This window comes from Cryomorphaceae bacterium (genome assembly GCA_017798125.1).
Taxonomy (GTDB): domain Bacteria; phylum Bacteroidota; class Bacteroidia; order Flavobacteriales; family ECT2AJA-044; genus ECT2AJA-044.
The window spans coordinates 1903160-1960830 of sequence record CP059070.1 but is presented as its reverse complement, the minus strand read 5'-3'; the positions used below and the strand labels follow the sequence as shown (position 1 = coordinate 1960830).

Below are 57671 nucleotides of genomic sequence, written 5' to 3'. Positions count from 1 at the left end.
AATTCTTGATTGTTGTGCAAGTCAAAATCCAAGGTCAATTCTTGGGCCACTGGGTTCGGGTAAATGCTCAAGGCACTCACCTCTGATTCTTCCAAACCAATGCTGGATGATTCCCATACCTCTAAATCGTCGATAGCCGCTTCAACTACCGCTCCTGGATCAAAGTCTGAAGCCACGAAACGAATACTTACGGTGCCTGTTGGCGTCATGAAATCAGAAACGCGGTGTACCGCACGTCTCCAACTTTGATCCCAAGCACGTGTATTCTCAATTTCCGTCCAAGTGGCGCCTCCATCATTAGACATGTACACAATCCAAGGATCCGTTCCCGGGTTGCTTCCCGTATTGTTGGAGAACCAACGGTAGTAGGAAATCAGAGGATCTGTATATCCCGTCAAATCAAGTTCGGGAGAAATCAACGTCGTCTCTCCCCCATCAACATCATCTTGGGTGAAAATTCCACCTCCGCTGTTTCCAGTCACTGCACAAATAAAGCCTCCAGGGGTATTTTGAGATCCTGGCTGCACTTCTCCGGCCGATGGATCATTTCCCGCATAGGTTGGATCGGGCACATCAATAGTCCACATACCCGTTGTAGCACCGTCTGAAGCCAGACCTTCCGTCCAGTTACCTTGATTGAAGTCAAAGTCCTCTATGTGCATTTGGTTGTAGCCCACCAGGATATTATAGGACAAGTTACGTTGTTCAGGGTCTGAATTACTCGCCTTTGATGGTGTCTCAATGGCGGAAAGGCCGTTGACGTCATCCAAGGTCACGTAGTAATCAATGATGGTACCCGAAGGTTGTGCAGGAATCTGCCCCTCGTAGTTAATCCCTGAGGTATTGGTCATTGGAACCGTATTCCACGCACCGTTTCGATCGATTTGGTAATGAGCGGTAACCCCACCGAAATACTGGTTGAATTGCACGTTCACCGCAGCAGAAAGCGTGATGGATTGATTGATGGCTGCACTGGCTACTGGAGCGTGTGTGAGATCAATGATACCCATTAAGGTTATTCCGTGATCGTTGAATCCGCGGGTAATTCCCAATCCATTTGGCGTTCCGTTGGTGATGTCGTTATCTCCTCCATTCGCAACTACGTCATCAGCCGCTAGAGTTTCCAGAAGAACGTCGTAGTACAACTGCCCTGTTCCGCTCAACGTGTGTGGCTGCATGGGCAAACCGAACCATCCTTGAGACCAGATATACGTGATGGAGTCCATGTCCAAGCCCGTGTATCGGAAGCTGTCCCAGAACGAACCCGCAATGATCTCTCCATCATTGTGCACTTGACCACTCCAGTCGTCGGGATAAACCTTCAAACCCTGATCGTAACGTCGAATAGAGCTACTGGTATCGTTTGGATTAATCCCTTGAGCTAAGATGCTGTCCTGTGTTATGGAAATTCCCCATATGTCCGCATACCCCTCATTCATTCCTCCATTAGAAAAGGAAACACCGTTGGACGAATAAAATCGGCCATTAATTCCGTGCCCGTATTCGTGGTAAACTACATCCTTCACTTGTGCTAGTGAATAGCAGCTCGTTGCGGCCGTGTAGAAGTTGATGGAAGAGCCATCGTAGAACGCATTACACTGATGCGGTGTGATTTCAATATTACACGGCAGGGGTAAATCTAAACCCGTAAAATTCGGGAAGAACCTTTTCATGTGGTTGTGGACCAACTCCGTGTGGTAATAAGCAGAACGTGCCTCAACAGTGAAGAGGTCTGAAATATCAAGGGTGTCCGAAGTAGGTGTTACACTCAGGGTTGCACTTGCAACAGGTAGAATAGTCGGATCTATACGAACGGATACCCACTCTCCACGGAGCTTAATGATTACGTTAGATGGGTTGTTGAGCGTTGCAACAAAGTCTCCAAATGCATCCGCTTGAATGGTCGTTCCATCTATATCCACTTCAACATTACCAAAGGGCTCCTTTGTCTGTGGCTCCCATACACGTCCGGTGCGAACATCTCCATGCACGTGCGTGGTGTCATTGGTCATCGTATGCACCTTATTCTCGCGGTAGAGTACTGTTCCGTCGTTCACGTCCACGTAGGTGGTGTAGATGGCCGGGATGTCTTGTTGGGAATAGACCGTAAATTCTGCAATCTTGTGGTATTCGTAAACCCCATCACCAGGGAAAGGATAAATGAAATAGTCTTCAAAGTCCACATCCGTCACGTTCGGAAGACCAGCCGTAGCAAAGCCCTCAAGAGCTCCCTGAGAAAGTTCGCTTCCTCCAGGAAGAGTAATGCTTGGGTGTACGTCAAGACCAAAAAGAACCAGTCGTCCATCTTTCGTGAATTTGAAATCGGCACGAGCATTCTTGATCAGCAAACCTTGATGGCGCTGCTGCAAAATGAGGTGCTCGTAGTCGGCCGTTTCTGTTTTGGTCAAAAATTCCAATTCGTTCATCGGAATTTGCCAATCTCCAAAAGAGGTGGTCAAGAAAGACTTAGCTGTCGCCTCTGAAGCTACTCCTAAAGAAAATGGAGTACCAAAAGCTCGGTGAGGAAGCCCTGTGCGCTCGTCAAATCGAGCCATCCAGTTCGGTTGATCGGAAATGAAGTTCTGCCAAACCGGACCGTTGGTCAAAGCTTGCTGAACAGCTAAACTCGGGAGTTGATTGTCGTACTGATATCCGATGCGATAGGCATCTTGGTCGTGTTCACCCCCCGCAAAAGCGGACAATGAGAAAAGAGCTGCCGCAAGACAACTGAGTAGAGATCTTCTTTTCATTCGGTGTAATGTTGGGTTATCGAACTCCGAAGTTAACTTATTCGGAGCACTCATAGTTCAATACGTCGGATTTTCCACTAACGTTGGCAGGGATCTTAAAGCCTGATCGTCAGCCCATCCCACGCCAAATTCACGTTATCCGGAAGCTCAGGAGAGACTTCCTCGTGCCGGCCCAACTGATGACTGATATGGGTAAAATACGCCTGCTCAGGCTTCAATCGCTCCACCCATTCGAGCGCCTCACTCAATGAAAAATGGCTGTAGTGTGGCTCCCGTCTAAGTGCATTCAACACCAGCACTTTACTTCCTTCCATCAGCTTCTGCGCCTGCGGCGCGATGTCATTGGCATCCGTCACATAAGTAAACCCACCGAAGCGGAACCCGTACACCTGAAGGTCGCGATGCATGACCGAAATAGGCTGGATATCGTGACCCATGATCGTGAAAGCGGAGTCGGTCAATCGTCGGAATTCAATGGCCGGAACGCCCGGATAGTCTCCAAAGGCATAACTGAACCGTTCGCGAATGTCTGCTTCCGTGTGGTCCGAAGCGTATAAAGGCATCGGGGTCCTCTGAAAATAGTTAAAGGCACGAACGTCGTCGAGACCAGCCACGTGATCCGTATGCTCATGTGTATACAGCACGGCATCCAACTTTTTTACACCCGCTCGAAGCATTTGAAACCTAAAATCAGGCCCCGTATCCACAACCAGAGTACAATCCTCCCACTCCACCAAAATGGAGCTCCGGAGTCTCTTATCGCGCGGGTCCGAAGATTGGCAAACGGAACAATCGCACCCAATCATAGGTATTCCTTGTGATGTGCCAGTTCCCAGAAAGGTGATTTTCATGGGGGTAATTTATGATTTATAGGGTGGGTCTTATACCTTTGTTTTAACGTACGCTTCAAATATGGATCGAATCATTCTCCCGACCAAGCAGAAAGCGCTTCAAATCAACTTGGACTCGGACATCTACGGGACCTTTGCAGAGATTGGAGCGGGACAGGAAGTTGTTCGCCATTTCTTTAGAGCTGGTGGGGCTTCTGGGACCATCGCGAAAGCGATGAGCGCATACGACAAGGACTTTTCAGACGCTATTTACGGAAAGGGATCAGACAATCGGTACGTGACCGAGCCGCGTTTGCGCCAGATGCTCAAACAAGAGTACGGACTAATGGTCGAGCGATTGGACCGCCAAAAGTTCCCGACCAAGCGCTTCTTTGCTTTCTCCGACACCATTGCGACGATCAACTTTGCAAAGACGTTTAAAGGCCATGGCTGGCTAGGGATTCGCTTTCAGATAGAACCCGATACAGAGCCCTCTGAAATCGTAGTGCATATTCGGATGCACGAGAACAATGCGCGCGCTCAGCAAGAGAGTATTGGTACATTAGGTGTTAACCTGATCTACGGTGCCTACTACTTCTACCGAGATCCTAAGAAATTACTTCTTTCCCTCTACGACAACCTCAGCCGAGAGCAGATTGAAATTGATATGATCAATTTTCTCGGTCCTGTCTTTGGGAAGGTCGATAACCGTTTGATGAGCCTTCAGCTGGTGAAAAACGGCATGACAGACGCCGTTATCTTTGGCCCAGACGGAAAAAACATTCAGCCTTCAGATCTTTTGTACAAGAAAAACATCTTGACGCTGCGCGGGTCATTCCGTCCGGTGACCAAGGTGAACATTGACATGATCAAGAATGGCTACAAGCTCTTCGTCAAAACCAAGCGCGTACAAAAGGACAAATTGCAAGTGCTGTTCGAGATCACCTTGCACAACTTGAGTATGGACGGCTCTTTGGATGAACAGGATTTCATTGATAGAGCAGACATCCTGTGTAGCTTGGGTCAGACGGTACTGATCTCGAACTACAAGGAATACTACAAACTGGTGGAGTACTTCTCGAGATTCACCAAGGCCCGCATGGGCTTGATCATGGGGGTTAATAACCTTTTGGAGATTTTCGACGAAAGCTACTACCGCGATCTCAGCGGTGGTATCATGGAGGCCTTTGGAAAGCTCTTCAATCGAGATTTAAAGGTATTCCTCTATCCATACCAGCCGAACAAAGAAGAAAATCTATTGAACAGCAAGAATCTGAAGGTGCACCCACGCCTCAAGCCCTTGTATCAGTATCTTCTTTACAATCGTAGAATTGAGGATATCGAGCATTTCGATCCTGAAATCCTACAGATTTTCTCTCCTGCTGTTCTGAGCATGATTCGAAATGGAGAACCCGGTTGGGAAAAGATGATTCCACCCTATGTGGACAACATCATCAAGGAAAAAAGACTCTTCGGCTACACCGAACCTGTTGAAGAAAAGGTTGAGAGCGAATAAGATTTATTCGTTGTACAGTCTAATGATTTGCCCGACGGCGTAATCCACTTCCTCTTCTGTATTGTAACGACTAAAGCTCAGGCGTACGGCCGGACGCTCCGGATTACTACCTATTGCGGTCAACACATGCGAGCCAACGTTGCTGCCGGATGAACAGGCGCTTCCTCCAGATACGCATACCCCTAGGATGTCCAAATTAAAGAGCAGCATGCTGCTGGCCTCATTCTCGGGTAAGCAAATATTCAGCACTGTGTAGAGACTGCGGTCAAGATTGTCGCTATCGCCATTGAATCGAACATCATTAATACCAGCTTTCAAACCATCAATGGCTCTTCGCTTCAAGGATTCGACAAAAGCACGATGCCCTTCCAAATCCTCATAGGAGAGCTCCATGGCCTTAGCCAAGCCTACAATACCGTATACGTTTTCCGTTCCGCCCCGCATGTTGCGTTCTTGAGCTCCTCCATGAATGAAAGGTTCTTGAGCCAGTCCTTTTCGGATATACAAGAATCCGATTCCCTTTGGGCCGTGAAATTTGTGCGCAGCACAGGTAATGAAATCGACGTCCGTATTCGCTAGGTCAAATCGATAATGCGCCATAGACTGCACCGTATCGGAGTGAAATAATGCTCCGTGCTCTCGGCACATTCTACCGACTTCTTCCAAAGGAAGCAGATTGCCAATTTCGTTATTGGCATGCATCAAAGACACCAGGGTCTTGGTGGACTCATCGGAAAGAAGGCGTTCCAAATCTTCCAGGTCAACGTGGCCTTTATCGTCCAGTTGCACATGCACCACCTCCACTTCACCGTGCGCACCTAAATGATCTACCGTGTGCAGTACCGCATGGTGTTCAACAGAAGAAGAAATAATTCGGCGAACACCGTGATCACGAACCGCGCAGTAAATCGCCATATTATCGGCTTCCGTTCCACCTGAGGTGAAAAACAGCTCTCCTGGAGTGCAATTGAGGAAGCGGGCAATCTGCTTACGCGCCAATTCTACCTTTGTCCGGGACTCGCGTCCCTTGGCGTGCGTAGAACTCGGGTTTCCAAAATGATCGCGCATGACCGGCACCATAGCATCGATCACCTCAGGGGCGATCGCCGTTGTTGCCGCGTTATCTAAATAGACTTTCATAGTTTCAGGTTAGGGCCAAGACCTCGTCGCGGAATCGATCTGCGAGCGCTGACGCACCTTCTGGTGATCCACTCTCCGAATACACGCGAATAATGGGTTCCGTGTTTGACTTCCGCAAATGTACCCACTCTTGCGGAAAATCAATCTTTACTCCGTCAATGGTGGTTGGAGCGAGATCGGCATACTTCGACGCCATTTGATCCAATAGTCCGTCCACGTCCATACCGGGTTGCAGTTGAATCTTCTGCTTGCTCATGAAGTAGCTGGGGTAGCTTGCTCTGAGCTCGGTCATTTTCTTTTGACCTTTGGCGAGGTGTGATAAGAAAAGCGCTACGCCAACTAAGGCATCTCGACCGTAGTGTAAGGCGGGTAGAATAATTCCCCCGTTCCCTTCTCCACCAATGGTGGCGTTGGTCTCTTTCATGGCCTTAACAACATTCACCTCCCCAACGGCGGAAGCCGTGTAGCTTTGTCCGTGGTTTTCGGTCACATCCCGCAAAGCACGAGAGGACGACATATTACTCACGGTGTTTCCGGGCTTAACGCTCATGTAGTAATCTGCACAGGCGACCAGAGTGTACTCTTCACCAAACATGGATCCATCCTCAGAAATAAAAGCTAAGCGATCGACATCAGGATCGACCGTAACTCCCAGGTCACAGCCATTCTCCACTACGGCAGTACTCAAATCCGTCAAGTGCTCAGCTAAAGGCTCAGGATTATGCGGAAAATGACCCGTAGGCTCGCAATAAAGCGCTGTGACTTTGCGCACTCCTAAGGCTTCCAAAAGCATCGGTATCGCAATTCCTCCGGTGGAATTCACTCCGTCCACAGCGATAGAGAAATCAGCGGAACGTATGGCCTCCACATCAACTCCTTCGAGTCTAAGCACAAGGTCAATGTGTCGTTGGATATAGTCTTCTTTCCGTTCTACGGTACCGAGCTCTAAAACGGGCACGTAGTCAAAGTCTTCCGCCTCTGCTAAAGCCAAAACTTCCGCTCCCTTTTCTGCATCCAAAAACTCCCCTTCACTGTTGAGCAGCTTTAGAGCATTCCATTCGATTGGATTGTGGCTGGCCGTGAGAATGATTCCTCCGTCCGCTTTTTCGAGCGGAACAGCTACCTCGACAGTAGGTGTAGTACTCAGGTCCAAGTCGACTACGTCTATTCCTACCGAGCGCAAACTGGCCACGACCAAATCCTGAACGATAGGCCCGCTGATTCGACCGTCGCGTCCAACGACTACGCGGGGCTTGGAACTGCCACTTTGGCGCTTAATCATCGTGCCGTAGGCACTGGCAAACTTAACCGCGTCTACCGGCGTTAAATTATCGGACACTTTGCCACCTATTGTGCCCCGAATTCCCGAAATACTCTTGATTAACGGCATGGAATGGATTTTGCTGTCCAAAGATAGATTTTCGAATATGCTTTTCCATACCTGGTTGTTAAGAACTTTGAATAAGTCTGTTCTCAATTCAACTGGATAAGGGGTATTTTCGGAGAAACGAGTAACCTCCGGACTATATGGATTACGAAGAATTTGAAGCAACCGAAGAGCTGATTGAGCGCTTCGAGCAAATGTTGAAGGATGATTCGGTGGTGTTTTTCGACGTACACGAGTTTGAAGCCCTAGCGGATCACTATATGATGACGGGAAGCCTGAAGAAGGCTCTGTTGACGACCAAATACGGTGTTCAGCAGCACCCTAATGCCGTGAATCTGCCTCTGAAGCGCGCACAGCTTTTGGCGGCTTACAATCGGACCGATGAAGCACTCGTTGAATTGCAACGGGCTGAGGGATTGGATCCCTATAATGAAGAGCTCTTCATTTCCCGTGGGATGATCTTTTCCAAGAAGGGATTGTCGCATCAGGCTATTCGGATGTTTGAGAAGGCCATTGAGATGTCTGATACCCCTCCTGCTGATGTATACATGCTTCTGGGAAATGAGTATCAGAACTTGAAGCAATACGAACAAGCTATTGAGTACTACAAGTTAGCCTTGCACCACGACGGGGAGGATGAGCTGGCCTTGTACAACATCGCCTATTGCTTTGAATTGGTCGATGATAATGCTGAAGGACTCAAGTTTTTCCAAGAGTTCCTGGAAGAGAACCCTTACTCCGAGATTGGATGGTATCAAATGGCTGTCGCGTGGCACAACGAAAGCAATTTCGAAGAAGCCCTGCGTGCTGTTGAATATTCCATCGTCATTGACGACCAATTTGCCGCGGCCTACCACGAAAAGGCCTCCATTCTGGAGGACATGGAAAACTATGAGGGCGCTATTGAAGTCTACAAAGAACTCATTGAATTGGATTCGCCCACGGGCATTTCCTACCTCAAGATTTCCAATATCTACAAGCGAATGGGAAATCCGCGTGCGGCGCTGGTCTACTCTATTAAAGCCACACACGAAGATCCTTCTTTGGACGAAGCTTGGATGGAGCGCGGATTGCTCCTCGATGAAATTGGAAAGCTGTCTGAAGGGATATACTTTATTCGGAAAGCGACCGAACTCTGCCCCGAAAACGCTGACTACCAATTTATTTGCGGTACCAGCAACCGGAAACTGGGCTTCCTTGGTGAGGCTCGAGTAAACTTCCAGAAGGTGCTGGATTTAGGTCATATTGAACCGCGCGTTTGGATCAACTTCGCAGACTTGCTCATTGAACTGGAAGAGTACGAAGGTGCCATGCAAAAGCTGAGTAAAGGTATTGAGCTCAACCCGGAGGATGCAGCCTTAAACTTCACGTATGCAGGCTATCTCTTCTTGATTGGCTCGGATGACGAAGCGGCAGGATTCCTCGAAAATGCACTACATTTGAACGGCGAGGTTGGGCCTGATTTCCTCAAGCATTTCCCATTGTTGATTGAAAACGAACAGGTCGTCGCCTTGCTGAACAAGTACCAAAGCTAAGGACCCACCATGTTGAATGAAATGGCACCGGCGCGATTGCTCGAAATGATCGAGCAAAATGAAAGCGTGTACATCATTGATATCCGAGAAGATTACGAATATGAAGACGGTCATTTGCCCTGTGTGCACATGCCCATGGAAACCGTTTTCGAGCGGGCCGATGAACTACCCAAAGATCGCCCCGTAGTTGTCTATTGCCAGTCCAGCAAACGCTCCAGTGCAATGGTGTACATGCTGCAACGAGAACTCGGCTTGGACAATATTTATTCCCTCACGGGCGGTTACGCCGCCATTGCTGAACTCGCCAACTGATGCGCAACACCAAAGATTACGGATTACTCATTCTCAAAGGTATGGGGATGGGTGCGGCCGATGTAGTACCCGGAGTTTCGGGTGGTACCATCGCCTTCATTTCTGGCATCTACGAGGAACTCATCAACACGCTCAAATCCATAGACCTCGCAGCCTTGCGACTTCTGCTGAGCGGGAAAATAGGCGAGTTCTGGAAAGCGATCAACGGAAACTTCTTGGCTTCCGTCTTCGGCGGCATTGCCATCAGCGTCTTGAGCTTGGCCCGGGTACTGGGCTACCTATTGGAGAATCACCCCGTGTTGATTTGGTCCTTCTTCTTTGGACTCATTCTCGCCTCCGCCCTGCTTGTCGGTCGAAAAATTGGTTCCTGGAAAGGCGCCAACATCATTTCTTTAGTGTTGGGGGCCATTATCGCCTTCTACATCACCGTGGCAGCGCCGGCGACAACACCTACCGCTTTGTGGTTTGTCTTCTTAAGCGGAGCCTTGGCCATCTGCGCCATGATTCTTCCGGGTATCAGCGGTAGCTTCATCCTCTTACTCTTGGGTCAGTACCGCCATATCCTCGATAGTATTAGTGCCCTACGGGCCGATGTCCTCGCCGTCTTCCTTGCCGGATGTGCCGTGGGTTTGTTGAGCTTTTCGCGCCTATTGAGCTGGATGTTCGATCGCTACCACGATCTGACCGTGGCCTTGCTCACTGGGTTTATGATTGGATCGTTGAACAAAGTTTGGCCATGGAAACAGGTGCTTTCCACTCGTGTCGATAGCCACGGTGAAGAAGTTCCGTTCCTCGAAAAAAGTGTACTCCCCCAAGCTTTTGACGGAGACCCTCAAGTCCTTGCCGCCGTTGGGCTCGCCGTCTTTGGATTCGCCTTGATTTACTACCTTGAACGCCTTTCCACACGGAAACCGGCGGCTGAATGAACGACTTCCGATCCTTCTTAATTTTAGTGCTCAAAGCCACCCTCATGGGCGCCGGAAACATTATTCCCGGAGTCTCGGGTGGCACTATAGCCCTCGTCGTCGGGATCTACGAAGATTTCATCAACTCCTTGCGACGCCTCGACCTCAAGGCCCTGACCCTATTGGTTCAAGGACGATTCTCGGAATTCAACCTCTATATCAACGGCCGTTTTCTCCTTGCCGTCATCATTGGAATAGTTCTCAGCGTATCCCTGATCGCTCAAGTCTTCGAATACTTGTTTGAGCACTATCCCGTTTTCATCTGGTCACTTTTCTTTGGCCTAATTCTAGGCTCGGTTTACTTTATTGGCCGAAACATTGAGCGTTGGACACCCGGAGCCAAGCTATGGTCTGGGATTGGCTTCGTTATTAGCATTTCCTTAGCCTTTCTCCCTCAAGCGCAGGAAAATCCGGCCTGGTGGTATGTACTGATTTGTGGAGCCGTGAGTATTTCTGGCATGACGCTTCCTGGGATCTCGGGCTCATTCTTGCTCATTCTAATGGGGAACTATGAGCTCCTTTTAATCGATAGCGTTACGAACTTCAACGTGCCGCTTCTCAGTCTCTTTATCGCTGGGAGCATCGGGGGTCTTATTGGCTTGTCCAATGTATTGTCCTGGTTGCTTCGCAAGCATCATGACCGAACGATGGCCTTACTCACAGGATTTGTCTTGGGCTCACTATTGATTATTTGGCCTTGGCAACGCCCATTGAAAACGGCCATTGACGCCGATGGACAAGAGATCGTTCTACTTTATGCGCGCTATTGGCCAGACTTCGGTCTAGGACACACCTGGGCGGCCATCGGCATCATGCTATTGGGCCTTGGACTCATTTTCGGGCTGGAATACTCCGCAAATCGCTCTGAATCATGAAGCGTCTTGGCCTGATTGGACATCCTTTGACTCACAGCTTTAGCGAGCGCTACTTCAGCGAAAAGTTCTTTCGAGAAGGCCTTCAGGATTGGGCCTATGAGCTCTATGACCTGCCTAACTTACCTGACGATCTATACGCCTGGTGGTCACAGCAAACGGGACTTGTCGGTATCAACGTCACCATTCCATACAAAGAGCGCGTCCTGAATTTTGTGCCCCCGGAACGTCAAACAGAGCACGTGCGGGCCATTGGAGCCGCCAACACCTTGGTGATGGATTCTAATGACCAGGCCCTACGGGCCGAGAATACCGACTGGCGCGGGTTTCTAGAAGCCTTAGACCAAGATCAAGTCTTAAGCTCTGGACGACCTGCGCTCATTTTGGGGAACGGTGGTGCTTCCAAGGGCATTCAATATGCACTGGCCCACCTAGGTATCGATTATGCCATTGCCCATCGGGCCGCAGGCCCAGAGAACATCCTCTACGAAGATTTAGTTGGGCAAATGGAACAGTTTGGACTCATTGTCAACACCACACCACTGGGCACCTATCCCAAGGAGGAAACCTACCCACCCCTTCCCTATGAGGAGGTGAGTGAACAGCACTACTATTTTGATCTGGTTTATCGGCCCGAAAAGACGGCGGCGATGAAGATGTGTGACCTGCGTGGAGCCTACGTTCAGAACGGATATGGGATGCTTGTTTCGCAGGCCGAAATTGCCTGGTCTTTTTGGCGCGAATTCTACGGATAGATTCGTTAAATTTGCACTCCTTTGCCCGAAAATCAGGGCATTTCAGAAGAAATTCAAGATGACAGAAGAAAATAAATCCCCGGAAAATTCGGCTGAAGAAACAGCAGCTCAGGACCTTACACCGGAGGTAAAAGAAGATATTCAAGAAGAGCCCACTGAGGGGGCCGCTGAAACCGAAGTTGCAGAGGTGACGGCGGAGACCGAGAAGGTTGAAGAGGTCCTCCCTGCCGAAGAAAAATCAGCTGAAGATGATATCGAAGCAGGATCAGAAGAAGATTCGACGCTGGAAGAAGTAGATGATGAAACTTCGGAAGAAGACGAGGCAGAAGAAGTTGAAGAAGAGGCCGTTATCAAACTCCCAGATCTTGAACCGATGAGCCTGGAAGCGCTTTATACGCTTACGCAGAATTTGGTTCAGGAGCACCCCGTGCAGAGCATTAAGGAGCACGTCGATCAAATCAAACACCACTTCTTTACCAAAGCAAAGGCTGAACGACTGGTTCATCTAGAGGCCTTTGTCGCCGAGGGAGGAAATGAGATTGACTTTGAGTTTGAACAGCCCATTAGGGATCAATTCAAGCAGCTGATTGACACCTATCGCAAGGAGCGCCAAGCCTACATGAAAGACTTGGAGAAGCGTTTGAATAACAACTTGAAAAAACGCGAAGAGATTATCGAGTCCATCAAGGGCTTGCTTCAGAGCGAGGAGAAGTTTTCCGAAACGTTCCAGCATTTTCGTGAGCTTCAAGGTCAATGGCGCGAGGTTGGGCCTGTACCACGGGCATCGAGCAGTGAAGTGTGGCGTACCTATCATCACCACGTTGAAAACTTCTATGACTACCTACGTCTGAACGACGAGCTTCGCGACCTAGACTTCAAGAAGAACTTAGAGCACAAGGAGCAATTGATTGCGAAAGCTAAGGAGCTTGCCGCCTTGGAGAATGTACACGAAGCCTTCAAGGGCCTTCAAGAGTTGCACAAAGAGTGGAAAGAAGAAGGTGGACCGGTAGCCAAAGAGCACCGCGAGACCATTTGGGAAACCTTCTCTGCGATTACCAAAGAAATCCACGATAAGCGCCATGCCCACTATGACAAGCTCAAAGGGGAATGGGAAGAGCACCTGAAGACGCGTCATGCCATTTGCGAAAAGATTGAAGCGATTGCCAAAGAGCAGATTGATTCGCACGGGAAATGGCAAAACAAGATCAAGGAGGTCCGTTCCTTGGCCGACGAATTCAGAGCAGCGGGGCGCGTACCTAAGGCCAAGAGCACTGAGGTTTGGAATCGCTTTCGCGAGGCACTCCGCCAATTCAACCACGCCAAAAACGAATTCTACAAAGGCCTCAAAGACGAATACAAACAACACTTGGAGCAGCGTCAGGCCTTGATCGAGAAGGCGGAAGCACTGAAAGACAACGAGAACTGGAAGGAAACCGCCGAGGCCTTGAAGAAACTTCAGCGCGAATGGAAAAAAGTGGGGGCTGTTGCTCATTCGGACAACCAGAAAACGTGGAAGAAATTCCACGACGCATGTGATCACTTCTTCTCGCGCCGTAAGGCGCACTTTGCAGAGCAAGACGCGGCTTATGAAGCGAACTACACCGCAAAGGAAAAACTGATGGCCGAATTGGAGGCCTACGCACCCGAAGCAGATTCAGGTAAGGCCGTAGCCACACTGAAGGACTTTATGGCTCGTTGGCGCGAGATTGGTTTTGTTCCGAGAGGGAAAATGGGCATCGACAAGAACTGGCGTCAATTGGTGGATTTGAAATTCGATCAGTTGAAACTCAGTGGAAAGGAAAAAGGCGCCGCTCGATTCAAGAATAAAATCGAAATCCTAGCCGCGAAAGGAGGCCGTGACCTGAATCGGGAAAAGGATCAGATTAAAAGAGAACTGAACGGCGCTCAGGATGAACTGCGCACCCTTGAAGCGAACATCCAACTCCTCTCTCCTACTGGCAATAAAAGCAACCCGCTCGTTGCTCAAGTTGAAAAGAGCATTGCCGAGCAGCGCGTGAAAATTGAGCAATTGCGAGATAAAATGAAGCTCGTTCGCGAAGTAGAGAAAAATGAAGCGGGTGAATAAGGGATGAAGTTTAAACTTGAATCGGATTTTAAACCCACAGGAGATCAACCTCAGGCCATTCAAGAGCTCAGTGATGGTCTTCGGAATGGAGACACCTCACAGGTCCTACTTGGGGTTACCGGTTCGGGAAAGACCTTTACGGTCGCGAATGTCATACAGGAAGTTCAGCGACCGACCCTCATTTTAAGCCACAACAAAACGCTTGCAGCTCAGCTCTACGGGGAATTCAAACAGTTCTTCCCCAATAATGCCGTGGAGTATTTTGTGAGCTATTACGATTACTACCAACCAGAGGCGTTTATACCCGTCTCTGGAACCTACATTGAAAAAGATCTGAGCATCAACGATGAAATCGAGAAGCTCAGACTGAGTGCTACTTCTTCTCTCCTATCGGGCCGCCGGGACATCATCGTCGTGGCCTCGGTAAGCTGTATATACGGTATCGGTAACCCCGAAGAATTCAACAACAATGTCATTGAGCTTGCTCAAGGGCAGGTCATTCCGCGCAACAAATTCCTACATCAGTTGGTCGGGAGCTTGTATGCGCGTACGGAGGCCGATTTTCACCGTGGAAATTTCCGAGTAAAAGGAGATACTGTAGATGTATTTCCCGCCTATGCCGATACGGCTTTTCGCATTCATTTCTGGGGAGACGAAATCGAGGAAATCGAGTCCTTTGATCCCTACAGCAACGAGCGTTTAGAGCAATTTGATCGGGTCACGATATACCCGGCTAATATCTTCGTTACTTCTAAAGGAAACCTACAGCGCGCCATTCACGAGATTCAAGACGATTTGACCGATCGCGTACAGTTTTTCAAGGATGTTGCGCGTCCTTTGGAGGCCAAGCGCCTGGAAGAGCGTACCAACTTCGATCTCGAAATGATTCGAGAGCTGGGATACTGTAGCGGAATTGAGAATTACTCGCGCTACTTGGACGGGCGACAGCCTGGAACACGCCCATTCTGTCTTTTGGATTACTTCCCGGATGATTTCCTGATGGTCATTGACGAAAGTCACGTGACCGTTCCTCAAATCTCCGCGATGTACGGTGGTGATCGATCCCGAAAGGAAAACCTTGTGGAATATGGCTTTCGACTGCCTGCAGCCCTAGACAATCGCCCGCTCAAGTTCGAAGAGTTCCAGGAATTGACGGATCAAACGCTCTATGTCTCCGCAACTCCAGCGGATTTTGAACTGGAACAGTCCGGCGGGATAGTCGTGGAACAAGTGATTCGCCCTACAGGTCTCTTGGATCCGAAAATCGATGTGCGGCCAAGTGCAAATCAAGTCGACGATTTGCTCGAGGAAATTCAACAGCGCGTCGAGAAAGAGGAACGCGTTTTGGTGACCACCTTGACCAAACGCATGGCCGAGGAATTGACCAAGTACCTCATCCGCTTCGACGTACGTACTCGATACATTCACAGCGATGTCGACACCCTTGAACGCGTTGAAATCATGCGTGACCTTCGCCTGGGCGTATTCGATGTACTGGTTGGGGTCAACTTATTGCGGGAAGGCTTGGATTTACCTGAGGTCTCACTGGTGGCTATTCTCGATGCTGACAAGGAGGGTTATTTGAGATCGGAAAGGTCGTTGACCCAAACGGCAGGACGTGCCGCACGAAATGTCAACGGCCTCGTCATCATGTATGCGGATAAGATTACCAAGAGCATGCAGCGAACGATTGACGAGACCAATCGTCGTCGAGAAAAGCAAATGGCGTACAACAAGGAGCACGGTATTACGCCTACTCCTCTCAAGAAGTCCAAGGAACAAATCCTCGGGCAAACAACTGTTTCTGCCTACAGCAACAAGGTGGTCGAAGCAGAGAAGACCGCTGTCGTTGCGGACCCCGTTCTTCAATTCATGAATGCCGAACAGCTCAAGAAGGCGATACAGCACAGCCGCAAGGAAATGGAAAAGGCGGCAAAAGAGTTGGACTTCATTGCCGCAGCCAAATACCGAGACGAGCTTCAAGAATTGGAGCGAATGCTCAGTGAGAAAAACGCCTGATGAGTCTCGCGGATTTCGGAGTTTTTTTGACAGCGAGTATTCTTCTGACCTTGGCCCCGGGTCCGGATCTCATTTTCGTAATTACGCAAAGTGTTAGTCGACATTGGAAAGCCGGCGTTGCCACCGCATTAGGTCTGTGTAGTGGACTTCTGGTGCACATGACCGTAGTTGCCTTCGGAGCGGCAGTCTTTTTAAAGACCAATCCAATTGCCTTTCAGACCTTAAAAGTCGCTGGAGCACTTTATTTACTCTTCCTAGCCTGGCAAGTTTGGCGGTCTGAAGAGGAAATTTCATTGGGGAGCGTTGATCGTTCTGACCTTCGAAACCTCTATGTAAAGGGCATAACCATGAACCTGCTCAACCCGAAGGTCACTCTTTTCTTCCTGGCCTTTCTTCCTCAATTTATACCTGCAACAACCGAGCATGGTTGGTCTCCCGTCCAGTGGGCTTATATTTTGGGAGGAGTCTTCCTCATCCAAGCGCTCCTGATCTTTTCAACGGTTTCGTACATCAGTGGGCAATGGGCTGCTCGTTTCTGGGAGCGCGAAGGCTACCAAAACATCATGAAGTGGGGGCAAATTGTCGTGTTCGTGACCATTTCGGCTCATTTGCTGTTCACTTAACAGATTGTTAGGAATTGGCGCAAGCCTATTTTGTACCTTTCCATGCGTGATTAAGCCCGGAATTCCACATAATGAGACTGAAAGACTTGAGGCACTTTATGCCTTAGATCTGCTTTATTCTGAGCCCGAAGAGGCCTATGACGAGGTCGCTGTTTTAGCTTCTCAGATTGCGGAAGCTCCTATTTCATTAATCACCTTGATTGATGCGGATAAGCAGTGGTTTAAATCCAAAGTAGGCACGGAAGGATCAGAAACAGATCGAGAAATTGCTTTTTGTTCTCATGCCATTCTTCAGGAAGAGCCCATGATTGTCGGCAATATGCTTGAGGATGAGCGCTTTGCCGAGAACCCCTTAGTCGTCAACGATCCGAGCGTCAGATTCTATGCCGGGTTTCCACTAGTGACACCAGAAGGTTATGCTTTAGGAACCTTGTGTGTTTTGGACAATAAACCGCGCGAATTGAGTCAAGATCAAGTTTTTGGACTCCAGACTCTGGCCAATCAAGTCCTTCGGACCATTCGTCTTCGCCGCGCCCTGAAAGACGAGGTGACGAAAGGTCAAATTATTGAAGAACAGCGCGATGAACTCCTTCAATCCAAGGGAACTCAAGAGCGTATACTGAATATGCTCAGCCGAGATGTTCGGGAACCACTTTCAGGGTTAAAGTCCATTTTGCAACTGATGTTCCGCGGAGACTGGAGTACGGAGGAAATGGAAGATGTGGGTCCGGATGTGCTCAACCGTTTGGATCAGACCCAACATCTAATAGACCACTTAATACACTGGGGAAAGGTTCGGTCGGATATGAGTGTCCATCTTGAAGAAGTGCCCATTCGAGGAATCTTTCAAGAGCAACTGGATCGATTTAATCACGTGACCCGCGAGCAGAAAGTAAGCTGGGATCTGGACTTGCGGGAGCACGAGGCCTTCCGCGCCGATCTTGAGCGCATGCGATTTATCCTTCGAAACCTCATCAAGCGAATTTTAGAGCATACCTCGAATCGCGAAATCAAAGTTCATCTGATTCACCATAGCGACCACAGCACACTGCACATCTCTAACGTTGGATGTACCCGAGAGCATTGGAAAAGCCATAGAGCTGAGACTGAACTTATTGACGATTTCATGCAGGACATGAATGGTGACATTGATATTACGACCAATGAACGTACCTCGGTCATTGCTCTTTCCCTTCCCCTCGACCGCAGCGTTAAAGTCGATTAATCTTCAACTCACTTTTTTTTAGGATTTTTGTGATGCTATGTCACGAAACGTCCTTTTCTCAAGCTTGAGCATTTCCTTGTGCTTCTTGCTGAACACCTTAGCCTCGGCTCAAGAGGCTCCCGATGTCAGTGCAAACGTTATTGAAGGGCGAATTGAAGACCTCATTGTTCAAAGTGAAGATTTGTGGTATGAAAACACCGACTCTTCCATTTATTATGCCCGTCTGGCTCTAGATGAGCTGACAATGTACAAAGATGATTATCTCGAAGGTTGGGCGGAGATTACCTTGAGTACTGCATTTTACTACAAAGGAGTGATGGATTCGTCCATGTTGCACGGGGAAAGGGCACTTGCCCTTTACAGTGCGTCTGGTGATGAATACGATATTTCAGATGCGTACAACAACTTAGCCAATATCTTGGGCGATATGGGTCAAGTTGAAAAGGCCCTAACCTACTACTATCAGGGGCTTCGGCTCTATGAATCGTCTGAATGGTCTGAAGAGTATGCCACCTACATATACAACAATGTCGCCACCATTTTTATGGATGTCGAAGACTACGCCAAAGCCCTTGAACACCTCAAGACCTCTCTTGCACTGGCTAACAAGCATCAAGACACTGCGCTCTTAATCCTGACACAATCCAATCTTGCTGCCACTTATATCGAAACTGGAGAGCTGGAGAAAGCGCGTGTGACCATCGATGAAGTGATTACCACATCCAGAGCTTACCCATACGGAAAAACAGATGAAGCGTTTGGTCTGGGTTTGGAAGGGGACCTGTACCTCAAAGAAGAACAGTGGGATGAAGCCTTGGCCGCCTACGAAGCTTCAAGGAGAATATATGAGGAGACCGTAAGCCTTTCTGATATGGCCATTACGGACATTTGTATTGCGGAAACCTATACGAAAATGGGGCGGCCCCAGTTGGCGCTGAACTTGACTGAAGACTTGTTGAAGAGGGATGTAGTACAATCAAGCCCCTCGAGTCTTTTGATGACTTTGGACGAGCAAAGTAAAGCTGCGCACGCTCTTGGGATGAGTGATCTGGCGTACACATCGGCCCGTAGGGCCATGACTATTGACGATACGTTAAGGTCTCGAGAAGCGCTGACGCAAATGCGCTACATGGAGTTGAAAGAGCTTCAGCAAGAAAACGCGAGCCTGTTAGACATCAATGCCATGCAGCAGAAGATGAATGAGAGCGCTCAGGCGCGAATCGTGCTGCAGCGCTGGCTCATTGCGGGTTCCGTTGTACTCATTCTACTGGCTATAGCCATGCTGATCATAGGGTATCAATCCTATCAGCGAAGAAAGAAGTCCGAACAAGAGCTCCGCGAACTCAACCACAGCAAGGATCAATTGCTCAGTATTATCGGCCACGATCTTCGCGGACCTCTGGGCGGCCTGGAGACCTTATTGGATATGTTGAGCAAAGGAGAGCTTTCCGCGGCGGACATCAGGGAAATTGCTCCCGCTGCTGTAGAAAATTTGGCTCAGGCGAGAAACCTACTTGAAGACCTCCTTCAATGGGGGATTCATCAACTGAAAAGCCGGGCGGTAGAGGTTAAAGACGTCGATGTCCATGCAACTGTTGAACGCGTCTTCTTGCCCTTGGCAAACCTTGCGGAGACCAAGGACAATCGACTGAAGAACGAGGTTCCAAAGGGGCTCATTGTTCGGGCCGATGAGAACATCTTGAGTTTCATCCTGCGAAACCTCCTCCAAAACAGTATCAAATTTACCCAGGGCGGGACCATTCGTGTTCGCGGGATAAACCAGGGCTGTGTGACCATCACCGTGGAAGACGAAGGTGTCGGCATGTCGGAGGCCGAGGTCAATCGCATCCTCAAGGGCCAGGTATTCAGCAAAACCGGTACACGCGGTGAGTTGGGCACAGGGCTTGGTATGAGCCTCATACGGGAATTCACGGAAACCCTGGGTGGCGAACTCGATATTCGATCGGAAAAGAACAGAGGAACGCAAACGACCCTGAGTTTTACGCACTAAAAAACACCTTATGACAAGAATTATACTCGCCCTAGGTCTTGGAACAATCCTCAGTGCCTGTGGCACGATGTCCACCCCTCCCACCCCAGCAGACCTCCTCGTCCACAACGGCACCATTTACTCCTGCTCGGAGAATTTTGACACCCTTTCAGCGTTTGTCGTAGCGGACGGGGCCGTTCTAGCCGTAGGCACTTATGCAGAGCTCTCGAAGGCATATACCGTCAGCGAGGAACTCGACCTGCAAGGGAGAGCTTGTTACCCAGGGCTAATCGACGCGCACGCCCATTTCCGCAACTACGCACGTCAAAAATTACGCGTGGACCTCACCGGGACCGAGTCTTGGGAAGAGTGTTTGGAGCGCGTTACAGCATTTTCCCAAGAGGTCACCGATGGTCCCATTCTGGGCCGTGGATGGGATCAAAATGATTGGGCCGTTCAAGAGTATCCAGACAATGATCGATTAAATGAGCTTTTCCCTGACCGCGCTGTAGCGCTCACTCGAATCGATGGACACGCGCTAATTGCCAACGATCACGCTATGGAAATGGCCGGTTTCACCACGGAAACGGAAATTTCCGGAGGAGAACTGATTCAAAAAGAAGGGCGGCTCACGGGAGTGTGCATTGATGCAGGTGCGGGTGAGCTTCGCGAAAGCCTTCCTGAAGAGTCTTGGACCGCCCTGGCTGGAGCCATGGTGGAAGCCGAACAAGATCTATTCGATGTAGGGCTCACCGGGGTTATGGACGCCGGCTTACCGCTGGAGACCATCTCCTTTATTGACAGTATTCAAAAGGCTGGAACCTTGAAGTTTCCGCTGAGTATTTGGGCTCAGGCCGAAGACAAAGAATTGGACTACTACCTAGAGAACGGGGTCTACGAAAGTGAACACTTGACCGTACGCGGATTCAAGGTTTATTGCGATGGTGCGCTTGGCTCTCGCGGAGCCTATTTAAAAGAACCTTACCATGACCGTCACGATTGGCGCGGTCTTTTGATTACGGACAGCACTCGTTTGGCGGAGATCGTACGCCGTGTGATTGAAAGTGATTTTCAGGTGAATACACACGCCATCGGCGATAGTGGAAATGCACTAGTCTTGAGCGTATACGGACAGGTTTTGGAAAAAGACAACGATCGACGTTGGCGTATTGAGCACGCACAGGTCGTAACGCCTTCTGATTACGAATCCTTTGCCGCATTTGAAGTGATCCCCAGCGTTCAACCAACCCACGCCACCTCAGACATGTACTGGGCGGAGGATCGTTTAGGTGCTGAACGGATCGCCCATGCCTACGCCTACAGCGACTTGCTCGATATCCACGGCTGGATGCCCCTGGGAACAGACTTTCCCGTTGAGGACATTAACCCCAAGTGGACCTTCTTCGCAGCGGTGTTTCGGCAAGATATTCAAGGCTTTCCCGAAGGTGGATTCCAGCTCGAAAATGGACTATCGCGCCGTGAGGCGCTCATGGGCATGACCCTTTGGGCGGCAAAATCAGGTTTTTGGGAAGATTCCCGCGGAAGTCTGGAAGTCGGTAAACGTGCGGATTTCATTGTACCCAGCACCGATTGGATGGTGGCCGACCCGAATGCTTTAGCGGAGAGTAACATCGACTTAACCTACCTCAAGGGCGTTCGCGTTCATTAATTCTTATCTTTAAAGCGGTCGTGAAACATTAGGGCGCCTTGGCGCTCAGGCTATTGCTGGTTTTTAGGTTGCCTTCAATAGCCATAGGTGGCACGGCCGGTCTCGTTCTTTCGGGGCCGGCTTTTTTCAATTCTTAAGACCATGAAGCGTACTCTACTCCTCTGCTCTAGCGCATTCTTTGTCCTGACGCTAGCTCAATGCAAAAAAGACAACAACGACGACGGTCCTGGTGACACGAGTTATTCCAGTATTGATTCGGAACCTCAAAGAAGCGGTGATCCATCAGCTGGTCGTGACTTTCTAGTTACCGGAAACTACATCGGATCGGGTATCCCTTATGACCTGTACACCCAGGTGATCGGAACCAACAACGAGAACGTCCTCAACCGCACAGGGGATAACGCGGTCATTGGTCCAGAATTCACCGCTATTGATCACGCGAACGGAACGCGGGTGGTTTCTCCCAACTGTTTTCAATGCCACGGTCAAAAACTTCGCGGTCAGTACATCGAAGGACTGGGTAATTCATTCGGAGACTTCACCTCTAATGGCGCAACAGTGATTCCCGCCCTGGATATTGCCATCGCCACGTTTTACGGGGCCGATAGCGATGAAGCTGCAGCCTTTGCAAATTTCCGACGTGGAACCCTCGTTACAGGGCCTACTATTGTCACCGAGGTGGTGGGCGTCAACCCAGCCGACAAACTCACTCAAGTCCTTGTGGCGCATCGAAAAAGCGACGATTTAACCTGGTTAGAAAATCCTCAATTCACCTACGACAATGAAGTAGTGCCTACCGACGTACCCGCCTGGTGGCTCATGAAAAAGAAAAATGCGGAATTCTACACCGGGAGCGGACGCGGAGATCACGCGAAGATTTCAACAGCCGCGGCACTCTTAACGTTGACGGACAGTAATGAAGCCCGGGCCATCGATGCCCATGCGGCCGATGTAATGGCCTATATCAAGAGCCTCGATCCTCCCGTCTTTCCTGAAGCGACGGATCCAGTCCTTGTCGATGCCGGGAAAATCGTCTTTGACAACAATTGCGCACGCTGCCATGGAACCTACGGTGACAACGAGACTTATCCCAATTACCTAGTCCCGTTATCCGATGTCGGAACCGACCCCTTGCTCGCGGATGCCCATTTCGCCTTGGCGGATTTTGAACAGTGGTATAATGGAAGTTGGTATGGAACCACAGTGCCTACGGCACGATTTGAAACAGAAGGTGGATACCTCGCCCCTCCCTTAGACGGAGTGTGGGCTACGGCTCCTTACCTCCACAACGGGAGTGTCCCGGATTTGTGGTCCCTGTTGAAAAGTAGCGATCGCCCGACGTATTGGAGGAGAACCCTCGACGACATGGATTACAATCTGAATCAGGTGGGATGGAATTTCACAGAGGAAACCGGACCCACTGACAAGCAGACCTACGATACTTCTTTGCCGGGATACAGCAATCAAGGACACTCTTTTGGGGACGGTCTAAGTGACTCGGACCGAAGCGCCCTTATCGAATATCTCAAAACCCTTTAATCCCCTGACTTTGGGGTGTAATGGTAAGAGATTTGAATATTCACCTGTTTGGCCTTGGGCTTGGGTTGAGGCTTGGGAGGATTAAAGGTGATATTAAACTGTTTGTGGAAAGTAATCTTAATGTCTCGATTTTCAGGCACCAAGAATTTTAGCAGCTTGACAACGCGAAGCGCCTCATCGTCGAATTCCTTACCCAAGCCGGCAATTACCTTTGCTCGAACTACATTCCCTTTCTTGTTGATGTCGGCCTTGACTCGGACGACTCCCTTGATCTGATCGGGTATACGCGACTCAGGATAACGTACGTTCTCCTTAACAAAGGCATCTAGTGCTTTTGGGCCGCCCGCATACTCAGGTTGGCGAATCGACTGGTGTTTTCCTTGCTTCACACCTCAAAGGTAATTGTTCCTGCTCAGAAGCCTATCTTCGCTAATTCCATGAGGTACGCTATTCTCTTTCTCCTTTTTTGCACGTCAGCCCAGGCTCAAAACGAGTGGCTACTGTTGCTTCCAAAATGGGAGATCGGAGATCAAAGAACCTTGACGATTAGCTACGAGGAACGCATTACTCGTAAAGACACAGTCCTTCGCGAACGACAGGATTCCACGACAGATTACATAGAGGTCCTCACCGCTTCTTCCCAGGGCTATACCCTAGACTGGATGGCCGAGCGATTCAAGGTTGATGTGTTTACGGACGTCCCCGAGTTACAGTATGCCGTCGATCAAGTACTCGCACAAACCGACAGCCTAGAGCTCGAGGTCAAGGTCCATCCGGCAGGTTATACCACCGGGCTGCGCAATTGGGATCGGGTACAAAAGGTGTATGACGCCATTTTTGAATACGTGGGAACTACCTTCAAGAAGTCGGGTATCGAGATGTCCGATGAGGAAGTAGATCAATTGGTTCTGGAAATGAAACGGCGCCTCGATGAACGCCAACAGGTCGAGAATACCGCTCTCCAACCCTATGAAACGCTATTCAACGCGTACAACGTTGCCATTCACCGGGACTCTGTTAAGCGACAAGAACGCGACGTGCCCATTGATTTTGCCAATCGACCTGTTCCAGGAGTATTGGAAACCCGCATTATTGAATTAGGCGACAGCACGGCCACCATTCAAACCAAGACCACCGTTGATCCAGAAAAAGCTCGAGTTGCGATCAACGAATACCTAAAGCTCCGTGAGGCCATGGGTGAAGACGCCATGGCTCCCTTGGGGAACGGCTCCTTTAGCTTTGAAGAAAAAAGCCTGTATAGCTTTGAACGATGGTCCGGATGGTGGACTGAAGTAGTCTTCAGTGCCACAACAGAAATCAACGAAACCAAGATCGAACAAATCGTTCGATATCAATTCGCGAAATAAGCCGGTTTCGTATCTTGGCTCCATAAACAGAGACTATGAAGAAAACATTTATTCTCGGCTTGTTTATAGCATTAGCCGGGACTGCACAGGCCCAGCTGACCGTGGGTTTGAAAGGTGGATCCGCGCTTAGCGATTGGAACGCCAGCAGCGATACGAGTCAAATCGACATCATCAGCAAGTACGGCGGAAACTTCGCCTTTGTTCTTGAATATCAACCCATTGAACGACTTTCTCTGCGCATTGAACCGGGTTGGAGTGGACGAGGTGCCACCATCCATCAAGAAGGATCCGCCACTATTGATGGGATCGAATATGAAGGGTTTTACAGAGAAGAATACGACATCAATTACTTCGACATTCCCGTAATGGCCCAGGTCAATTTTGGCGATGGACCGCTGCGCATTCGATTCTTAGCCGGGTACAACTTTAGCTATGCTACCGGTGGTGAAGTTCTGGAGCGCTTCAGTCTGGATCCGCCCGTAAATGGGATTGGCGACATTCGCAACACCGAGAACTTGAACTTCAACGACCGCAACTGGAATACAAGGGATAACGCCCTCATCTTCGGAGGGGGAATCAACTTCTTCTTTGGCCGCCACGTAGCTTTGCGCTTGGATGCGCGCTACTTTGTTGGACAGAGCGACCTGTTCTTGGACGATGAAGTCGAGGCCTTCAATCGCACGTGGATGTTGAACATCGGTCTGGAGTACCGCTTCGAATTCTATTGAGATGACCATTCAGCAACTCGAGTACATCGTGGCCTTGGATACGCACCGAAGCTTTGTTCGTGCAGCGGAATCTTGCCACGTGACCCAGCCTACTCTGACCATGCAGGTCAAGAAATTGGAAGACGAATGGAGCATGTTGCTCTTTGATCGCACCAAGAAGCCCATTGAGCCGACGCCCTTTGGGACATCCGTAGTCAAGAAAGCCAGACAGGTACTTCGCGAGTTCCACCAACTTGAAGAAATTATTAAGTCGGACAAGGAAACCATGGATGGGGAATTTCGGATTGGGGTAATCCCTACCCTAGCCCCCTATGTGATGCCGCGCTTCCTCAAGCTCTTCACCGAGCGACACCCTGAGGTCCGTTTAGTTGTAGAGGAACTGCAAACGCTCGAAATCATTGAGCGTTTGAAGGGAGATCAATTGGATATTGGCTTATTGGTAACCCCCTTGGAGGAATCGGAAATTCGAGAGATCCCTCTCTTCAATGAATCCTTCATGATCTATGCCTCGGACGTGCATCCACTCTACGGACAAAAGAGCATTGACCCCGAGAAGCTACCGGATGAAGACCTGTGGATTTTGAATCAGGGTCATTGTTTTCGCTCTCAGGTCTTGAATATTTGCCGACCAAAGAACGAGCAAATTGACCATCAGGGCTTTATGTACGAAAGCGGTTCTATCGAAACGCTAAAGCAGCTTGTCGATCAGAACGGAGGATTCACTCTTATTCCGGAGTTATCGGCTCGTGGCGGATCAGAAAACGCTCATGTCATTCCGTTCAACGACCCGCAGCCCGTTCGGGAGGTGAGTTTTGTAACCCATCAAGGGTTCACTAAAGAGCACCTTCTCGCGGCCATGCGCGATGATTTCTTGGAAAGTGTTCCCGATGTGGTCCAAAAGAAACGTTCCTACATTCGCGTAAACTGGAAGTAGTCACGAACGGTGACGGCGCTCCAACTCTTGCTCTACCTCGCTCATACTTAATCCACGAGCTTGGAGTAAAACGATTAGGTGATATACGAGGTCCGCGGATTCGCTAATCAAGCGCTCATCTGATCCAGAGGCTGCCTCCAGAGCGGTTTCCAAACCTTCTTCTCCAACCTTTTGCCCAATTTTCTGGAGTCCAGCCTCCAATAAATTCGTCGTATAACTGCCTTTGGGACGATCCGCAACGCGCTGGTGCACAAGCGATTCCAATGCATCTAGGAATCGTCCATGATCGTTGCCAAAACAGGTGGTGTCGCCCGTATGGCACACCGGACCTGCAGGATCTACAGACAGTAGGAGTGTATCCCCATCGCAATCCAGCTTCCAGTCGGACAGTTTTAGCGTGTTTCCGCTCGTTTCTCCCTTTTTCCAAAGACGTTGCTTGGATCTACTCCAAAAAGTCACAAAACCGTCTTCAAGCGTTTGAGACCACGATTCGGGGCTCATATACCCCAACATCAGAACTGATTTTGTCTTTTGATCCTGGACAACAGCCGGGATCAACCCGTCCATCTTTTGCCAATCTATCTTCTTTTGATCCATTATCGCACGGGGATTTCATCGGCCCGTAGGGCCTGTTTTAATTCAATAATCTCGATCTCGCCAAAGTGAAATACGCTGGCGGCCAAAGCGGCCTCTACATCGGTTTCTTTGAAAACCTCAGTAAAGTGGACTATTTCCCCCGCGCCACCTGAAGCAATGATGGGGATTGAAGTGGCCGCACGAAGGGCACGGAGCCCATCAAGGGCAAAACCGTCCTTGGTGCCGTCGTGGTCCATACTGGTGAACAGAATCTCGCCAGCTCCCATAGTTTCAGCTTCAACGGCCCATTCTATGAGTTCGCGGTCTGTTCTGCGCTGACCTCCGTGGCTGAAGACGCGCCAGGTTCCTTCTTCTACGGTAGCATCAATCGCCAAGACAACGCATTGCTGACCAAAAGCATCAGCCAGCTCGGCGATGAGTTGTGGTCGAGCAAGTGCGGCCGAGTTAACGCAAATCTTGTCTGCCCCACAGCGCAAAAGCGCGTAGGCTTCATCAACACTACTGATTCCGCCGCCGACGGCAAAGGGTATGGCCACCTCACGAGCGACCTGTTCGACCCACTGCTGCTGGGTTTCCCGGCGTTCCTCACTGGCGGAGATATCCAGAAAGATCAATTCATCCGCTCCAGCTTCGTTGTACTTCGCCGCGAGTTGAACAGGGTCGCCCGCATCTCGAAGCCCTTTGAAATTTACCCCTTTGACTGTTCGCCCGTTTTTGATGTCCAAGCAAGGAATGATTCGTTTTTTAAGCATGGGTCCAGAGCTTTAAATCTGCTTCGGTAATTCGTCCTTCATAGAATGCCTTCCCAACGATGGCTCCGGAACATCCCAGCGCCTCCAAATCGATCAAATCCTGACGGCGCGAAACTCCTCCTGAGGCGATCCAATTCAGTTGTGGAAAACGTCGAATCGCTTCCTCATAAAGCTCAAAATCCGGTCCTTTCAACATACCATCTCGGTCGATGGCGGTGCACTGAACCTCTTGGAGCCCGGCCTTTGAGAATTGATCTAAAAGAGACCAAAAATCACCCGAAAAAGACGACTGCCAACCTGACAGCTGGAGTTTTTTGTTTCGTATATCACAACTGAAAACCAGATTTTTAGATCCTATCAATTGAAGTGTTTTTACAAACCAGTCTGGCCGCAGGGCAGCGGCACTTCCAAGCACCACTTTTGACGCGCCAAGGGAAAGCAAAAGCTCGATATCCTCCTCATTTCGCACTCCTCCACCATAGTCCAAATGCAAGGAGGTCGCTTGCGAAACAGAGTGTAAAACACCCTGATGTTCGAGCCTTTTGGAACGCGTTCCATCCAGGTCCACTAAGTGAAGATCGCGGAGCCCCATGCGTTCGAATTTCAAGGCTTGCTCTACAGGGTTAGAAGCGTACACCGTCTCCTTGGAAAAGTCACCCTGCTCAAGGCGTACTCCCCTACCCTCGATCAAATCAATCGCCGGAATTATCCGAAACATAGATCCACATAGTTTTGAATCACCCGAGCACCGGCCTCGCCGCTTTTCTCTGGGTGGAATTGAACACCGTAAAAAAGGTCTTTCTCCGCGACCACGGCAAAATCATCGAAATAGCTTGTAACGCCCGTGGATTCTGGGAAATCATCGAGCCGATAACCGTGCACAAAATAGAAGTCCGTCTCATCAGGCACCCCTTCAAGCAGGCGCGACCCTTTCGATTTGACCGAATTCCACCCCATGTGCGGTACTATAGGCGCTTTCTGAAAGGCTCGTGTAACCGTTTCAAAATGACCTAAGCCGCCCACTTTCCCTTCCTCGCTGGAACGACTCATAAGCTGCAAGCCCAGACAAATGCCCAAAACAGGGGCGCGGGCTTCCTCCAACCAAGACCACCAACCATTCTCTTCTAAGGCCCTGCGGGCCGATGGCGCAGCCCCAACCCCGGGTAAAATATAGCCCGCGGCATCATCCACTGGGATCGACTCCACAGAATACGCAACTCCCAAGCGCTCTAAGGCAAAGCCCACGCTCCTGGTGTTGCCCGCCCCGTATTCCAACAGTACTATACGCTTCATCCGAATTGTCCTTTAGTGGTGGGTAACTCAAGTGATTCGTCGCGCCGTAAGGCGGCCTTTAAAGCGCGCGCAAAGGCCTTGAATACGGATTCAATGATGTGGTGATCGTTTTCGCCCGAAGCGCGCACATAGAGGTTCATGCGCGCATTCTCTGCGAAGGAGCGGAAGAAATGCGCCCATAAATCCGCCTCAATACCACCTACCTGAGGTCCTTTGAGGGCAACTTCCCAATCCAACCAAAAGCGACCACCTAGGTCCAAACGAACCTCAGCCGCGGCATCGTCCATGGGCAATGCAAAGCCATAGCGTTGGCGACCGGCGGAAGACTTCCACTCCTCGGCAAGTGCTTTGCCGAGCTCAATGGCCACGTCTTCTACAGTATGGTGCTCATCTACTTCCAAATCCCCTTGTACCGTGAGGTTCAGATCAATTCCGCCGTGGCGGGAGATTTGCTCGAGCATGTGATCGTAAAAAGGTAATCCCGTGTTAATTTCCGACTTACCCGCTCCCTGAAAGACAATATTACCTTGAAGTTGAACCTCTCGTGTATTGCGTTTCAAAGGAATCCGGTACGGCACAGTCAAGATTTTCTTGACCAACTCCGGCCAAGTCCTTGCATAGACATCGGCCTTACTCGAATCAAACCTTCTACGAGGGTCGTACAAGGCGGATCGAGCTCCTAAATTAGCTGCAAGCTCAACGTCCGAAAGCCGATCACCGATCACCCAACTCCCGGCTAGATCATAATCTCCTTGCATGTATCTGTGAAGCAATGCCGTGCCGGGTTTTCGGGTAGGAGCCCCATCTTCTGGACGGGTTCGATCAATGTGAATATCCGCAAAAGGAACACCCTGAGCTGCACAGGTGTTTACGACAAAGTTCTGCACAGGCCAGAAGTCCTTTTCAGGAAAGGTCTCTGTCCCCAATCCATCTTGATTGGTCACCATGACTAACTCAAAGCTTTGCTTCAATAAAAGACTTCTAATTGACTCAAAAACAATTGGTTCAAATTTCAAAACATCGAACGAATCTACTTGCTCTGTACCGATGGGTTCGTCAATCAAGGTACCGTCACGGTCTAAGAAAATCACCTTCTTCATGGTGTGTAATTTTTCCATTCATTAACCAGTTTTAGAGTCTCTAAGGGTGTTCCAATACTGATCCGAACCGCGGGGAATCCGAAGGCGGAAGAACGGTCTCGAATGGAGATTCCACGCTCCAATAAAAAGCCCCGCAATGGCTCCGCTTCGCATCGCAATCGAACCAATAAAAAGTTCCCCTCCGAAGGGAGCACCTCCTCTACCGTGTCCAACGACCTAAGCTCCTCTTTAAGCCTTTGCCGCAACCCGACGATCTCCATCACTTCTACCTTCATTCGATCCGGGTCAAATTGTCTTAAAAAAGCCTCCAAGACAGGAGTTGGTATGGGATATGGGGCTAAAATGGACTGCAGCGCTTCTATCCAGAACTTTTGTCCGAGGATAACCCCAATGCGGAGTCCAGCCAATCCGAATGCCTTCGAAAGTGTGCGCAAAACCAGCAGCTGTGGATATTCAGCAATCAATTCAACGGCCGAAGCCTCGTCCGAGAACTCCGCATAGGCTTCATCCACAACAACGATTCCTTCAGACTGATCTAATAGTTCACGCAGTCGATCAAGCGGGATAGACCCTCCCGTCGGATTGTTAGGAGAACAAAGGAACGTAACCTTGGCAGGCTTCTCTCCCCGTATATTTGGCCAGCGGAAGTCCATTTCCAATGGCGATTCAATGACCTCAAGACCCTGAATTTGAGCGCTAACAGAGTACATCCCATAGGTGGGAGGAAAGATCCGAACAGCATCTTTTCCTGGTTGACCCACCAGTCTCAAGATGGTGTCGATGGCTTCATCGCTCCCGCGTGTCACAAGGAGTTGATCTGACTCTACTCCGTAATAACCAGATAGCTTTTCAACTATTGAACTTGGTTGTGGGTCCGGATACCGGTTGTATCCGCTTGGAAAAGGATTCTCATTGGCATCGAGCCGAATCTCCGGGGCCTCCTCAACCTCGTCTCGACTCGAAGAATAACCTCGGAATCCTCTTAGTTCAGGACGTATCAACTCGTCTATAAGTGGTTTCACTTCAGTCATGGCTGCTTTGCATTAAATCGGACTTCTACTGCTCGGGCATGCGCTTCCAGGCGCTCTGCGCGAGCCATTTGCACCAATGTGCTCTGAAGAGATGCCAATCCTTCCTTTGTAGCTCGTTGCAGCGTCTGAAACACACAAAAGCTATCCACGGATACCCCGCTGTAGTTGCGCGCCCATAGGCCAGTCGGTAAGGTGTGGTTTGTTCCAGAGGCATAATCTCCGGTCGTTTCGGGCGTGAAAGCTCCAAGGAAGATAGATCCCGCACGAATGGGCTGTTCAGCTAGCTGTTCGGCAGCCCCTGCTAGAATCAAGTGTTCGGGAGCATACGTGTTAATCCATTCTACGAGCTCCTCTTCGTTTTGTGCGAGCACGAAAAGGGATTTGTCCCAGCTTTGATTTATGATGTCGATTCGAGGTAGTGTTTCTTTCTGCCGGATGACTGCTTCGTTCACGGCCTCCATCCAATCCTCATCGGTGCTGAGCAAGACTACTTGACTATCAGGCCCGTGTTCGGCTTGCGCCAGTAAATCAGAAGCGGCGTAGGCCGGATCAATGCCTCCATCACCGACCACCATGACCTCTGATGGCCCGGCGGGCAAGTCCATAGCGACCCCGTAATTCTGGGCAAACTGCTTGGCTGCTGTAACGTATGCGTTACCCGGGCCAAAGATTTTATCCACCTTAGGGATAGAATCTGTGCCAATGGAAAGAGCGGCAATCGCCTGAATTCCTCCAACGAGGTAGATTTCCGTGATTCCGCTACTCAAAGCGCAGTACGCAATCTCAGGAGCAACCGAACCTGCTCGATTGGGCGGAGTTACCAGTACTTTCTGTTTAACGCCTGCAATATCCGCGGGAACCGCAAGCATCAGAACCGTGCTAAACAATGGAGCACTTCCTCCCGGAATGTACAGACCAACGGATGAAATCGGCAGACGGCGACGCCGGCAAACCACTCCCGGCATCGTCTCGACTTCCAATTCGTCATAACCTTGGGCTTCGTGAAAGGCTTGAATATTGGTTCGGGCCCGATCAATAGCCGTTTTGACTTCTGGCGCTACGCGTTCAGCCAGTTCTTCTAAGGCGCTTCGATCCAATTTCCAATTGGACTCTTTAAAGCCGTCAAAGAGCTCACTATATCGGGCTACCGCAGCATCTCCCTCGCGCTCTACTTCCCAAAAGACTTGCTTGACGAGCTGATCGAGCTCGTCGCGCTGCAGACTGGGACGCGCGAGCAATTCATCGGCCCGTGAGGGCCTTGTATTTTTTATCCACTTCATTTTATAATGCCATTTTTTCGATTGGAGTGATGAGAATGCCCTCAGCGCCGGCTTGTCGAAGCTCATCGATGATGGGCCAGAACCGGCCTTCCTCAATGACACTGTGTACGGAGCTCCATCCCGCTTCCGCGAGGGGAATGATGGTCGGACTCTTCATACCCGGTAGGATGTTCGTGATTCGTTCCAGTTGACCATTGGGTGCATTGAGCAAGATGTACTTGTATTGTCTCGAGCGGAGAACGGACCGAATCCGAAACAGGAATTGGTCAAGTAAATCTTGAATTTCTGTAGAAAGGTTAGGACGAGCGACCAAAACCGCTTCGCTTCGCAGGATGACTTCCGTCTCGCGTAAGCCGTTGACAAAAAGGGTGTTCCCACTGCTTACGATATCGCAAATAGCGTCCGCCACACCGATGTTTGGCGCAATCTCGACGCTCCCGCTAATGTTGTGAATGTCAGCCGTTACGCCCTGATCCTCGAGGAATCGGCGAAGCGTATTGGGGTAACTGGTAGCGATCCTCTTTCCTGCAAGGTCTTGAACCGATTGGTAAGATGATTCTCTGGGCACGGCTAATGAGACCCTGCATTTAGAAAATCCCAAGGATTCAATCGAATCCAGCGGGTTCTGGTATTCCTCGAGGAGATTGCTTCCGACAATTCCGATATCGGCAACCCCATCCTCCAAGTACTGAGGGATGTCAGAATTTCGCAAGAAGAAGACCTCCGCTGAGAATCCTCGCACTTCTGCTTTGAGTTGTTGACGACCGTTATCGATCTTAAGACCTGCCGCCTTAAGCAGGTCAACGGACTCTTCGTAAAGACGTCCTGATTTTTGAATGGCGATTCTTAGTGTTGACATTGTCGCTTATAATGCCAATCGCCAGAAGAGTGTTCAAGTAGCCTTAAAAAAACAACACCCATCTGGCGACCAGACGGGTGATGAATATGATGAGTAGGTTAATGTAATCCCTGCACATACCTCAGCACTTCCGGTCGCTCTCGCGATGGATGTGATGATGATGCTGATGTGCACAGATATTCATAGGGGCCAAATATAGTACTTTATCGTTTTCCTCAAAAAATCGATGAGATTTTAACAATTCATTCAATCCAGAATGACCTCAGATTGAACGTCTTGATCTGGTGCCTCCTCTTCTGGGGCATATACCAAGTCCATTTCATCAACAAGGTGACTGGCGCCCGCGAACTTGTCTACAATGAAAAGGACGTAGCGAATATCGACCATGATGTTGCGGCAAATCCGCTCATCGAAGTTGAAGTCGCTCATGGTTCCTTCCCATACGCGATCGAAGTTAAGCCCGATAAGTTCGCCTCGTCCATTTATGGCCGGAGATCCCGAGTTTCCTCCACTGGTATGATTGCTCGCGATAAAACACACGGGCAACTCCCCTTCTTCATTCGCGTAATCGCCATACTCTTTTGAGGCTTCCAACTCAAGTAAACGTGCAGGCAAGTCAAACTCATAATCTCCGGGCACGTATTTAGCGACTACACCCTCTAAGGTTGTAATGTGATTGTAGGTGACGGCATCTCGAGGAGCAAAGCCCTCCACCTTTCCATAGCTCAACCTCAAGGTACTGTTGGCGTCCGGATAAAACCGCTCTCTTGGGAACACCTCCATTTGTGCCTTCATATAAATACGATCCATGCTGTCTATTTGAGCTCTAATAGATCCGTAAGGGCCAGCCAGGTTGGCACGATAAAAGTCTAGAAGAGCGCCTGATAAGCCAAACAGTTCGTCTTTTGCGATGGCTTTTTTGGCCTTCTTGGGACTCAGGGCCGTAAAAGAATTAAAGCGTTCGGCACTAGTGAAGTTTGACGCATCAAAGAGTTCCCCGGCACGATCCATAGACCATTCGTCGAGTAATGGGCTTCTCAATTCAGGGGAAACATGATCTACGTAGTGCTGCATCATTTCGACAAATAGTCGGCGCTCCAAGCTTTCGTTGTAATCCTTGAAATGCCCGGAACCCTGGGCGGAGGCCTCCATTAGAGCCGTATCTGCCGCTGCTCCTTCTAGCTTTTCGGGGAGCCCTCGCATTTGATACGTGAAATACATGCTTCCTACTGCTCTAAAACACGTCTCTAAATAGAGGTCGCGAGCTTCCACATAAGGGCTCCATTCTCCAAAGAGCTTTTCGTAGTTCGGAAGTAATGTCTTATACCGAGCGTCGAATCGACGATTATTGCTGACCAACTCTTGGAAGCGCTCTTCACGCTCTCTTTTTGCCTCCACAGCTTTGGTGAATTCGATTCCTTGCCCAATACCAATCCACTTCTTCCAGCTATTTGCCAATCCAGCTTGAGTACTTGCGTATTGCACATTGACTTGCTCGTCGGCCTTCATGGCTTCAACCATGATGTTGATGGCTTTTTCACGTAATTCAATTTTCGCTGGATCCCATTTGCCGACCATCATTTCCAGTTCGGCTGCTGGCATGTACTCATCCGTTGATCCCGGAAAACCAAAAACCATTGTAAAATCATTGGGCTGCACACCGGAAAGCGATACGGGCAAGTGATGCTTCGGTGCGTATGGAACATTCGTTTCAGCGTACTCAGCAGGTTGATTGTCGGCGTCCGCATAGATTCGGAACATGGAAAAATCGCCAGTGTGCCGAGGCCACATCCAGTTGTCGGTGTCTCGACCGTACTTCCCGATGCTTGAAGGTGGTGCTCCGACCAGTCGAACATCATTGTAGGTCTGCGTCAGAAAAAGGAAGTATTGATTGCCCGCGTAAAAGGGGCGAATCATAGCATCGAAGCCGGTTTCTTCCTCCATTTTCGCGACCAATGCCTCCACATTTTCTTTGATCTTCGCGGCTCGATCAGCTTGAGACATCTCCTCATCTACCTCGTACAGAACGAGTTCGCTGACGTCGTCAATACGCTTGATGAATCGGACGAACAACCCGTCGTTCGGCAATTCCTCCGAGCGACTCATCGCCCAAAATCCATCTCGCAAGTAGTTGTTTTCCAGCGTTGTGTGGCTTTGTATAGCGCCATACCCGCAGTGGTGATTGGTCAATACTAATCCCTGATCACTGATGACTTCTCCTGTACAGAATCCACCAAAGTGGACCACCGCATCTTTAAGACTTCCTTGATTAACGCTGTAGATATCCTCTGCCGATATGGTCATGCCGAGGTCTTTCATTTCCTTTTCGTTCAGCTGCTCGAGAAGAAGCGGTATCCACATACCTTCTTTTGCGAAGGAACTCGACCATCCGCCCGTGAGGGCGATCATTAAAATCAATAGGAGTCTTTTCATAATGTGTTCATTTGGAGGCTCAAGATACATAACGGAAAAGTATTCTGGCCTGTCGAAACTGCTTCAATAAAAGTGCTTAAATTCGAGGCTCAATCGCGAAATAATTCAATTCAAATGAAAAATCTATTTACCCTTTTGATGGTGCTCACGGTTTCTGCGGCTGGATGGGCGCAAAACTCAAACGACTACCTCGAAATGACGCGCGAAGTACTAAGCGTCGAAAAGAAAGCGGCCATCGCTGAAATCATGGTGCTTACAGAAGAGGAATCCGCTGTCTTTTGGGAAATGTACAATGACTATCAGAACGCCCTCTACAAAGTCCACAATGAGCGCATCGCTATTATTCGTGACTTCGCCGATAATTACGAGACTATGACGGACGAGAAAGCCGACGAGCTATGGAACAGTTCTATGCGTTACCGCGAAGATCTGCACAAGCTCAAGAAGTCTTGGTACGCGAAGTTCAAGAAAGAATTACCTGCTGGCAAAGTGGTCACCTTCTTTCAAGCAGAAAGCAAGATTGAGACTTTAGTTGACGCCCAATTGGCCTTGGAGATCCCGCTTTTGGAGACGGAATAAGCTCGAAATCAACTTATTTCAAGAAGCCTCGAGACTACTCGGGGCTTCTTTTTTTGGTACCTTTGCCGGCTTCAAAGCCAAACCCAAGATCATGTCGAAATTCTTCCACAGCTTTACTTTCGATCCGAAATCTGATATCCTCTCTGGACTTACCGTTGCCCTAGCGCTCGTTCCAGAGGCGGTTGCCTTCGCCTTCGTCGCTGGCGTAGATCCACTCGTGGGATTATACGGCGCCTTTATGATGGGCTTGGTCACCGCATTGTTCGGAGGCCGTCCAGGTATGATTTCAGGGGCTACTGGCGCCATGGCCGTGGTTATGGTCCATATGATTCAGAAGGGGAATGCCGTGGGGATGGAATTGGCTCAACCTATTGAAAACCTAGGTCTACAATGGCTATTCATTACTCTTTTGATAGTAGGTCTCATTCAGATGTCCGCAGGCTTATTTCGACTTGGGAAGTTTGTCCGCCTCATTCCACATCCTGTGATGATGGGATTCGTGAATGGTTTGGCCATCGTAATCTTCCTTTCTCAGCTCAACTTATTCAAGACCACCACCGATGGTGAGTCGCGCTGGCTTGAAGGGACTCCGCTCTACACCATGATGGCCCTGGTTGGCATTACCATGCTCATTATGTGGCTTTTACCCAAAGTGACCAAGGCCGTTCCCTCTGCGCTGGTCGGGATTATTGTGGTAGCTGGTATTGCGATTGCTTCTGGTATGGATGTCCCGACTGTGGGTTCCTTTATTCGCGAAGGCGGTGGTGAAGGGCTTAAAGGAGGACTACCTACCTTCCAAATTCAAATCTTTAGTCTCTTCGACACCATGAAGGGACATTGGGGATTGATTCTATCTACAGCGTTTATTTTGGCCGCCGTGGGCCTTATTGAGTCTTTGATGACCCTTAACCTCATCGATGACCTCACCGAAACGAGAGGTTCTGGAAACCGTGAATGCGTCGCTCAAGGTTCAGCCAACCTGCTCAACGGACTCTTTGGAGGAATGGGAGGATGTGCCATGATCGGTCAATCTTTGATCAATGTGAATTCTGGGGGTCGGGGACGACTCTCCGGTGTAGTCGCCGCGATTGGCTTACTGTCGTTCATTCTGTTCGGCTCAGGACTGATTGAGCAGATTCCCATTGCCGCATTGGTGGGCGTTATGTTTATGGTGGTCATTGGTACCTTTGCGTGGAGTAGCTTCCGCATTCTCAATAAAATCCCATTGGCTGACGCCCTGATTCTTATAGCCGTTTCGGCCATCACCGTGTGGCAAGACTTAGCGATTGCTGTACTGACCGGTGTAGTCATGAGCGCTTTGGTTTTTGCTTGGCAAAACGCGACGATGATTCGAGCTCGCAAGCGCACGAAAGCCGACGGAACCAAGGTCTACGAGATATGGGGGCCACTATTCTTCGGATCCATTCAATCCTTCAACAGCAAGTTCACGGTATCTGAGGATCCGGAACAGGTAGAGATTGATTTCATGGAATCACGCGTCAGCGATCATTCCGGAATTGAAGCCATTTGGAACTTGGTCAATAAATATCGAGCCCAAGGAAAGAACGTGCATTTGACGCACTTGAGCCCTGAGTGTCAAGTATTGCTGCGAAAAGCCAGTCCTCTTTTTGATGGCTCCGTGATTGAAACAGCCATTGACGACCCTCGATACCACGTGGTAACGGACCTCATGGACGCCGAAGTCTAAGCGCCCATACTTTTCCCTATTTTAGGCGGAAATTTGAACCAAATGGAAGCCGAAGTAGCCGTAAACCCACCCCTATTTAGTAACGACGCCATTGTCTTTGGTCTCTTGATGGCCGCGCTCGGCCTTGTCTTTTATACAGCGGAGCTCAAGGGAAAAGGCTGGAAGAAATTCTACACCTTCTTCCCTCCTCTTTTGATGTGTTACATGATCCCGGCCTTGTTGAATTCCTTCAACATCATTAGCACAGAAATCAGCGGACTGTACACCATGGCCAAGAATTATTTGCTTCCTACGGCCCTGATCCTCATGACCCTGAGCATCGATTTCAAGGGCATTGTCAACCTCGGTCCAAAGAGTCTTATCATGTTCTTCACTGCTACGGTCGGTATTGTATTAGGTGGGCCTTTTGCCGTTTGGATCGTGAGCATGATTTCTCCTGAAGTCGTTGGAGGTGCTGGGCCAGATGCGGTCTGGAGAGGGCTTTCAACCCTTGCTGGAAGCTGGATTGGTGGCGGAGCCAATCAAGCAGCTATGCTCGAGATTTACCAATACAATCCAGAAAAATACGGCGCTATGGTGCTTGTAGACATCATTGTGGCCAACATATGGATGGCTTTCCTGCTCTACGGCGTGGGCAAACAAGTGCAAATCGACAAGTGGCTCAAAGCAGATAGCTCAGCCATTGAGGAATTGAAGAACAAGGTAGAGGCTTATTCGAACAGCATTGCCAAGATGCCAACCCTTAAGGATTTCATGATCATATTGGGCGTCGGCTTTATGGCTACAGCCATGTCACACTGGGGAAGCAGCTTGATTACGGGCTTTATCACAACGAGTGTTCCGGCTTTGGCAAAGTCAGTTTTGAACTCTGGGTTCTTTTGGTTGGTCGTATTGGCCACAACAATAGGATTGGCCCTCTCGTTTACTAAAGCAAGGGAACTTGAAGGAGCGGGAGCTTCAAAATTCGGGAGCGTATTCATCTATGTGTTGGTGGCGACGATTGGTATGAAGATGGATATCCTGAAGATTTTCGACAACCCTGGACTGTTGGCGGTTGGACTGATCTGGATGGCCTTTCACGTGGCCTTATTATTCCTCGTTGCCAAGTTAATCCGGGCTCCTTATTTCTTCTTGGCCGTTGGAAGTAAAGCAAACATTGGCGGTGCAGCAAGTGCACCAGTTGTGGCTGCGGCCTTCCACCCTTCTTTAGCGCCCGTCGGTGTACTATTGGCCGTGTTGGGATACGCGTTGGGAACCTACGGCGCCTTGTTTTGCGCCCAGCTTATGGAGCTGGTGTCGCCCTAGTGCACGGTGAGAACGTACTACGATATACTTAAGGTCCAAGAGGACTGCAGCCAAGACGAAATCAAGCAGCAGTACCGGACACTCGCAAAGAAATACCACCCTGACCGGAACCCTTCGGCCAAGGCCCATGATCAATTCATTGCGGTCAAGAAGGCGTACAATACCCTTTCAGATGATAAGCGCAGAGCGCATTACGATCGAGGGCTCAAATACATCCGCACCAAAAAGGCGAACGGGAGTTCCGGCTTTGAACAGTTTCAAAAGGCCAAAGCCAATCCGCAGCAGCGATACAAAACAGAAGCAGAACGCAATCGAAACTACGAACTAAACCGTCAGCGTGCCTGGATGAAGCACATTCGACGGATGCAAGAGGACAACGCCTACTTCAAGAAGTTCAAGACCTACGCGCTCATTGTTTCCCTAGGGAGTCTCTTGCTTGCGGTCAGTTTCTTCGCGGATTATGCCATGACGCGCACAGGACCGGTTGAAGTGGTCATGGAGAAGTTCTACCTCTTCCCCATCTCACAAGATCCAGCCGATCGTGAATACTATACCATCATTACGGACAAGGAAGAACATCGGATTTTCTATGAGCTCGTGGACGAGATTCAGCGTGGTGATCAAATCAGCCTAAAGCAAAGCCCGGTGTACGGGATGACCCTCGGTATCGACATCATTCGCGAGAATCAACTTATCCGAACAAAAAATCCGGCCGTAGAGGCCGGATTCAAGTTCTTCAGTCTGCTCTTTGGGGTGGCCCTGCTCACATTTTTCTTTAAAGATCGGAATGAATGGGCCGTGAACCTCACGCTGATCAACTTGCTACTGCTGGCGATCAACGCTTTGATGCTCACCTTGAGCTTAATGAATTAATTATTCCCGAGGATTAGCGGAAGCCCATCTTCTCCACTTCCCACGACCACAACTTTGGCGTTCGGTGAAGAGGCGAGCTGAACCGTAGCTTCGATTCCCTTTTCTCGTAGGATGTTCTCCGTCAAAGAGCGGTTCAAGATCACGTTCGCATCGGCCTTACCCTGCGCTTCAATACGCAAACGCTCGGCTTCTTTCTTAGCGCGCTCCAGCTTAAACTCGTATTCGAGTGCGGCCTGCTCCTGTTCCAATTTACGCTCGATGGCTTGTTGGAGTTTTGGCGGAAGCTCTACCTCGCGAATCAAAACAGCATCGAGGTACAGGTTCTTCTTCTCCATGGCCGCATAGGTGCGGTTGAAGATTTCCACCTGAATGGCCTCGCGCTTGGTGCTGTAGAGTTCTTCGGGCAAGTATTCCCCGATCACCTCACGGGTCGCAGAACGGATTTCTGGAATAATAATGGTCTCCAGGTAGTTTTTACCTACCTCGTCGTGGAGGTATCCAATTTTCGTAGGGTCCGGATTGTAGCGGTAACTGATCTCGGCCTTAATGGTCAGACCGTTTTTGGACAGTACCTGCATGATGGATTTGTCTTCCTGTACCTTGACGTTGTAGATGTAAATGGTATTCCACGGCGCAATGAAGTGAAATCCTTGTTCAAATACATTCTCCTTGTCGAGTCCTCCGGCGAAACGGCGGAACAAGACACCTTTTTCTCCAGGATTGATGGTCACCGTGATGCTCGACCACAAGAGGACGAGGGCAAACACGCCAATCCCGACAACAATAACTAAGCTTCTGAGTCTTGGGTCCATATGATTGCAGTGATTTAAATGTGCGGTTAATAAAGATAAGGGTTTGGCCCTACGGGCCGATGTTAATACCCTCCATTCCTTTTACGCAAAAACCACTCCAAGGCAATCAAAGCCAATAAAATGAAGAAAAGAGCCCTCTGTTCGATAAGTTCCTCGAGCACGCTTTGCTCGTAAAGCACTGGTTTTACTGAGGCATCGGCCCGAATAAGCTCTTCAAGTGCCATTATGTCGGATGGCGACACCATGACACCGCCTGATTCTTCTGCCCACTGCTGTAGAAGCGCATGATCCGCCTGCAAGTCTCGTTGCTCCCACTCCAACGCGCGAACGGTAAAGGCACCGCGTTGGACATAAGATGCTCCGTTCCAATCTGTGCGGGCCTCCCAAGTATAATTCCCCACCGGAAGCACTCCGGCGTTCAGAACATAGTCTGAATTTCTGCGCGACAGCGTGAACGCATAGCTCTTTTCATCCTCATCGGTAAGCTCGATGCGCACCTCCGGATCAGTGATGGGCTGGAACGCGGCGTTGTACACTTCGGCCCGTAGGGCCACATTCTGGTTTTCATCAAACAGGCGATCACCCGAAACGCGGAAACGACTTCGGTTGCTCGATGAGGCTAGATACTGAGCGCTCCGCAGAATCCAATCGTCGAAATGCTCATGGCTTTGGTTGACCTGATAATCGGCCAAGCGCCAACGCCAGATCCCCTCTCCCATGACTGCGGCCCACCGACGGCCACTTCGATCCCCGTACGCCACCATTGGCCGATCTGTTGCAACCGACCCCACGCGCTGTTGCAAGAGCACTTCTGTACCCGGGTTGACCAGATACTCACCAAAGGGACTCTTTAAAGGTGGTACATTTCGGAACCAATCATAGGTCTCATTCGCGAGTTGGAATGAAGCGAATCCATCCACCACTTCTGGAAGAACTTCATCCTGCTCATCTCCCTGTTGCGCAATGGAAATAAGCGGCTGCCATGAGGCCAAGGGCTTACCGTTTACCTGTGCACCCGTAAACGTCCAAACGGGAATTTCGCTCTGCTGAATTCGACTCCATAGTGCCTCATTCCCCTTGAAGTCCGGACGGTGCAGGACCATCAGGTTGAATTCGTCCATATCAATGGGTTCCGCACCAATGAACGCTTGGCGTACTTCATAGCGCTCGTTCTGTTCAAGGGCAGACCGTAGAGCAGCTAAATCAGGGTGAGGCGCAGAGGCCAAAAGCAGAATCTGTTGGCGGGAATCGATAACCTCAATGTAAAACTCGCTGCGGTTGTTCCCCGTATTTTGCTCCCCTTCGGCAGCTTCGATGCTCAAGGTATAACGCCGCAGCCCGATGCGGTCTGCCGCAAGCTCAAAGTCCAGTGTTTCTGTATACCGGTTTTGATCTGGTGTAATGGTTCGTTCTTCTAAAACACGATCACCACTTAAAAGCCGAACGGTTAGCTCACGATTATTCAGGGCATTTGCCCGGAGCACAGCTTGAATCGGGAATCGATTTCCCAAGAACGCGAGATCGTTGTGACGTACCTCGGCGAAGAAAGCATCGCGCCGTTGCGCGGTATCTCCCAAGGCAATGGTAAAGGTAGGTGCATCGAAGCTCCTGTTTCGGTATCTCGGATCTGATCCTCGGTTGAACCGACCATCAGAGGCGATAATCAGGGCACCTACGTTTCGATGCGTGTACCGATCTGTCCACTCTCGGAGTAATGCACTGTAGTCCGTAAGGGGCTCATTCAAACTGTCTTGAAGCCCCTCCGAAGCTTGGGTTCCAAAACTGTAGAACCGGACTTCATAATCCTCTTCCAAGGAAGAAGATAAGCCTGAAAGCTGATCTAGATGAGCCGCATAGTCGAAATTGGCGTCCCCTTCCTCAATACTTCTGGAAACATCTTGAGCAATCAGAATAAGGGGCGTTTCCTTGGTCACTTCCGTAAACCGCAAGAAGGGCTCTAAAAGAAAAAAGGCCAGGGCAGCAACGAAGAGACCGCGTAATCCGGCCATCAAATAGCGCACGGGTGCTGCGACTTCTTTGAACCGGCGATCGCGGAAATACAAGAGTGCGGCATAGAGCACACCTAATCCAATACAAGCAAGGACGGCAACCGCTGGGGCGCCAAGCGTTAACTGCATATAGCTTCAACCCGTTTTTGGGGTCATTATTACGTCAACATACCACCGTCTACGTTGAGCACCTGACCGGTCACATACGTACTCAGGTCAGATCCCAGGTAGACACAGGCATTCGCGATGTCTTCTGGCGTTCCGCCACGCTTCAATGGAATGGCGTCTCTCCATCCTTGAACGGTGGCCTCGTCCAGTTTCGCGGTCATTTCTGTTTCAATGAATCCCGGAGCAATTACATTACAACGGATACTGCGCGATCCTAGTTCTAGGGCGACAGATTTACTAAACCCAATGATTCCTGCCTTGGAGGCGGCGTAGTTGGCCTGACCTGCATTTCCTTTAACCCCTACAACGGAGCTCATGTTAATGATAGACCCACTTCTCGCCTTGAGCATCGTGCGTTGAACTGCCTTCGTCAAATTGAATACAGACTTCAAATTCACTTCAATCACACGATCGAAGTCTTCCTCGCTCATGCGCATCAACAAACCGTCTTTGGTAATTCCAGCATTGTTGATGAGAATATCGATGGCTCCAAAGTCTTCAAGCATGTTTTTGATCAATTCTTCTGCTTGATCAAATTGAGATGCATCCGAACGGTATCCTTTCGCTTGAACACCGTATTCAGACAGTTCTGCCGCAAGAGCCTCTCCTGCTTCAACGGAGCTTAAATAGGTGAACGCTACGTTGCAACCGTGCTTGGCATACGCGTGAGCAATTCCATTTCCAATTCCACGAGAAGCTCCCGTGATCAATGCTGTTTTTCCTTCGAGCAATTTCATAGATGTGGGTTTTGAAGGCACAAAGATAGTATTCTATGGAGGTTCCGCGAACCTAGTAAAGTCAATGACATCGAAGTAGTGCTTTTCATCTAGTTTATAGGTTTTATAACCCATTCGAGCGATGAGTAGACCGGCTACCACAAAACCCGAAGCTACGATGTAACTATTCTGCTCTAAGCCAAGCGGTTCATTATTGATCAATTGGTTTACGGTCAGAATCCCGGCAAAAACGACACCTGCAGCCGAGACTGTAAATCCATTGGCGATAACGGCCTTATTGTACTTTCTAATCTTGTAAATGGAATCCAAGGCCACACGGCTACCACTGATGTAGATCGCTTTTGGGGTAATCACACCCAGGACCCCCGCGATCTCCCGGTCTCCATGAGTAAACACTTTGATATCGTCACCAGCCTTAAATCGTCCCGTCTTGGCGCTCTGCTTCTTCTTGACCAATAGCAATGCAGATTGACTGTAACACAAGGTTGAAGTCAGCATAAAGAGGACAAACAAGAGTCTTCTGATCATGGGTTCAAGGTAGTAAAGTGCGCGGAGGAATTTATGTACCTTCGACCGCATGTCGGCACAATACCGTAACGCATGGCTCAATCCAAAATTGAGGCCTTTGATCATTCTGATCATTACCGGAGAGATTATTTTCTTTCTGCCTTTTGTTCTGGCTCGAGTTTTTCGACCTACTCTATTGGAAGTCTACGACTTAACCAATCTCGAACTGGGCGCCTGTTTTTCCGTGTACGGTTTTGCAGCACTAACTTCATATCTCTTTGGCGGGATAATCGCCGATCAATTTGAGTCGAGAAAATTGATTGCATTGGCCTTGTGGACAACCAGCTTCGGAGGGTTCTACGCTGCGAGCATTCCGTCCTTTACCGGTTTGCTCGTCCTTTACGGCTACTGGGGGATTACCACCATCTTTCTCTTCTGGGCGGCCATGATTCGCGCCACCCGTGAATGGGGAGGTGTAGAGAATCAAGGAAAGGCCTTTGGATTTTTGGAAGGTGGACGCGGCTTGGTCGCGGCTATAGTCAGTGGAATCGCCTTGTTGTTCTTCACGTGGTTTATGGGAGAGAAAGACACCTTTGAGCCCATTCAAAGGAGAGAAAGCTTTCAAATTATATTAATACTCACGTCTGTCCTCGTTTTCAGCACCGGCTTATTGACGTACTACGGCTTACCCAAATCGAAACCGCTTGGATCCGATCCCGGAGCTTCAAAACTCTCCATTCAGAGCCTTATTCGCGTCAGTAAAATACCCTCGGTTTGGCTTCAAGCACTGATTATTCTCTGCGCATATGTCGGCTACAAGATTACGGATGACTACTCCTTATTTGCCAATCAAGTACTGGAGTTGAATCAAATTGAATCGGCAGGAATCGCCACCATTTCGCTCTGGCTCCGACCCATATTCGCCGTCTCAGCCGGTTTATTGGCCGATCGATGGCTACCGGACCGCGTCATTAGCTGGGGTTTTGCTCTTATGGCCCTCAGTGGAGGATTCATCTTCATGGGCTGGTATTCCGACGCAGCTTGGATCGCCTACACCTTTTTGGCCACCGCGCTCGTTGGAATTTACGGTCTTCGCGGCGTTTATTTTGCCATTATGAACCGAGGAGCGATTCCGTTCGGATTGACCGGAACCGCAGTAGGCCTCGTTTCACTGCTCGGATATACGCCCGATATATTCCTCAGCCCCATTATGGGCTACTTGCTCGACACATATCCTGGAGCTAGGGGTCACGAAATGATTTTCGGTTTACTCGGAACCGTAGGCTTGCTCGGCTTCATAACAAGCCTCTTCTTTGGACGATACACCAAGCCGATTACCTCTATGCCCGAGGGCGAGTGAAGTAGAATAGTTCGTAGCGGCGAATCCAGGTCAAAATAGCAGCAGAACCAGCGAGAATCACCGGGCGAACCACCATTCCGGGTTCCAAATTCATAAGATAAACGCCGATAGCGCCAATCATTAATGCCGTAAAGCCTATACCGGCGTATGGACGCAAGCCTTTAATCAAGAGCGCAACAGCTCCTAGGATTTCAAGTGAGCCCACAAAGTACTGGAGCCAGATGGGAAGTTCCCAGCTCGCGAAGCGTCCATCCCAAAAGACATTAGTCAACTCTCCACTGACTTCAATGGGGAAAATCTTTGAAGCTCCAGAAAAAGCGAATAGAGCGAAAAGGAGGATCGATAGGATCCAGCCAACGATGTTTGTGATTCGAGTTTTCATAACAACAGGTATTTACCCTGAAGTTAAGACATCATCAGCAGTTAAAATATGAGATATGTTAGGTTGAATGGACTGAGCCTTAGCCAATTACTTCGGCCATTTTTTGACCGATGTGAGCCGGAGAATCCACCACGTGAATTCCGCAGTCACGCATAATGGCCTTTTTGGCTTGCGCCGTGTCTTCGGCTCCACCGACGATGGCCCCGGCATGCCCCATAGTACGTCCCGCAGGAGCTGTTTCTCCAGCAATGAATCCAACTACGGGCTTGTTCCCATTTTCTTGAATCCACTGAGCTGCCATAGCTTCCAGGTTTCCACCAATCTCACCGATCATCACGATTCCGTCGGTATCAGGATCGTTCATCAGCAGTTCAACAGCCTCTTTTGTGGTGGTTCCGATGATTGGGTCCCCTCCAATACCGATAGCCGTTGAAATACCCAAACCTGCTTTGACAATCTGATCAGCAGCTTCGTAGGTCAAAGTTCCAGACTTAGACACAATTCCAATGCGCCCCGTCTTGAAAACAAATCCGGGCATGATCCCAACCTTTGCCTGACCTGCGCTAATCACTCCAGGACAGTTTGGCCCAATCAAGCGACAGTCTTTATCCGAGATGTACTGCTTTACCTTTGACATATCCTGAACAGGAATACCCTCGGTAATGGTCACGATAACCTTAATGCCTGCATCAGCAGCCTCCATGATGGCGTCAGCGGCAAATGCGGGCGGCACAAAAATGATGGACACGTCCGCTCCCGTAGCCTCAACAGCATCTGAAACCGTGTTATATACCGGACGATCTAGGTGGCTTTGCCCTCCTTTCCCCGGAGTCACTCCTCCGACGACATTGGTTCCGAATTCGATCATTTGTCCGGCGTGAAAGGTCCCTTCACTCCCGGTAAATCCTTGTACGATGATTTTGGAATCGCTGTTAACGAGTACGCTCATTTTTGTGTAGTTTTTTATTGTGTGCTCAATAGCCACGGCAAAAATAGACCATAGCAGAGGTATTACAAAGTTTTTTGACCAAGGTTCTTTCGAACGGTAAATGGCTCGTTGCTCGGAATCCTTATCTTATTGGTCCTAACCAAAATATCCTCCTTATCATGTGTTTAAAAAAAGTTCTTCAACTCGCCTTGGCTGCCTTCCTCGTTATGAGTATTTCTGCACCCCAGTCCGCTGCGCAGGGCGTACCCGTTTCAACCATTAATCTAGAAGACCTCGAAGGTAAATACTTCACTGGTGGAAGTTTGAATCTAGGGACCCGACAGATTGGAATGGTCGGAGCAGACAATCCCAACAACAACGGTTTCGGAGTTGGTATTGATGCATACGTTGGTAAATTTGCCACCAATCGATTGGCTTATGGATTGAATGTGGGATACCAGTACAACAGCTTCACTTCTTTACCCGACACGGACTTAGAGACCACTTCCAGCGACAATCTTTTTAACGTTGGGGTATTCGGTCGTGCATACAGCAATCCTTGTGCTCCAAATGTCAATGGATACCTTCAAGGAGAAGTTGGCTTCGGATTCGGAAATCAGAAATTCACCGACAATTCCGGAGACGAGACCATTGATGGACTAAACGACTTTCGTATAGGTGTTGTGCCCGGAATCGTTTTGTACCCTACCGATCACATCATGCTGGAACTTCAATACGGCTTCTTGGGCTATACGAGCCGCAGAACAACCTACGACGATATCAGCACGGGTGAGGAAGTTCAAGACTACAGCCGGTGGGGTGGATTTGATTTCGACGCAAAAACCCTGACCATTTGCTTGATGTACATCCTTCCCTATCCCTCATGGAACGACAAAATGAACGACTCCTTTGACGGCTTCGGTAAGTTCTAAAACCGTTGATATTCATTATTCAGAACTCCGTGAGTGCGAACTTGCGGAGTTTTGTTATTTTTCAGGAAACCAAAAACCCATACCCTATGTGGATGCTACAACGCTCGCGACTTTCTGCCCTGCTCCTACTCCTTTTCTCCCTCATCGTGCTTTACATTTTGCCCGTGGCTGAAATCAATCCGACCATGGTCGCCTTTGTCATTTGCCTGTTTGCGACCATCATTGTGGCTTTCGCCTCTTCGGAATTATTTCACCGGATCGACATTGACCAGATGAAGTACAAGTACACCATAAGCGGCGCCTTGGGTATCGTCGTTGGAATCATCGTGTACTTTTCTCTTAAAGATTCTGACTTTTTCACCTTGCGATGGGTGAATACCTATGGGAAAGAAGCCATGCTCATCGTAAATTTGCTGTGTGCTTTGTACATCTTCTTCTACAAAGGCAAAAGCTCAGAAGCCTGATTTGGAAATCCTCGAACCCATTGTAGCCCTCTCCTCTCCCCCTGGCATGGGCGCTATCGCGCTGATTCGCTTATCCGGAAAGGATGTTATTGAATTGACTTCTTCAGTATTTGGCCCTCACGGGCCGATGAAAGACCTCAGCGACGCTCCAGGGTACAGCATGGTATTCGGCAAGATTCGCGATGGTGAAGAAATCATCGATGAAGTCATGGTCGGTGTTTTCCGAGGCCCAAAGAGCTACACGGGTGAAGATGTTATAGAGGTTTCTTGTCACGGATCCACCTATATCCAAGGGAGGCTCATTGACCTTTTTCTCGACCGAGGTGCTCGAATGGCGGATCCAGGAGAGTTCACGCTCCGCGCCTTTCGCAACGGAAAGATGGACCTTAGTCAGGCCGAAGCTGTGTCGGACTTGATTTCTTCAGAGAGTGCAGCAGCACATCAAGTGGCCATGCAGCAAATGAGGGGTGGCTTTAGCTCTGAGCTCGCATCGCTCCGTGAGGAGCTGATTCACTTCGCCAGCATGATTGAGCTCGAATTGGACTTCGCAGAAGAAGAAGTAGAGTTTGCCAATCGCGAGCAGCTACAGGAATTGATTGAGCGAATCAAATCCGTGCTCGTCAAGCTGATCGACTCTTTCGCTCTGGGGAATGTGATTAAAAACGGGATTCCGATTGCTATCGCCGGGGCGCCCAATGCGGGTAAATCTACTTTGCTCAACGCTTTGTTGAATGAGGAACGCGCTATTGTCAGTGAGGTTGCCGGAACAACGCGAGACACGATAGAGGACGAAATCGTGCTGGGTGGGATTTCGTTCCGATTCATTGACACCGCAGGGATTCGTGAGACCAAGGATGTTGTTGAGTCCATTGGTATCAAGAGAACGTTTGAAAAAATAGATCAAGCTAGAGCTGTCATCTACCTATTTGACGCGGCCCGTGAACACGGAGAAGTACATCAGGAACTAGACACTATAAAAGAGCGCATTGGAGACAAAGAGTTGCTCGTTTTAGGCAATAAGGTAGACCTTGCCAATGAACAAGCGCTCAAAGAGGAATTCGAAAACAGACCTCACTTCTTTCCCATCAGCGCTTTGAATAGAACTGGAATCGATGAGCTTCAAGACCACCTTATTGGTCTGGTCAATACGGGTGCCTTGAGCTCGGGAGATACAGTGGTGACCAACCGTCGTCATCATCGAGCACTAGTCAGCGCCTTGGAGAGTATTCATCGCGCCGAAGGCGCCATGCATCAAGGACTCAGCGGAGACCTCATGGCGCAGGATATCCGCCAAGCACTCTTTCACCTAGGAGAAATCACCGGAGAAATCACAACCGACGACTTGTTGGGGAACATCTTCAGTAAGTTTTGCATCGGAAAGTGACCTATTAGAGAATTTGTCTCTTTATTAGAATTATTCTCATTTATAGAGTCTTTTGATTCTAGCCGACTCTCACCTATTGCCCTTATATCAAGGGGTTCACGCAAATCCATGATTTTGGAATCAACTTTGAAGCTTTCACATCAAAATGAAAGAAATGATGGTGAAGAGGCTTCAGAATATTACCCTAGTAGAAGAAAGTAGCAACAAACTCGGACAGAGAATTGCGGCCATGATGGTCTTTTTCTCAGCCACTTGGATTCCGCTCTGCTATTTCTATGAAGCCTACCTCCTTCTCTCCCTCGTATGCCTAGAAGTTCTTGGATACATCGTCATCTTTCTACTCTTTCTCAAGGGGCATGTGCGAACTGGGAAATTCTTCCTAGCCTTTTGGTTCAATCTTGTCATTCTTATCGGCACATCGGCCATGATGCCCAAAGACGGCTCCATTATGCTTCTAGCGGGAGCTATGGCTTACGCATTGGCCATTTACGCTTCACCATCGGACCGAAGCAAACGATGGTTCTTCGTGATGCTCTCCTTCTTTATAGGAACCACGATCCTATACACGAACTACAATATTCTTTCCTTGCCCAAGGCGGATTTCAGTCCTTATGGACAACTCATCAACCTCTTCACCACCTTGGCCATTATCGCAGGAACCAGCCTAACTCAGGTGAGGCTTAATAACTCTTTAGTATACGACCTTCAATCGGCTAAGAATCGAGCAGAGCGCGCCAGCAAGGCGAAATCGGAATTCTTGATGAATCTATCGCATGAAATAAGAACACCGTTGAACGGTATCGTTGGGACCAGTCAAGCTATAGCAGAGAATCCGAGCGCCGGATATGTCGAAGATATGATTCAGGTCCAGGGCAAGAGCATCGAAAGACTTACGCAATCCCTAGAATCCTTAATGCGAATCGCCAAAATTGATGCCCTTGAGGAGGAGTACCAGGCGGTTGAGTTTGATCCGATTCCTATAGTTGAGCGCGTTTACTTACGTTTTGAGCGGAAGGCCAAAAAGAAAGGCTTGCTGTACTTCATCAAACTCCCACCTAACCCGGTGCGAATCGCTGGAAATGAGGAGCTCTTCGAAGAATCATTGGGAAACTTGTATTCAAATGCTCTAAAATTCACGACCAAAGGTCATGTGTATACTGTGGTTCAATTCCACGACAATACGCGAGAGCTATCCATCTCGGTTTGCGATTCAGGTGTGGGTATATCCGATTCTTTTAAGGATGAGATCTACGAGCCCTTCGCCCGTGAAATTGTGGAAAGTAATGGCCGGTATGAAGGTGTTGGCCTCGGACTGACCATCACCAAGAAGATCACGGAACTCATGTTTGGGAAACTGGAGTTCCACTCCCGTAAAAATCAAGGAACGAGTTTCACCATGCTCTTTCCTACGCTAAAAGCAAGCAACTCTTAATGCCGCACATCGTATACATCGAAGACAACGAAATCAACGCTACCGTATTCAAGCATCTGATGTCCCCTCTCTACCCTGTTCGCCTATACGAAAGCGGGGAATCCTATTTCAAGGAGATGGGCAATGAATGTGCCGATTTACCCATCATCTATTTCTTAGACCTCAATCTTGGGCGTGGGCGAATGAGCGGCAAAGAGATCTTGGATAAACTCAATGAGCTTGAATGCACTCGGGTCGTGCCCAAAGTGGCCTTCACGGCATACGCTTTTGACTCAGACGAAATGCAATATATTGAGGAGCAGGGATTTAACGCTTGTTTGAGTAAACCAGGACTCAAGAACAGAATGGTTGAAGTTTTTCAGCGTCTGGTGGAATAGGTTAGCTTGAGTTCCTTTCCGTACTTTTCCTGCGGAACTGAATCTTACAAACGTGATCCGATTTTTCATCCCCCTACTCTTAGCGTGCGCTTTCGCCTGCACACCCAAATCCCCGACCCAATCAATAGAAAAGCCACAACGCAAAGCTACGGTCGTTGATGTGGAGCGTGGAATACGCCAGCATATCAAGCGTGAAACGGAGAAGAATAATGGCTTTTTTGCACTGAAAAACGACAGCACAGATCTCTCACTACGACTCGTTCGTGTACATACCGAGTACTTATCTGTATTGAGTAAAGGCCAGTACTTCGCCTGTGTCGATCTTGCCGATGAGCATGGTGACGTTTACGACGTTGATTTCTTTCTTTCAGGAAATCCGGAGCAGATGGATGTCACCGAAACCACCGTTCACAAGCTAAACGGAAAGCCCTATTACGCGTGGAAACAAAATGAAGACAAAACATGGGGCCGAGTTCCTACTCAAGGCGCATCCTCTGCGCTCATGGGGGTTGTTGAAGGGGCAGACCACTTCACGTTCGAGTATCGGGTCGTTCTTCCCGTTATAGAAGATGAGGCAGAACTCTGGATTCCATTGCCCAATAATGATCCCTATCAAAACATAAGCTTGGAGCAAATCTCAAGCCCGGTGAAGGAGCAAATTCTTGAGGCCTCAGAATCGGATAGCAGAGCCTTTTACTTTACGCTTGGCCCAGATCAAAGTGAAGACACCGTAACGATCGTGTACGACGTTCAGCGCAAAGAAAAAGGACCATATGCCGCGAGCGAAACTGATTTCTCACCCTTTTTAAATAGCAGCCTACTCCTTCCGACCGGAGGACAGTTTGCGGCAATTGTCGATTCCGTATTGGAAGACCACTGGGAAGAAAGCAAACTGGTCCAAGGCAGAGCGCTCTACGACTACGTGGTGGACAACGTTCGATACGCCAAACAAGGAAAATACGGAACAGGGGATGCCGTTTACGCTTGCGACTCCAAATCGGGGAACTGCACAGAGTTCCACTCCCTATTTATATCGCTTGCTAGGACCGCGGGAATACCTGCGCGTTTTGCCATTGGAGCTGCGATACCCTCAAATAGGGACGAAGGTGGTGTAGATGGCTATCACTGTTGGGCTGAATTCTATGCAGAGGAACAGTGGTGGCCCGTGGACATCAGTGAAGGAAACAAGTACAGTGCCCTCTCAACCTATTACTTTGGACACCATCCAGCGAATCGGATCGAGTTTTCACGAGGGAGAGATTTAGTCTTCAACCCAGGACCTACAAACGGAAAAATTCCCTTCTTCGCTTACCCTGTGTTCGAGATGAACGAACAGGAAGTAAAGATTGCAACAACCTTTACCTATAGGCGAAAAAGGGAATCCTAGTTACTCGAGTCGAGCCCTAGATTACTCCGGGTGCTCGTTAGCTTCTTCAGCTTCAGCCTCAGCTCCTTCACCTTCTCCTGCTTCTTCAGCAGCTGGGTGCTCGTCACCGGCCTCTTCTGCGTGCTCTTCTCCATGCTCCTCAGCATGCTCTTCAGCATGTCCTTCAGCGTGGTCTTCTGTAGCCGCCTCAGCTTCTTCCATTACTTCTTCAACTTGATCTCCTTCAGCATCGGCCTCAGCAGCGCCACCGCCGCAAGAAGTCAAAGTCAAAGTGGTCAAAAATCCGAGAGCAAAAACAGCAAGCGTAAACGCGCGAGTGAAAAGTACTTTTTTCATGGTCTAAATAAATTAAGTTTCTCCTGGCGGCCGAAGGTAACTAAAAAAGAAGAACAGCAGTGGACATGCTGGATACGAATGTGTATTTTACCCGGTATAAATCAATATGATCATGAAAAAATTACTACTCACCCTTAGTTTTGCCCTTGCCTCTACCGCCCTATTCGCGCAAATGCCCAGTTTGAAAAGCATGGGACTTGATCCAGCCAAACAGACCGACATGCTGATGGAACAGCTGGCGGCTAAAATCGAAATGTCGGACGAGCAAGTCACGAAGTTGACCAATATCCACACCGACTTTTTTAAGGCCGCAGACAAGATTATCGACAGTGGAACCATGGATCAAATGAACAGCCTATTGGGGGACAATGACAAAAAGGTTCAAGGGGTATTGGGAAAAGCTGATTTTGTCAAATACAAGGAGGTCACCAAACAGACTACAGGCGCATTACTCGACAAAATGAAGGGGAAAAAGTAGAACTAGGCGTTTTTGCCAACTTCTTCGCGCACGATATACAAGGGACGCCGTTCAACGGTGTTAATAATGCGAATGAGGTACTCGCCGAGAACGCCCAAAGTAAACAACACAAGCCCTCCGATAAAGAGAACGCTGACAATGACCGAGGTCCATCCCACAGTCTCGATGTCAAAGAATAGCTTTTTATAGATGAAGTAAATCCCAAGCACAAAGCTAAAGAGTGCTATGGTGATACCTAGGTTACCGATATACCTTAAGAGCAGGCTTGAGTTGTTGATAAGCAAGTTCTTGAACAACCGGAACATGCTCCGGAGCGTATACCCTGTCTTTCCCTCGGAACGGTCAAAGTGACCCACGGGAACCCCGACAATATCCTTAGTGACGTAAAACATCATGGCCGGTAGAAACGGGTACGGAGTTCGAACCAATTGAAGCATATTCTCCACGGTTTCTCTACGAATCAGCCGGAACGCAGAAAGGCGAAGCCCTTTTGGCTTATCCAGAATAATTCGATCAAATCGAGCCTTCACCCAACTGAAGAATCTTTTGCTCAGGGTATGTTTTTTTTCCTGAAGTTGGCCAATCACCACATCGTGATTGCGCTCTTGAATCAACTTCGGGATGTCCTCTGGTGCGTGCTGACCGTCGTCATCCATGGTAATGACCCAGTCACCAAGAGCGTGCTCCAGGCCACAAATAGTTGCAGCCTGTTGTCCAAAATTGCGTGTCAGGCGAATAGCACGGACATTGGGCTGAGCACTTAATTCTAGGAGCTTAGGCCAAGTCTTAGGGTTTGGACTGCAATCATCGACGTAGACCAACTCAAAGGACGCGTCAAGACCGCTAAAGACCGCTGTAAGGCGATCCGTCAAATCACCTAAACTATTCAGGCTATTGTAAACGGGTATGACAACGGAATACTGAGGCAAGAGAAGATTCCCTATCAGAAATCAAACTCGGTGACGCGTTCACCGCTGCGACGATCCCAGTCGATAAAGGTGATGTGGATCTCGTAGATCGACATCATGGTAGAGGGCTCATTCCAGTCGCGCTGCCCTTTGACCACATAATGTTCGGATCCTCGATTGAAGGTAATTTCGGTGATCCAGCCGTCCATCATTTCGCGCTCGAGCATCTTCTCGGTGTACGGGTGGTTCATTTCGGCTTCAAAGCCTTCGGAAATACGCTTGTGGTACAAGTCAACCACCAGCTCCGCAAGTGCTGGGATATTCTCGGATTCCAAATCCGCCGTCATGGACAGGGGCTGCCCTTCGCGGTTATACTGACGGTGGAGCTCTACCCAGAACTGACCTTTTTCATTCTTCACTAAAACGCTGTCCTTTCCTTCGTAGAACTCGAACAAGCGATCAATCGCGGGACGATCATCCCCGTAAGCGTTGCTTTGAGCATAAACCATGGATCCCAAAAGGATCGCTGCGAGTACCAATACTTTCTTCATGAGTTGGGTTGTTTGACGCTAAAATAAAAAAAGCCCCGACGAATCGGGGCTTCTCCTTAGTGCTGAACCAAAATTTTATGGGTTTCGTAGGTGTGGTCACCGGCAATGCGGAGCATGTATAGACCGTTCGGAAGTGCCTCCGTGGAGACCGGACCCGTCCGACCGGATGAAGCATCGTGCCGTGAGGCACTCAAAACTCTTCCCTGCATATCCAACCACTCCAAGCGCAACTCCTCTTCCGTTCCGTCCGAATGAATGAAGATGCTGCCTACGGCAGGATTCGGGAACACCGTCAAGCGGGCATCCGTGCTGCTGAGCTCCTCTTCTAGCCCGATGGTTGGCGACTCGATCGGCTGGTCAAAGTACAACACGTACTGACCAGGAGCCAAATTCACATCCGCGGTTGGATCGCTTACCACGATGCTATCACCCGTGAAGTACTCGTACCAAGTTCCGGCATGTTGGAATTGCGGGTTGGTCGTGGACGCGGTTACCGCAAAGTTCCCCAAAAGCACTCCATTGATCGATGGGCCGTTCAGGTGGAGCTTTTTCACAGCTCCATTAAAGTTGTAGCCGAAATCGGTGGTGTGCATGATAGACTGCTCATTGCGGAGCTTGAGTAAGGCGGCAATGTTGTTGTATACCGCTTTGCGTGCCGGCTCATCGTAGTACTGCCATAGAATTGGCTTGTTGCACACGCGGCAGGGGTCGTCAATACTGATATCGTATCCGAGCTCGCCAAACATCCACATCATTTTCGGGCCCGGATGCGCCAAACCAAAAATGTGCGTCAAGGTCGTTCTTCCCAGTGCTGTATTGAGATCTTTAACATCGTGGTCCACGTTATTAGAATTCCCGAAGGTGAGGTTCTTGAACATGATACGCTCTTCATCATGCGATTCTGGGAAGGTCACCAAGTGTGCATCATTCCAACCTCGGAACTGATAGACTGCACCGTTGAAATTGCTGGAACTCACCCAACCCATAGCCGCTTCTTGATACTGATGGGTCGCTTGTCCCCAAAGCATCATGCCGTAGTCGCTCAATTGAGATTCCTCGTTGTTGTCCGCCCAGTGCTCTAGAATGATATAGGCCTCTGGGTTTACCGCCCAGACGGTGTCGGCCATTCGCTTCAGCAGTTGAATGCGTGTATTGTCATAGCTCACATCACCGGTATTGGTGAACCCTTTGGTGAAGTCATACCGTACTCCATCAATCTTGAATTCCTCGAACCAGTATGTATTTACGCGGTCAATAAAGTCCTGCGTGGCCTGAGCCGTATGGTCAAAATCATTACCCCAACAATTGGGTGGATGCGGACAATCCGTGTTGTACCAAGGGTTGTTGCTTGCAGGTTTGTTCCCGGCTTCGTCCCAATACATTTGAGCCAGTGGACTCTGTCCAAAACTGTGGTTGAATACAAAGTCCATGATGACCGCAATCCCTCGACCGTGGCAACTGTCAATAAAGGCCTTGTACGCGTCGATGGTACCGTAGTACTTGTCTAGGGCCATGTGGAAACTCGGGTTATATCCCCAGCTCTCGTTCCCTTCGAACTCACTATTGGGCATCAACTCAATAGCATTAATTCCCAGATTTTGAATGTAATCAAGAGTATCAATCAGGACTTGATAGCTGTGCTCATCGGCGAAGTCGCGAATCAGCAGTTCGTATATGTTGAGTTCCGTTTGATCCGGTTTGGAATAGCTCGTATTCTGCCAAGAATAAGGCGTCTTTCCAGGGAACATCAAGGTCGCGATACCCGTCGTCAAACCTGTTGGATAAGGGTGAAGGTTAGGATAGACACTTGAAGGGATCCAAGGGTCGTTGAACGGATCCAAAACCACCTCTGAATAAGGATCCGCAATGCGCAGGTTTCCGTCAATGAGATACTGGAAGCCGTATTCCTGGCCAGGCGTTAAGCCGTCTATTTGAATCCACCACTTCTGACCACTTGGGTCTTTGTGCATGTAGAAAAGAGAATCGGGCAACCAGCCGTTGAAATCTCCGATGACGTAAATATTGTTTTTGAATGGAGCGTGCAATTGCAGAATGACGGTGGAGTCATTGACGTAGTTGATCCCGTCGACAATACCCGCTGGAGCAGGGATGATCTGAACGGCAGGATTCGCTACGTAATAGACCGTGTCCGTTACGGTGCTTGTCCCGTTATCTGCGACCAACTCTACCATGTGCTGGCCCGAACCACTTACGGTTTGTGTATGATTGATTTCCTGTGCACCGGTGACTTGAGCCACTTGAACTCCATTGTCGAATATGGTCAGCGTTGCACTTTCGTTGGATTTGGCAACGAAATCTATAGTCTGACCTTGGCCAAGAGTCTGTACAGATTCAGGAGTAAAGAACTTCGCCAAGAAGCCTGCATTGGCCGGGTAAATATCGTAGTAGATATCCGATCCATCACTGGCGCGGCCAACGGCATTACCCGCTTGGTCGCGGAAGACAA

At 49.4% G+C, this 57671-nt stretch carries 52 protein-coding genes (2 of these 52 running past the window's edge); 28 read left to right on the top strand and 24 right to left on the bottom strand.

Translation table 11 applies throughout. From position 1 onward, the window contains the following. Positions 1-2750: the 5' portion of a T9SS type A sorting domain-containing protein gene (locus HZ996_08600; GenBank protein QTN39195.1), read on the bottom strand. It extends 175 nt beyond the left edge of the window; only the first 2750 of its 2925 coding nucleotides appear in the window; it begins with the start codon at positions 2748-2750; its stop codon lies beyond the left edge, outside the window. Positions 2751-2845: 95 nt separating this feature from the next. Continuing rightward, a complete protein-coding gene (locus HZ996_08595) occupies positions 2846-3601 on the bottom strand; it encodes an MBL fold metallo-hydrolase (GenBank protein QTN39194.1) in 756 nt (251 codons plus the stop codon). A gap of 61 nt (positions 3602-3662) precedes the next feature. Between HZ996_08595 and HZ996_08590 the strand changes: the two genes are divergently transcribed. Then, entirely contained in the window at positions 3663-5096 is a 1434-nt protein-coding gene (locus HZ996_08590; GenBank protein ID QTN39193.1) for a TonB-dependent receptor, read from the top strand. Between the two features lie 3 nt (positions 5097-5099). Here the strand turns inward: HZ996_08590 and HZ996_08585 are convergent, their stop codons facing one another. Both HZ996_08585 and glmM read right to left on the bottom strand, forming a co-directional pair. Beyond that, positions 5100-6236, bottom strand: coding sequence for a cysteine desulfurase (locus HZ996_08585; GenBank protein ID QTN39192.1), 1137 nt, complete (start codon positions 6234-6236; stop codon positions 5100-5102). A gap of 4 nt (positions 6237-6240) precedes the next feature. Then, positions 6241-7626, bottom strand: coding sequence for a phosphoglucosamine mutase (glmM, locus tag HZ996_08580; GenBank protein QTN39191.1), 1386 nt, complete (start codon positions 7624-7626; stop codon positions 6241-6243). Between the two features lie 137 nt (positions 7627-7763). Between glmM and HZ996_08575 the strand changes: the two genes are divergently transcribed. The 12 genes from HZ996_08575 to HZ996_08520 all read left to right on the top strand — a co-directional run bounded on the left by HZ996_08575 (position 7764) and on the right by HZ996_08520 (position 23213). Next, entirely contained in the window at positions 7764-9158 is a 1395-nt protein-coding gene (locus HZ996_08575; protein ID QTN39190.1) for a tetratricopeptide repeat protein, read from the top strand. Between the two features lie 9 nt (positions 9159-9167). Further along, complete coding sequence (locus HZ996_08570) at positions 9168-9470, top strand: rhodanese-like domain-containing protein (protein QTN39189.1); 303 nt, start codon at positions 9168-9170, stop codon at positions 9468-9470. Next, complete coding sequence (locus HZ996_08565; GenBank protein QTN39188.1) at positions 9470-10396, top strand: DUF368 domain-containing protein; 927 nt, start codon at positions 9470-9472, stop codon at positions 10394-10396. The genes HZ996_08570 and HZ996_08565 overlap by 1 nt, the downstream gene beginning before the upstream one ends. Next, entirely contained in the window at positions 10393-11310 is a 918-nt protein-coding gene (locus HZ996_08560; GenBank protein ID QTN39187.1) for a DUF368 domain-containing protein, read from the top strand. The genes HZ996_08565 and HZ996_08560 overlap by 4 nt, the downstream gene beginning before the upstream one ends. Next, complete coding sequence (gene aroE, locus HZ996_08555) at positions 11307-12062, top strand: shikimate dehydrogenase (GenBank protein ID QTN39186.1); 756 nt, start codon at positions 11307-11309, stop codon at positions 12060-12062. The genes HZ996_08560 and aroE overlap by 4 nt, the downstream gene beginning before the upstream one ends. A gap of 58 nt (positions 12063-12120) precedes the next feature. After that, the gene (locus tag HZ996_08550) at positions 12121-14148 is read left to right on the top strand and encodes a DUF349 domain-containing protein (GenBank protein QTN39185.1); all 2028 of its coding nucleotides are present in this window, start codon (positions 12121-12123) and stop codon (positions 14146-14148) included. Positions 14149-14151: 3 nt separating this feature from the next. After that, positions 14152-16167 carry an excinuclease ABC subunit UvrB gene (uvrB, locus tag HZ996_08545; protein ID QTN39184.1) on the top strand — a complete coding sequence of 672 codons (2016 nt, stop codon included), beginning with the start codon at positions 14152-14154 and terminating at the stop codon, positions 16165-16167. Continuing rightward, positions 16167-16790: a LysE family translocator gene (locus tag HZ996_08540; protein QTN39183.1), complete on the top strand. Its 624-nt coding sequence runs from the start codon at positions 16167-16169 to the stop codon at positions 16788-16790. The genes uvrB and HZ996_08540 overlap by 1 nt, the downstream gene beginning before the upstream one ends. A 46-nt stretch (positions 16791-16836) precedes the next feature. Next, positions 16837-18015 (top strand): GAF domain-containing sensor histidine kinase, encoded by a 1179-nt coding sequence (locus HZ996_08535; protein ID QTN39182.1) that lies wholly within the window; start codon positions 16837-16839, stop codon positions 18013-18015. A 37-nt stretch (positions 18016-18052) separates the two neighbouring features. Next, positions 18053-20026, top strand: coding sequence for a tetratricopeptide repeat protein (locus tag HZ996_08530; protein ID QTN39181.1), 1974 nt, complete (start codon positions 18053-18055; stop codon positions 20024-20026). Between the two features lie 10 nt (positions 20027-20036). After that, positions 20037-21674 (top strand): amidohydrolase, encoded by a 1638-nt coding sequence (locus HZ996_08525; GenBank protein ID QTN39180.1) that lies wholly within the window; start codon positions 20037-20039, stop codon positions 21672-21674. A 141-nt stretch (positions 21675-21815) separates the two neighbouring features. Then, on the top strand, positions 21816-23213 hold the full coding sequence (locus HZ996_08520) for a c-type cytochrome (protein QTN39179.1): 1398 nt from the start codon (positions 21816-21818) through the stop codon (positions 23211-23213). Here the strand turns inward: HZ996_08520 and HZ996_08515 are convergent. Then, positions 23210-23602, bottom strand: a complete 393-nt coding sequence (locus HZ996_08515) for a TonB family protein (GenBank protein ID QTN39178.1) — start codon at positions 23600-23602, stop codon at positions 23210-23212. The genes HZ996_08520 and HZ996_08515 overlap by 4 nt on opposite strands. A gap of 48 nt (positions 23603-23650) precedes the next feature. On the opposite strand from HZ996_08515, the gene HZ996_08510 reads away from it, so the two are divergent. The 3 genes from HZ996_08510 to HZ996_08500 are packed head-to-tail and all read left to right on the top strand — an operon-like array spanning position 23651 to position 26242. Beyond that, positions 23651-24580, top strand: coding sequence for a hypothetical protein (locus HZ996_08510; GenBank protein QTN39177.1), 930 nt, complete (start codon positions 23651-23653; stop codon positions 24578-24580). Positions 24581-24615: 35 nt separating this feature from the next. Continuing rightward, positions 24616-25308: a PorT family protein gene (locus tag HZ996_08505; GenBank protein ID QTN39176.1), complete on the top strand. Its 693-nt coding sequence runs from the start codon at positions 24616-24618 to the stop codon at positions 25306-25308. 1 nt (position 25309) lies between these two features. Further along, on the top strand, positions 25310-26242 hold the full coding sequence (locus tag HZ996_08500; GenBank protein ID QTN39175.1) for a LysR family transcriptional regulator: 933 nt from the start codon (positions 25310-25312) through the stop codon (positions 26240-26242). On the opposite strand, the gene HZ996_08495 is transcribed toward HZ996_08500, so the two are convergent. From HZ996_08495 to HZ996_08455, 9 genes are all read right to left on the bottom strand, one after another. Further along, positions 26243-26839 (bottom strand): bifunctional phosphoribosyl-AMP cyclohydrolase/phosphoribosyl-ATP diphosphatase HisIE, encoded by a 597-nt coding sequence (locus HZ996_08495; GenBank protein ID QTN39174.1) that lies wholly within the window; start codon positions 26837-26839, stop codon positions 26243-26245. It lies immediately after the preceding gene. Further along, positions 26839-27591, bottom strand: coding sequence for an imidazole glycerol phosphate synthase subunit HisF (hisF, locus tag HZ996_08490; protein ID QTN39173.1), 753 nt, complete (start codon positions 27589-27591; stop codon positions 26839-26841). Before hisF ends, HZ996_08495 begins: the two co-directional genes overlap by 1 nt. Next, on the bottom strand, positions 27584-28309 hold the full coding sequence (locus tag HZ996_08485) for a 1-(5-phosphoribosyl)-5-[(5-phosphoribosylamino)methylideneamino] imidazole-4-carboxamide isomerase (GenBank protein ID QTN39172.1): 726 nt from the start codon (positions 28307-28309) through the stop codon (positions 27584-27586). The genes hisF and HZ996_08485 overlap by 8 nt, the downstream gene beginning before the upstream one ends. Next, the gene (gene hisH, locus HZ996_08480) at positions 28297-28884 is read right to left on the bottom strand and encodes an imidazole glycerol phosphate synthase subunit HisH (protein ID QTN39171.1); all 588 of its coding nucleotides are present in this window, start codon (positions 28882-28884) and stop codon (positions 28297-28299) included. Before hisH ends, HZ996_08485 begins: the two co-directional genes overlap by 13 nt. Continuing rightward, positions 28881-29984, bottom strand: a complete 1104-nt coding sequence (gene hisB, locus HZ996_08475; protein QTN39170.1) for a histidinol-phosphatase — start codon at positions 29982-29984, stop codon at positions 28881-28883. The genes hisH and hisB overlap by 4 nt, the downstream gene beginning before the upstream one ends. Further along, positions 29981-31015, bottom strand: a complete 1035-nt coding sequence (gene hisC / locus HZ996_08470; protein QTN39169.1) for a histidinol-phosphate transaminase — start codon at positions 31013-31015, stop codon at positions 29981-29983. Before hisC ends, hisB begins: the two co-directional genes overlap by 4 nt. After that, positions 31012-32295, bottom strand: coding sequence for a histidinol dehydrogenase (hisD, locus tag HZ996_08465; GenBank protein ID QTN39168.1), 1284 nt, complete (start codon positions 32293-32295; stop codon positions 31012-31014). The genes hisC and hisD overlap by 4 nt, the downstream gene beginning before the upstream one ends. A gap of 1 nt (position 32296) precedes the next feature. Next, complete coding sequence (locus HZ996_08460) at positions 32297-33154, bottom strand: ATP phosphoribosyltransferase (GenBank protein QTN39167.1); 858 nt, start codon at positions 33152-33154, stop codon at positions 32297-32299. 246 nt (positions 33155-33400) lie between these two features. Next, complete coding sequence (locus HZ996_08455; protein ID QTN39166.1) at positions 33401-35587, bottom strand: S46 family peptidase; 2187 nt, start codon at positions 35585-35587, stop codon at positions 33401-33403. A gap of 114 nt (positions 35588-35701) precedes the next feature. Here HZ996_08455 and HZ996_08450 point away from each other — a divergent pair, with 114 nt between their 5' ends. The 4 genes from HZ996_08450 (at position 35702) to HZ996_08435 (ending at position 40052) form a co-directional block, all read left to right on the top strand. Further along, on the top strand, positions 35702-36166 hold the full coding sequence (locus HZ996_08450; GenBank protein ID QTN39165.1) for a hypothetical protein: 465 nt from the start codon (positions 35702-35704) through the stop codon (positions 36164-36166). A 91-nt stretch (positions 36167-36257) separates the two neighbouring features. Then, positions 36258-37874 (top strand): SulP family inorganic anion transporter, encoded by a 1617-nt coding sequence (locus HZ996_08445; GenBank protein QTN39164.1) that lies wholly within the window; start codon positions 36258-36260, stop codon positions 37872-37874. A gap of 42 nt (positions 37875-37916) precedes the next feature. After that, positions 37917-39179: a DUF819 family protein gene (locus HZ996_08440; GenBank protein QTN39163.1), complete on the top strand. Its 1263-nt coding sequence runs from the start codon at positions 37917-37919 to the stop codon at positions 39177-39179. Between the two features lie 6 nt (positions 39180-39185). Next, on the top strand, positions 39186-40052 hold the full coding sequence (locus HZ996_08435) for a J domain-containing protein (GenBank protein QTN39162.1): 867 nt from the start codon (positions 39186-39188) through the stop codon (positions 40050-40052). On the opposite strand, the gene HZ996_08430 is transcribed toward HZ996_08435, so the two are convergent. The 4 genes from HZ996_08430 to HZ996_08415 all read right to left on the bottom strand — a co-directional run bounded on the left by HZ996_08430 (position 40049) and on the right by HZ996_08415 (position 44306). Beyond that, positions 40049-40864 (bottom strand): prohibitin family protein, encoded by an 816-nt coding sequence (locus HZ996_08430; protein QTN39161.1) that lies wholly within the window; start codon positions 40862-40864, stop codon positions 40049-40051. The genes HZ996_08435 and HZ996_08430 overlap by 4 nt on opposite strands. A gap of 62 nt (positions 40865-40926) precedes the next feature. Continuing rightward, positions 40927-43002, bottom strand: a complete 2076-nt coding sequence (locus HZ996_08425; protein QTN39160.1) for a hypothetical protein — start codon at positions 43000-43002, stop codon at positions 40927-40929. 29 nt (positions 43003-43031) lie between these two features. Next, entirely contained in the window at positions 43032-43778 is a 747-nt protein-coding gene (gene fabG, locus HZ996_08420) for a 3-oxoacyl-[acyl-carrier-protein] reductase (GenBank protein ID QTN39159.1), read from the bottom strand. A 33-nt stretch (positions 43779-43811) separates the two neighbouring features. Beyond that, on the bottom strand, positions 43812-44306 hold the full coding sequence (locus HZ996_08415; protein ID QTN39158.1) for a hypothetical protein: 495 nt from the start codon (positions 44304-44306) through the stop codon (positions 43812-43814). A gap of 49 nt (positions 44307-44355) precedes the next feature. On the opposite strand from HZ996_08415, the gene HZ996_08410 reads away from it, so the two are divergent. Continuing rightward, positions 44356-45645, top strand: a complete 1290-nt coding sequence (locus tag HZ996_08410; GenBank protein QTN39157.1) for an MFS transporter — start codon at positions 44356-44358, stop codon at positions 45643-45645. Here HZ996_08410 and HZ996_08405 read toward each other — a convergent pair. Then, positions 45626-46027 (bottom strand): DoxX family protein, encoded by a 402-nt coding sequence (locus HZ996_08405; protein QTN39156.1) that lies wholly within the window; start codon positions 46025-46027, stop codon positions 45626-45628. The two genes, HZ996_08410 and HZ996_08405, sit on opposite strands and share 20 nt — an antisense overlap. Positions 46028-46106: 79 nt before the next feature. Then, positions 46107-46976 (bottom strand): succinate--CoA ligase subunit alpha, encoded by an 870-nt coding sequence (gene sucD / locus HZ996_08400; protein ID QTN39155.1) that lies wholly within the window; start codon positions 46974-46976, stop codon positions 46107-46109. Between the two features lie 158 nt (positions 46977-47134). Between sucD and HZ996_08395 the strand changes: the two genes are divergently transcribed. From HZ996_08395 to HZ996_08370, 6 genes are all read left to right on the top strand, one after another. After that, the gene (locus tag HZ996_08395; GenBank protein QTN39154.1) at positions 47135-47887 is read left to right on the top strand and encodes a hypothetical protein; all 753 of its coding nucleotides are present in this window, start codon (positions 47135-47137) and stop codon (positions 47885-47887) included. A gap of 92 nt (positions 47888-47979) precedes the next feature. Next, positions 47980-48351, top strand: a complete 372-nt coding sequence (locus HZ996_08390) for a hypothetical protein (GenBank protein QTN39153.1) — start codon at positions 47980-47982, stop codon at positions 48349-48351. Position 48352: 1 nt separating this feature from the next. After that, a complete protein-coding gene (mnmE, locus tag HZ996_08385; protein ID QTN39152.1) occupies positions 48353-49735 on the top strand; it encodes a tRNA uridine-5-carboxymethylaminomethyl(34) synthesis GTPase MnmE in 1383 nt (460 codons plus the stop codon). A 154-nt stretch (positions 49736-49889) separates the two neighbouring features. Beyond that, on the top strand, positions 49890-51167 hold the full coding sequence (locus HZ996_08380; protein QTN39151.1) for a HAMP domain-containing histidine kinase: 1278 nt from the start codon (positions 49890-49892) through the stop codon (positions 51165-51167). Beyond that, positions 51167-51544, top strand: coding sequence for a response regulator (locus HZ996_08375; GenBank protein ID QTN39150.1), 378 nt, complete (start codon positions 51167-51169; stop codon positions 51542-51544). The genes HZ996_08380 and HZ996_08375 overlap by 1 nt, the downstream gene beginning before the upstream one ends. Positions 51545-51596: 52 nt before the next feature. Next, positions 51597-52931, top strand: coding sequence for a transglutaminase domain-containing protein (locus tag HZ996_08370; protein ID QTN39149.1), 1335 nt, complete (start codon positions 51597-51599; stop codon positions 52929-52931). Between the two features lie 21 nt (positions 52932-52952). Here HZ996_08370 and HZ996_08365 read toward each other — a convergent pair whose 3' ends face one another. Further along, positions 52953-53267 carry a hypothetical protein gene (locus HZ996_08365; GenBank protein QTN39148.1) on the bottom strand — a complete coding sequence of 105 codons (315 nt, stop codon included), beginning with the start codon at positions 53265-53267 and terminating at the stop codon, positions 52953-52955. A gap of 112 nt (positions 53268-53379) precedes the next feature. Between HZ996_08365 and HZ996_08360 the strand changes: the two genes are divergently transcribed. Beyond that, positions 53380-53745, top strand: a complete 366-nt coding sequence (locus HZ996_08360) for a hypothetical protein (protein QTN39147.1) — start codon at positions 53380-53382, stop codon at positions 53743-53745. A gap of 2 nt (positions 53746-53747) precedes the next feature. Here HZ996_08360 and HZ996_08355 read toward each other — a convergent pair whose 3' ends face one another. The 3 genes in view from HZ996_08355 to HZ996_08345 are tightly spaced (at most 56 nt apart) and all read right to left on the bottom strand, a layout consistent with a single transcriptional unit that may run on beyond the window. After that, on the bottom strand, positions 53748-54674 hold the full coding sequence (locus HZ996_08355; GenBank protein ID QTN39146.1) for a glycosyltransferase family 2 protein: 927 nt from the start codon (positions 54672-54674) through the stop codon (positions 53748-53750). Positions 54675-54688: 14 nt separating this feature from the next. Then, positions 54689-55204, bottom strand: a complete 516-nt coding sequence (locus HZ996_08350; GenBank protein ID QTN39145.1) for a hypothetical protein — start codon at positions 55202-55204, stop codon at positions 54689-54691. Between the two features lie 56 nt (positions 55205-55260). Then, positions 55261-57671: the 3' portion of a T9SS type A sorting domain-containing protein gene (locus tag HZ996_08345; GenBank protein ID QTN39144.1), read on the bottom strand. Its footprint extends 355 nt past the window's final position; 2411 of the gene's 2766 nt are visible here — the last part of the coding sequence; its start codon lies beyond the right edge, outside the window; it ends in the stop codon at positions 55261-55263.

What these genes read in the sequence shown, in the direction of transcription:
- HZ996_08460 (QTN39167.1), bottom strand. Translation starts at nt 33,154, where the DNA reads ATGTCAACACTAAGAATCGCCATTCAAAAATCAGGACGTCTTTACGAA.
- sucD (QTN39155.1), bottom strand. Translation starts at nt 46,976, where the DNA reads ATGAGCGTACTCGTTAACAGCGATTCCAAAATCATCGTACAAGGATTT.
- HZ996_08360 (QTN39147.1), top strand. Translation starts at nt 53,380, where the DNA reads ATGAAAAAATTACTACTCACCCTTAGTTTTGCCCTTGCCTCTACCGCC.
- HZ996_08525 (QTN39180.1), top strand. Translation starts at nt 20,037, where the DNA reads ATGACAAGAATTATACTCGCCCTAGGTCTTGGAACAATCCTCAGTGCC.
- HZ996_08540 (QTN39183.1), top strand. Translation starts at nt 16,167, where the DNA reads ATGAGTCTCGCGGATTTCGGAGTTTTTTTGACAGCGAGTATTCTTCTG.
- HZ996_08445 (QTN39164.1), top strand. Translation starts at nt 36,258, where the DNA reads ATGTCGAAATTCTTCCACAGCTTTACTTTCGATCCGAAATCTGATATC.
- HZ996_08410 (QTN39157.1), top strand. Translation starts at nt 44,356, where the DNA reads ATGTCGGCACAATACCGTAACGCATGGCTCAATCCAAAATTGAGGCCT.
- HZ996_08430 (QTN39161.1), bottom strand. Translation starts at nt 40,864, where the DNA reads ATGGACCCAAGACTCAGAAGCTTAGTTATTGTTGTCGGGATTGGCGTG.
- HZ996_08510 (QTN39177.1), top strand. Translation starts at nt 23,651, where the DNA reads ATGAGGTACGCTATTCTCTTTCTCCTTTTTTGCACGTCAGCCCAGGCT.
- glmM (QTN39191.1), bottom strand. Translation starts at nt 7,626, where the DNA reads ATGCCGTTAATCAAGAGTATTTCGGGAATTCGGGGCACAATAGGTGGC.
- HZ996_08450 (QTN39165.1), top strand. Translation starts at nt 35,702, where the DNA reads ATGAAAAATCTATTTACCCTTTTGATGGTGCTCACGGTTTCTGCGGCT.
- hisH (QTN39171.1), bottom strand. Translation starts at nt 28,884, where the DNA reads ATGAAGCGTATAGTACTGTTGGAATACGGGGCGGGCAACACCAGGAGC.
- HZ996_08570 (QTN39189.1), top strand. Translation starts at nt 9,168, where the DNA reads ATGTTGAATGAAATGGCACCGGCGCGATTGCTCGAAATGATCGAGCAA.
- HZ996_08530 (QTN39181.1), top strand. Translation starts at nt 18,053, where the DNA reads ATGTCACGAAACGTCCTTTTCTCAAGCTTGAGCATTTCCTTGTGCTTC.
- HZ996_08440 (QTN39163.1), top strand. Translation starts at nt 37,917, where the DNA reads ATGGAAGCCGAAGTAGCCGTAAACCCACCCCTATTTAGTAACGACGCC.
- HZ996_08560 (QTN39187.1), top strand. Translation starts at nt 10,393, where the DNA reads ATGAACGACTTCCGATCCTTCTTAATTTTAGTGCTCAAAGCCACCCTC.
- HZ996_08565 (QTN39188.1), top strand. Translation starts at nt 9,470, where the DNA reads ATGCGCAACACCAAAGATTACGGATTACTCATTCTCAAAGGTATGGGG.
- HZ996_08505 (QTN39176.1), top strand. Translation starts at nt 24,616, where the DNA reads ATGAAGAAAACATTTATTCTCGGCTTGTTTATAGCATTAGCCGGGACT.
- hisD (QTN39168.1), bottom strand. Translation starts at nt 32,295, where the DNA reads ATGAAGTGGATAAAAAATACAAGGCCCTCACGGGCCGATGAATTGCTC.
- hisC (QTN39169.1), bottom strand. Translation starts at nt 31,015, where the DNA reads ATGACTGAAGTGAAACCACTTATAGACGAGTTGATACGTCCTGAACTA.
- HZ996_08395 (QTN39154.1), top strand. Translation starts at nt 47,135, where the DNA reads ATGTGTTTAAAAAAAGTTCTTCAACTCGCCTTGGCTGCCTTCCTCGTT.
- HZ996_08415 (QTN39158.1), bottom strand. Translation starts at nt 44,306, where the DNA reads ATGATCAGAAGACTCTTGTTTGTCCTCTTTATGCTGACTTCAACCTTG.
- HZ996_08485 (QTN39172.1), bottom strand. Translation starts at nt 28,309, where the DNA reads ATGTTTCGGATAATTCCGGCGATTGATTTGATCGAGGGTAGGGGAGTA.
- fabG (QTN39159.1), bottom strand. Translation starts at nt 43,778, where the DNA reads ATGAAATTGCTCGAAGGAAAAACAGCATTGATCACGGGAGCTTCTCGT.
- HZ996_08455 (QTN39166.1), bottom strand. Translation starts at nt 35,587, where the DNA reads ATGAAAAGACTCCTATTGATTTTAATGATCGCCCTCACGGGCGGATGG.
- HZ996_08425 (QTN39160.1), bottom strand. Translation starts at nt 43,002, where the DNA reads ATGCAGTTAACGCTTGGCGCCCCAGCGGTTGCCGTCCTTGCTTGTATT.
- HZ996_08380 (QTN39151.1), top strand. Translation starts at nt 49,890, where the DNA reads ATGATGGTGAAGAGGCTTCAGAATATTACCCTAGTAGAAGAAAGTAGC.
- HZ996_08405 (QTN39156.1), bottom strand. Translation starts at nt 46,027, where the DNA reads ATGAAAACTCGAATCACAAACATCGTTGGCTGGATCCTATCGATCCTC.
- HZ996_08590 (QTN39193.1), top strand. Translation starts at nt 3,663, where the DNA reads ATGGATCGAATCATTCTCCCGACCAAGCAGAAAGCGCTTCAAATCAAC.
- aroE (QTN39186.1), top strand. Translation starts at nt 11,307, where the DNA reads ATGAAGCGTCTTGGCCTGATTGGACATCCTTTGACTCACAGCTTTAGC.
- HZ996_08375 (QTN39150.1), top strand. Translation starts at nt 51,167, where the DNA reads ATGCCGCACATCGTATACATCGAAGACAACGAAATCAACGCTACCGTA.
- hisB (QTN39170.1), bottom strand. Translation starts at nt 29,984, where the DNA reads ATGAAGAAGGTGATTTTCTTAGACCGTGACGGTACCTTGATTGACGAA.
- HZ996_08520 (QTN39179.1), top strand. Translation starts at nt 21,816, where the DNA reads ATGAAGCGTACTCTACTCCTCTGCTCTAGCGCATTCTTTGTCCTGACG.
- HZ996_08365 (QTN39148.1), bottom strand. Translation starts at nt 53,267, where the DNA reads ATGAAAAAAGTACTTTTCACTCGCGCGTTTACGCTTGCTGTTTTTGCT.
- HZ996_08595 (QTN39194.1), bottom strand. Translation starts at nt 3,601, where the DNA reads ATGAAAATCACCTTTCTGGGAACTGGCACATCACAAGGAATACCTATG.
- HZ996_08585 (QTN39192.1), bottom strand. Translation starts at nt 6,236, where the DNA reads ATGAAAGTCTATTTAGATAACGCGGCAACAACGGCGATCGCCCCTGAG.
- HZ996_08495 (QTN39174.1), bottom strand. Translation starts at nt 26,839, where the DNA reads ATGGATCAAAAGAAGATAGATTGGCAAAAGATGGACGGGTTGATCCCG.
- hisF (QTN39173.1), bottom strand. Translation starts at nt 27,591, where the DNA reads ATGCTTAAAAAACGAATCATTCCTTGCTTGGACATCAAAAACGGGCGA.
- HZ996_08500 (QTN39175.1), top strand. Translation starts at nt 25,310, where the DNA reads ATGACCATTCAGCAACTCGAGTACATCGTGGCCTTGGATACGCACCGA.
- HZ996_08390 (QTN39153.1), top strand. Translation starts at nt 47,980, where the DNA reads ATGCTACAACGCTCGCGACTTTCTGCCCTGCTCCTACTCCTTTTCTCC.
- HZ996_08350 (QTN39145.1), bottom strand. Translation starts at nt 55,204, where the DNA reads ATGAAGAAAGTATTGGTACTCGCAGCGATCCTTTTGGGATCCATGGTT.
- uvrB (QTN39184.1), top strand. Translation starts at nt 14,152, where the DNA reads ATGAAGTTTAAACTTGAATCGGATTTTAAACCCACAGGAGATCAACCT.
- HZ996_08575 (QTN39190.1), top strand. Translation starts at nt 7,764, where the DNA reads ATGGATTACGAAGAATTTGAAGCAACCGAAGAGCTGATTGAGCGCTTC.
- HZ996_08550 (QTN39185.1), top strand. Translation starts at nt 12,121, where the DNA reads ATGACAGAAGAAAATAAATCCCCGGAAAATTCGGCTGAAGAAACAGCA.